This window comes from Sphingomonadaceae bacterium OTU29LAMAA1 (genome assembly GCA_024072375.1).
Lineage (GTDB): Bacteria > Pseudomonadota > Alphaproteobacteria > Sphingomonadales > Sphingomonadaceae > Sphingomonas.
Window position 1 is genome coordinate 1,220,001 of record CP099617.1, and the last position, 57,671, is coordinate 1,277,671.

Annotated in this window: 51 protein-coding genes, 1 tRNA gene and 2 pseudogenes (2 of these 54 cut by a window edge); 25 read left to right on the forward strand and 29 right to left on the reverse strand. The window is 64.7% G+C overall.

The genetic code is table 11. From position 1 onward, the window contains the following. The 3 genes from NF699_06120 to NF699_06130 form a co-directional block, all read right to left on the reverse strand. On the reverse strand, nt 1-2,149 hold the 5' portion of the coding sequence (locus NF699_06120) for a TonB-dependent receptor (GenBank protein ID USU06238.1). It extends 920 nt beyond the left edge of the window; only the first 2,149 of its 3,069 coding nucleotides appear in the window; it begins with the start codon at nt 2,147-2,149; its stop codon lies beyond the left edge, outside the window. Nucleotides 2,150-2,387: 238 nt separating this feature from the next. Continuing rightward, nucleotides 2,388-3,938 (reverse strand): amidohydrolase family protein, encoded by a 1,551-nt coding sequence (locus NF699_06125; protein USU06239.1) that lies wholly within the window; start codon nt 3,936-3,938, stop codon nt 2,388-2,390. Beyond that, nucleotides 3,935-5,065: a beta-lactamase family protein gene (locus NF699_06130; GenBank protein ID USU06240.1), complete on the reverse strand. Its 1,131-nt coding sequence runs from the start codon at nt 5,063-5,065 to the stop codon at nt 3,935-3,937. Before NF699_06130 ends, NF699_06125 begins: the two co-directional genes overlap by 4 nt. A gap of 105 nt (nt 5,066-5,170) precedes the next feature. On the opposite strand from NF699_06130, the gene NF699_06135 reads away from it, so the two are divergent. Continuing rightward, a complete protein-coding gene (locus tag NF699_06135) occupies nt 5,171-6,349 on the forward strand; it encodes an NAD(P)/FAD-dependent oxidoreductase (protein USU06241.1) in 1,179 nt (392 codons plus the stop codon). Here NF699_06135 and NF699_06140 read toward each other — a convergent pair. Next, nucleotides 6,344-6,499, reverse strand: a complete 156-nt coding sequence (locus tag NF699_06140) for a hypothetical protein (protein ID USU06242.1) — start codon at nt 6,497-6,499, stop codon at nt 6,344-6,346. The genes NF699_06135 and NF699_06140 overlap by 6 nt on opposite strands. Nucleotides 6,500-6,646: 147 nt before the next feature. On the opposite strand from NF699_06140, the gene NF699_06145 reads away from it, so the two are divergent. Continuing rightward, nucleotides 6,647-8,395, forward strand: coding sequence for a DEAD/DEAH box helicase (locus tag NF699_06145; protein ID USU06243.1), 1,749 nt, complete (start codon nt 6,647-6,649; stop codon nt 8,393-8,395). Between the two features lie 5 nt (nt 8,396-8,400). Continuing rightward, nucleotides 8,401-8,850: a YaiI/YqxD family protein gene (locus NF699_06150; protein USU07016.1), complete on the forward strand. Its 450-nt coding sequence runs from the start codon at nt 8,401-8,403 to the stop codon at nt 8,848-8,850. Between the two features lie 3 nt (nt 8,851-8,853). On the opposite strand, the gene NF699_06155 is transcribed toward NF699_06150, so the two are convergent. From NF699_06155 to lepA, 3 genes are all read right to left on the reverse strand, one after another. Beyond that, nucleotides 8,854-9,171: a hypothetical protein gene (locus tag NF699_06155; protein USU06244.1), complete on the reverse strand. Its 318-nt coding sequence runs from the start codon at nt 9,169-9,171 to the stop codon at nt 8,854-8,856. Between the two features lie 42 nt (nt 9,172-9,213). Beyond that, the gene (locus NF699_06160) at nt 9,214-9,855 is read right to left on the reverse strand and encodes a hypothetical protein (GenBank protein ID USU06245.1); all 642 of its coding nucleotides are present in this window, start codon (nt 9,853-9,855) and stop codon (nt 9,214-9,216) included. 338 nt (nt 9,856-10,193) lie between these two features. After that, nucleotides 10,194-12,017: a translation elongation factor 4 gene (lepA, locus tag NF699_06165; GenBank protein USU06246.1), complete on the reverse strand. Its 1,824-nt coding sequence runs from the start codon at nt 12,015-12,017 to the stop codon at nt 10,194-10,196. 215 nt (nt 12,018-12,232) lie between these two features. Here lepA and NF699_06170 point away from each other — a divergent pair, with 215 nt between their 5' ends. Then, nucleotides 12,233-14,017, forward strand: a complete 1,785-nt coding sequence (locus NF699_06170) for a methyl-accepting chemotaxis protein (GenBank protein ID USU06247.1) — start codon at nt 12,233-12,235, stop codon at nt 14,015-14,017. A 51-nt stretch (nt 14,018-14,068) separates the two neighbouring features. On the opposite strand, the gene NF699_06175 is transcribed toward NF699_06170, so the two are convergent. Both NF699_06175 and pnuC read right to left on the reverse strand, forming a co-directional pair. Then, complete coding sequence (locus NF699_06175) at nt 14,069-14,593, reverse strand: AAA family ATPase (protein USU06248.1); 525 nt, start codon at nt 14,591-14,593, stop codon at nt 14,069-14,071. Continuing rightward, nucleotides 14,590-15,158, reverse strand: a pseudogene (gene pnuC / locus NF699_06180) (nicotinamide riboside transporter PnuC). The gene NF699_06175 and the pseudogene pnuC overlap by 4 nt, the downstream one beginning before the upstream one ends. 158 nt (nt 15,159-15,316) lie before the next feature. On the opposite strand from pnuC, the gene NF699_06185 reads away from it, so the two are divergent. After that, nucleotides 15,317-15,393, forward strand: a tRNA-Pro gene (locus NF699_06185). A gap of 138 nt (nt 15,394-15,531) precedes the next feature. Here NF699_06185 and NF699_06190 read toward each other — a convergent pair. Both NF699_06190 and NF699_06195 read right to left on the reverse strand, forming a co-directional pair. Continuing rightward, nucleotides 15,532-15,672, reverse strand: coding sequence for a hypothetical protein (locus NF699_06190; protein ID USU06249.1), 141 nt, complete (start codon nt 15,670-15,672; stop codon nt 15,532-15,534). Nucleotides 15,673-16,078: 406 nt separating this feature from the next. After that, entirely contained in the window at nt 16,079-16,672 is a 594-nt protein-coding gene (locus tag NF699_06195) for a cysteine hydrolase (protein USU06250.1), read from the reverse strand. A 68-nt stretch (nt 16,673-16,740) separates the two neighbouring features. On the opposite strand from NF699_06195, the gene dinB reads away from it, so the two are divergent. Beyond that, nucleotides 16,741-17,826 carry a DNA polymerase IV gene (gene dinB, locus NF699_06200; protein ID USU06251.1) on the forward strand — a complete coding sequence of 362 codons (1,086 nt, stop codon included), beginning with the start codon at nt 16,741-16,743 and terminating at the stop codon, nt 17,824-17,826. A 125-nt stretch (nt 17,827-17,951) separates the two neighbouring features. Next, nucleotides 17,952-19,079 (forward strand): SET domain-containing protein-lysine N-methyltransferase, encoded by a 1,128-nt coding sequence (locus tag NF699_06205; GenBank protein ID USU06252.1) that lies wholly within the window; start codon nt 17,952-17,954, stop codon nt 19,077-19,079. Between the two features lie 45 nt (nt 19,080-19,124). On the opposite strand, the gene NF699_06210 is transcribed toward NF699_06205, so the two are convergent. Then, nucleotides 19,125-19,733, reverse strand: coding sequence for a S9 family peptidase (locus NF699_06210; GenBank protein USU07017.1), 609 nt, complete (start codon nt 19,731-19,733; stop codon nt 19,125-19,127). Nucleotides 19,734-20,117: 384 nt separating this feature from the next. Beyond that, nucleotides 20,118-21,299: pseudogene (locus tag NF699_06215) on the reverse strand (DPP IV N-terminal domain-containing protein). Between the two features lie 266 nt (nt 21,300-21,565). Between NF699_06215 and rplK the strand changes: the two are divergent. Continuing rightward, nucleotides 21,566-21,997, forward strand: coding sequence for a 50S ribosomal protein L11 (rplK, locus tag NF699_06220; GenBank protein USU06253.1), 432 nt, complete (start codon nt 21,566-21,568; stop codon nt 21,995-21,997). 4 nt (nt 21,998-22,001) lie between these two features. Further along, nucleotides 22,002-22,694 (forward strand): 50S ribosomal protein L1, encoded by a 693-nt coding sequence (gene rplA / locus NF699_06225; protein ID USU06254.1) that lies wholly within the window; start codon nt 22,002-22,004, stop codon nt 22,692-22,694. A 91-nt stretch (nt 22,695-22,785) separates the two neighbouring features. Here the strand turns inward: rplA and NF699_06230 are convergent, their stop codons facing one another. Continuing rightward, on the reverse strand, nt 22,786-23,307 hold the full coding sequence (locus tag NF699_06230; GenBank protein ID USU06255.1) for a hypothetical protein: 522 nt from the start codon (nt 23,305-23,307) through the stop codon (nt 22,786-22,788). A gap of 199 nt (nt 23,308-23,506) precedes the next feature. Continuing rightward, nucleotides 23,507-25,993, reverse strand: a complete 2,487-nt coding sequence (locus NF699_06235) for a PhoX family phosphatase (GenBank protein ID USU07018.1) — start codon at nt 25,991-25,993, stop codon at nt 23,507-23,509. A gap of 464 nt (nt 25,994-26,457) precedes the next feature. On the opposite strand from NF699_06235, the gene rplJ reads away from it, so the two are divergent. Both rplJ and rplL read left to right on the forward strand, forming a co-directional pair. After that, nucleotides 26,458-26,973: a 50S ribosomal protein L10 gene (gene rplJ, locus NF699_06240; protein ID USU06256.1), complete on the forward strand. Its 516-nt coding sequence runs from the start codon at nt 26,458-26,460 to the stop codon at nt 26,971-26,973. 76 nt (nt 26,974-27,049) lie between these two features. Then, entirely contained in the window at nt 27,050-27,424 is a 375-nt protein-coding gene (gene rplL / locus NF699_06245; protein USU06257.1) for a 50S ribosomal protein L7/L12, read from the forward strand. 362 nt (nt 27,425-27,786) lie between these two features. On the opposite strand, the gene NF699_06250 is transcribed toward rplL, so the two are convergent. Then, nucleotides 27,787-28,410: a hypothetical protein gene (locus tag NF699_06250; GenBank protein ID USU06258.1), complete on the reverse strand. Its 624-nt coding sequence runs from the start codon at nt 28,408-28,410 to the stop codon at nt 27,787-27,789. Nucleotides 28,411-28,672: 262 nt separating this feature from the next. On the opposite strand from NF699_06250, the gene NF699_06255 reads away from it, so the two are divergent. From NF699_06255 to NF699_06270, 4 genes are all read left to right on the forward strand, one after another. Further along, nucleotides 28,673-28,987 (forward strand): hypothetical protein, encoded by a 315-nt coding sequence (locus NF699_06255; protein USU06259.1) that lies wholly within the window; start codon nt 28,673-28,675, stop codon nt 28,985-28,987. Nucleotides 28,988-29,345: 358 nt separating this feature from the next. Then, entirely contained in the window at nt 29,346-33,500 is a 4,155-nt protein-coding gene (rpoB, locus tag NF699_06260; protein ID USU06260.1) for a DNA-directed RNA polymerase subunit beta, read from the forward strand. Between the two features lie 173 nt (nt 33,501-33,673). Further along, nucleotides 33,674-37,963: a DNA-directed RNA polymerase subunit beta' gene (gene rpoC, locus NF699_06265; protein ID USU06261.1), complete on the forward strand. Its 4,290-nt coding sequence runs from the start codon at nt 33,674-33,676 to the stop codon at nt 37,961-37,963. A gap of 159 nt (nt 37,964-38,122) precedes the next feature. Then, nucleotides 38,123-38,308 (forward strand): hypothetical protein, encoded by a 186-nt coding sequence (locus NF699_06270; GenBank protein ID USU06262.1) that lies wholly within the window; start codon nt 38,123-38,125, stop codon nt 38,306-38,308. Nucleotides 38,309-38,386: 78 nt separating this feature from the next. On the opposite strand, the gene NF699_06275 is transcribed toward NF699_06270, so the two are convergent. From NF699_06275 to NF699_06285, 3 genes are all read right to left on the reverse strand, one after another. Then, nucleotides 38,387-39,058 (reverse strand): LuxR C-terminal-related transcriptional regulator, encoded by a 672-nt coding sequence (locus NF699_06275; GenBank protein USU06263.1) that lies wholly within the window; start codon nt 39,056-39,058, stop codon nt 38,387-38,389. A 132-nt stretch (nt 39,059-39,190) separates the two neighbouring features. After that, nucleotides 39,191-39,970: a metallophosphoesterase gene (locus tag NF699_06280; GenBank protein USU06264.1), complete on the reverse strand. Its 780-nt coding sequence runs from the start codon at nt 39,968-39,970 to the stop codon at nt 39,191-39,193. Nucleotides 39,971-40,013: 43 nt separating this feature from the next. Then, nucleotides 40,014-41,108 (reverse strand): catalase family protein, encoded by a 1,095-nt coding sequence (locus tag NF699_06285; GenBank protein ID USU06265.1) that lies wholly within the window; start codon nt 41,106-41,108, stop codon nt 40,014-40,016. A 149-nt stretch (nt 41,109-41,257) separates the two neighbouring features. On the opposite strand from NF699_06285, the gene NF699_06290 reads away from it, so the two are divergent. Then, nucleotides 41,258-43,411, forward strand: a complete 2,154-nt coding sequence (locus NF699_06290) for a GAF domain-containing protein (GenBank protein ID USU06266.1) — start codon at nt 41,258-41,260, stop codon at nt 43,409-43,411. Nucleotides 43,412-43,561: 150 nt separating this feature from the next. Continuing rightward, nucleotides 43,562-44,689 (forward strand): GGDEF domain-containing protein, encoded by a 1,128-nt coding sequence (locus NF699_06295; GenBank protein ID USU06267.1) that lies wholly within the window; start codon nt 43,562-43,564, stop codon nt 44,687-44,689. A 46-nt stretch (nt 44,690-44,735) separates the two neighbouring features. Here the strand turns inward: NF699_06295 and NF699_06300 are convergent, their stop codons facing one another. Next, a complete protein-coding gene (locus NF699_06300; GenBank protein ID USU06268.1) occupies nt 44,736-45,251 on the reverse strand; it encodes a biliverdin-producing heme oxygenase in 516 nt (171 codons plus the stop codon). A gap of 279 nt (nt 45,252-45,530) precedes the next feature. Here NF699_06300 and NF699_06305 point away from each other — a divergent pair, with 279 nt between their 5' ends. From NF699_06305 to NF699_06320, 4 genes are all read left to right on the forward strand, one after another. Beyond that, the gene (locus tag NF699_06305) at nt 45,531-46,175 is read left to right on the forward strand and encodes a DUF47 family protein (GenBank protein USU06269.1); all 645 of its coding nucleotides are present in this window, start codon (nt 45,531-45,533) and stop codon (nt 46,173-46,175) included. A 3-nt stretch (nt 46,176-46,178) separates the two neighbouring features. Further along, nucleotides 46,179-47,180, forward strand: coding sequence for an inorganic phosphate transporter (locus tag NF699_06310; GenBank protein ID USU06270.1), 1,002 nt, complete (start codon nt 46,179-46,181; stop codon nt 47,178-47,180). 67 nt (nt 47,181-47,247) lie between these two features. Continuing rightward, nucleotides 47,248-47,637, forward strand: coding sequence for an MAPEG family protein (locus NF699_06315; GenBank protein ID USU06271.1), 390 nt, complete (start codon nt 47,248-47,250; stop codon nt 47,635-47,637). Nucleotides 47,638-47,917: 280 nt separating this feature from the next. After that, nucleotides 47,918-48,187, forward strand: coding sequence for a hypothetical protein (locus NF699_06320; protein USU06272.1), 270 nt, complete (start codon nt 47,918-47,920; stop codon nt 48,185-48,187). A 719-nt stretch (nt 48,188-48,906) separates the two neighbouring features. Here the strand turns inward: NF699_06320 and NF699_06325 are convergent. After that, on the reverse strand, nt 48,907-49,950 hold the full coding sequence (locus NF699_06325; GenBank protein USU06273.1) for a DUF3644 domain-containing protein: 1,044 nt from the start codon (nt 49,948-49,950) through the stop codon (nt 48,907-48,909). 372 nt (nt 49,951-50,322) lie between these two features. Next, on the reverse strand, nt 50,323-51,147 hold the full coding sequence (locus tag NF699_06330; GenBank protein ID USU07019.1) for a DNA adenine methylase: 825 nt from the start codon (nt 51,145-51,147) through the stop codon (nt 50,323-50,325). 141 nt (nt 51,148-51,288) lie between these two features. Between NF699_06330 and NF699_06335 the strand changes: the two genes are divergently transcribed. The 4 genes from NF699_06335 to NF699_06350 all read left to right on the forward strand — a co-directional run bounded on the left by NF699_06335 (nt 51,289) and on the right by NF699_06350 (nt 53,741). Further along, complete coding sequence (locus NF699_06335) at nt 51,289-52,434, forward strand: hypothetical protein (protein USU06274.1); 1,146 nt, start codon at nt 51,289-51,291, stop codon at nt 52,432-52,434. A gap of 556 nt (nt 52,435-52,990) precedes the next feature. After that, the gene (locus NF699_06340) at nt 52,991-53,227 is read left to right on the forward strand and encodes a hypothetical protein (GenBank protein USU06275.1); all 237 of its coding nucleotides are present in this window, start codon (nt 52,991-52,993) and stop codon (nt 53,225-53,227) included. Beyond that, nucleotides 53,209-53,478 carry a hypothetical protein gene (locus NF699_06345; GenBank protein USU06276.1) on the forward strand — a complete coding sequence of 90 codons (270 nt, stop codon included), beginning with the start codon at nt 53,209-53,211 and terminating at the stop codon, nt 53,476-53,478. The genes NF699_06340 and NF699_06345 overlap by 19 nt, the downstream gene beginning before the upstream one ends. Then, the gene (locus NF699_06350) at nt 53,475-53,741 is read left to right on the forward strand and encodes a hypothetical protein (protein USU06277.1); all 267 of its coding nucleotides are present in this window, start codon (nt 53,475-53,477) and stop codon (nt 53,739-53,741) included. The genes NF699_06345 and NF699_06350 overlap by 4 nt, the downstream gene beginning before the upstream one ends. Nucleotides 53,742-53,925: 184 nt before the next feature. On the opposite strand, the gene NF699_06355 is transcribed toward NF699_06350, so the two are convergent. From NF699_06355 to NF699_06385, 7 genes are all read right to left on the reverse strand, one after another. Continuing rightward, a complete protein-coding gene (locus NF699_06355) occupies nt 53,926-54,171 on the reverse strand; it encodes a hypothetical protein (GenBank protein USU06278.1) in 246 nt (81 codons plus the stop codon). Beyond that, a complete protein-coding gene (locus tag NF699_06360; protein USU06279.1) occupies nt 54,149-54,547 on the reverse strand; it encodes a hypothetical protein in 399 nt (132 codons plus the stop codon). The genes NF699_06355 and NF699_06360 overlap by 23 nt, the downstream gene beginning before the upstream one ends. Then, entirely contained in the window at nt 54,544-55,128 is a 585-nt protein-coding gene (locus NF699_06365) for a lysozyme (GenBank protein ID USU06280.1), read from the reverse strand. The genes NF699_06360 and NF699_06365 overlap by 4 nt, the downstream gene beginning before the upstream one ends. Next, on the reverse strand, nt 55,112-55,387 hold the full coding sequence (locus NF699_06370) for a hypothetical protein (GenBank protein USU06281.1): 276 nt from the start codon (nt 55,385-55,387) through the stop codon (nt 55,112-55,114). The genes NF699_06365 and NF699_06370 overlap by 17 nt, the downstream gene beginning before the upstream one ends. Nucleotides 55,388-55,424: 37 nt before the next feature. Continuing rightward, nucleotides 55,425-55,679 carry a hypothetical protein gene (locus NF699_06375; protein USU06282.1) on the reverse strand — a complete coding sequence of 85 codons (255 nt, stop codon included), beginning with the start codon at nt 55,677-55,679 and terminating at the stop codon, nt 55,425-55,427. Continuing rightward, nucleotides 55,676-55,942, reverse strand: coding sequence for a hypothetical protein (locus NF699_06380; GenBank protein ID USU06283.1), 267 nt, complete (start codon nt 55,940-55,942; stop codon nt 55,676-55,678). The genes NF699_06375 and NF699_06380 overlap by 4 nt, the downstream gene beginning before the upstream one ends. 61 nt (nt 55,943-56,003) lie before the next feature. Further along, on the reverse strand, nt 56,004-57,671 hold the 3' portion of the coding sequence (locus NF699_06385) for a hypothetical protein (GenBank protein USU06284.1). It continues 189 nt past the right edge of the window; 1,668 of the gene's 1,857 nt are visible here — the last part of the coding sequence; its start codon lies off the right edge, out of view; it ends in the stop codon at nt 56,004-56,006.

The following is a 57,671-nucleotide window of genomic DNA, read 5'->3' on the forward strand; positions in this document are numbered from 1 at the left end:
ATCCGGTGTTGTAGGATCCGCGGAACATCAGCGGTTCCCACGGACGGAACTTGATCGATACCTTGGGATTGGTCGTCGTGCCGAAGCCGGTATAATCGTCGACGCGCACCGCACCGGTCACCTCGAGCCCCGGCAGGATCGGTACCAGCATCTCGGCATAAGCCGCCTTCACCGTGCGCTCTTTCTGGCGCAACGCGTTGACGTTGTCGAATGCCGCCAGGAAGATGACCGGAGCGGTTGCCGCTGCCGCATCGGAGCCGTTGAAACTATAGGTCTCGCGCCGGTAATCGACGCCCGCGGCGAGCTGCACCGAGCGGTCGCCCCACAGCCGGATCAGCGGCCCGGCGATCGAATAATCGAACTGCTTTACCTCATATTGCCCGCCGTACAGTGTCTGGCCGAAGGCCGACACGGCCTGCAATCCGGCGATCGCCGCATCGCTTTGGGTCAGACTGAAAGGGTTGAGGATACCCGCGTTGATGAGGCCGGCGAGGCCCGGTCCCGCCGCGCCCGCCGCGGTCGGTGCCGCCGGATCGTAAGCGCCGCTGGCCAATGTCCCGCGATAGAAATAGCCGCTGCCGAGCACCGACGCCGCCTCGCTGCGGGCATAGGACGCCCCGGCGCGATAATCCCATGCCGTCCACAGCGGTCCCTCCATCGCCGCGGCGACGCGCAGCGTCTTGGTCTCCGTCTTGTACTCGCGTGGGCCGCAGGCAACGCAACGCCAGCGGAAAGCGATCGGCTTGCCATAATTTCCGGCGACGCCCGGGAATTGCGCCGCGATCGCGTTGTAGACCGCATTGTACGACGACGCCGTCAACGCGTTCAGCGGATAGGCGACCTGGAAATTCGACGTATTGCTCGACACCTGCGCATTCGAAAAGCTCTTCGCGGACTTGGCGTTCGATCCCGTCACCTCGAGCGACAGTTCGTGCTCCTGCGCGATCCGCACCACGCCGCGGGCGTAATAGGTCAGCGTCTGGATCGGTTGCTGGATCACCGCAGCCCGGCCCGTATCCCATGCACAGGCGTAGCGGGCGCTGGGCGCATTCCACAGCGCGGCGTCATAGGCCATGCCGCCGTCCATCGTCTCGCACCCTGCCCCACCCGGCAGATTGAGGACGTTGATCCCACCCGCTCCATAAGTGGTGGCGGTGCCCGGCACCTGAAGCCCGGTCAGCGGCGCGACATTGGTGGCCCCGCCCGCACCCAGCGTGCCCGTCGTGCCGCCGAGCAGCGTACCGATCTGGCCTGCCGGCCCACGCGGCAGGAACGTCCCGTTGTTCAACGCGAATGCAGTGGCGATCGGGGTGCCGCGCGTATCGATCGACAGACCGCGATTGGGCTGGTTGCCGTTGACGAAGTCGCGATCCGCGCCGCGCAGGATCTCGTTCCAGCTATAGCTGACCGCCCCCATCACGTTGAAGCCCTGTTCGGCCAGATCGCCATAGCCGGCGACGCCGGACAGCCGATAGATATTGCCGCCGCCCGCTTCGGTGATGTCGTTGAAGGCCTGAAGCCCGAGGCCCTTGTAATCCTTGCGCGTGATGAAGTTGATGACGCCGCCGATCGCATCGGTGCCATAGATCGCCGATGCGCCATCCTTCAGCACCTCGACCCGCTCGATCGCGGCGAAGGGGATCTGGTTGACGTCGACTGCCGATCCGGACAGCCCGTGCGCCGCGACGCGGCGGCCGTTGAGCAGCACCAGTGTCGCCGCCGCGCCCTGCCCGCGCAGATTTGCCGCCGACAGGCCGTTGGTGCCGCGCTGCGCACCGCTGGTAACGTCGGCGTTCGACGCGAGATTGTCCGCGCCGCTGCCGTTGGTCGTCAGGAAGGCGATCAGCTGTTCGGGATTGCTGATGCCGTTGCGGGTCAATTCCTGGTTGGTGATGATCTGCAACGGCAGCGCGCTGTTGTTCGGATCCTGCTTGATCCGCGATCCCGTGACCAGAATGTCGCCATCCGCGGCCTTGACGTTGGTCAGGCCCGCGCCCGTATCCGGCGTAGCGGCGCCGGTCGGTGTCGCGGCATCGGGGGTCGTCGTCTGCGGATCGACGACCTGTGCGCTTGCATACCCCACGCTGGCGCACGCCATTGCCAGCACGCTGCCGCTCACCAGAATCCGACGCAAACCACTGCTCGCCATGTATTTTTGCCCCCTGCAACCGTCCCCCGACGGCGTTGCCACGAATTAGCAACGAAAATGTCATGAAACGCCAGCGAGAATCGCGGCGGCGCACCAATTTATGCCCAGCGTGGCCACGGAGCGACAGATCGTCTCGTCATGGACCACAGAGAGACCTGGGTTGCCGGCCACCGAAGTTGAATGGCCGGGACGGATTTCGGGGAAGGAATGTCGCAACCGATGTCTTCAGGCACGGGCCTCAATCGGCAGGACAGCCGCGCGCCGGACGATGCGCCAGCGCCCGGCCCGCCGCCGCGCCGGTCGGACGGCCGGCGTCGACGGCGATCCTGCCGTTGACGACCACCGTCCGCACGCCCACCGCGAATTGCTCCGGCCGCTCGTAGGTGGCGCGGGCCGCGAACCGGCGCGGATCGAAGACCACGACATCGGCAAACGCGCCCGTGCGCAACCGGCCGCGATCGACCAGCCCGAAGGTTTGCGCGGTCGACCTGCCGCTGCGTTCGATGAACGACCGCAGCGACACCACGCGATCCTGCACCACGTATTTCGCATATTTGCGTGCGAAGGTGCCGTACACGCGCGGATGCCCGGTCGAGGCGTCCGATCCGGTCATCACCCATGGCTGGCGCATGAAGGTCGCGATGTCCGCCTCGCTCTGGTTGAACGACGCGACGGCAGGATCGGCGATCCGGATCGTCGCGATCGCCGCCGCCCCCGCATCCAGCCCCCGCGCCTCCGCCACCGCCGCGAGCGTTCGTCCCTTTTCCGCGCCTTCGGTGATCAGCAGCGCCGCCGGACCGCCGCGCTTGCGCAGGTTCTCGGATATGTCCGCGCGCAGCCGCGCCGCCACGCCCGCATCAGCGAAGCGCGCCAGCAGCGCCGTCCGGCCGCCATCCTGCGCCCACAGCGGCACCAGCGCGGCGACCAGACTGGTGCCCGATGCGCTCCACGGATATTGGTCGGCGGTCACCTCCTGTCCGCGGGCGCGCGCCGCCGCCACCTGGGCGACGATCGCCGGCGCGCGGCCCTGGACGTCGACCCCGAGTGCCTTGATATGGCTGATATGCACCGGCAGGCCGGCATCGCGGCCGATCCGGATCGCCTCGTCGATCGCGGCGGCGAGGCCGATCGTATAGCTCGATTCGTCGCGGATATGGCTGTCGTACACGCCGCCGCGCGTCGCCGCCTCACGCGCCAGCGCCACGACTTCGTCGGTGGTGGCGACGCTTTGCGGGGCGTAGAACAGCCCGGTCGACAGCCCCAATGCGCCGCCGCACATGCCGCGCGCGACCAGCGATCGCATCCGTCCGAGTTCCCCCGCGGTCGGCGGGCGCCGCGCAGCACCGACGACAGCGCTGCGTACGGCACCGAAACCGACATAGGCAGCATAGTTGATCCCGACCGGCGCCGTCTTTGCACGGGCCAGCACCGCCGCCACGTCCGGGTCGCCGCCGCCATCGTTGCCGACGAACGCGGTCGTCACGCCCTGCATCAGGAACGGCAGCACCAGCCGCGTGCGCGCATCGGCGCTCGCAAGCATTCCATCGGCATGCGTGTGCGGATCGATGAAACCGGGTGCGACGATCATGCCCCGCGCCACGATCGTCCGGTTCGCCGCCATCGATCGGCCCCGACCGACGTAGACGATGCGGTCGCCGCGGATGCCGACGTCGCCGACGAACGGCGCGTCCGATCCGGTGAAGACGGTGCCGCCGCGGATCAGCAGGTCGACCCGCTCCGGCGCGGCACCCGGCATGGTCAGCGCGATCAGTGCGGCAACGCGCCTCATCGTCCCGCCGCCAGTCGTTCCTCGGTCGCGCTATAGGCGGATCGCACGCCAGGCGCTGCCGGCACGTCGGTCGCGATATAGGCGACGCCGGTGCCGGATCCCGGATCGATCCACAGCCCGGACCGCAAGCCATAAGCCTTGCCGGCATGCCCCAGCCGCTGTCCGCCATCACCGAACGGATCGTCGCGACAGCCCGGCTCCGGCGTTGCCAGAAACGCCACCGCCAGCCCGTAGCGGCAGGTGAAGCCATCCTCGCCGCTACCGTTGCGTCCATCCGACCGCCATAGGGGCTTTTGCAGCAGCGCCACCGATCGCGGCGTCAGCAGCCGGACGCCATCGACCTGTCCCTGCCCCAGCAGCAGGCGTCCGATCGTCGCCAGACCCTGCGCCGAGATCCGCAATCCTCCCTGCGGCGAGAATGTCGCTCCGTTGCGCCCCGCTCGCCAGCTGGCGAGATCGCACGACCCGTCCCGTGCGGGCGTCACCGGACAGGCGGTGGCCGCATCCATGTCCTTCACCGGCACCCCGTCGCGGTACAGCACGGCCGCACGCGCCCGCGTCCCCGGAGCGCATGCTGCCCAGTTGAAACAGGCATCCAGCTTCAGCGGCGCCAGCACCAGCCGATCCATCAAACGGTCGAACCGCTCCCCCGTCGCGCGTTCCATGACGGCCGCGATCACGGGAAAGTTGAAGTTGGTGTAGCGGAACCACGTTCCCGGCGCATGGTCGACACCCCACGCCGCCGGATCGGCGAGCACCGCTCGCATGTCGGCATCCAGCGGCAGGACATAGTCGATCCGGTCGGTCAGGCTGGACCGGTGCGACAGCAGCAGCCGCAGCGTGATCGGCACGTCCGGAAAGGCCGGGTTGCGCAACCGCCAGCCAAGCAGGCCGGATACGTCGGCATCGAGGTTCAGCCGCTTCGCCTCGACCAGCCGCAGCACGCCGATCGCGGTCACCAGCTTCGAAATCGACGCGACCCGCACCGGATCGTCCGCCCGCATCCGCCGCCCGGCAGCGATGTCCGCCATACCGGACGCCGTGGTCGAGACGATACCGGCACGGTCGAACGTCACGCGCGCGGTGGCGACCGGCTGAACGGCGGCGGCGGCTAGGAGCGTCAGCATGGCAGTTCCCGTCGTTTCGTCACAAGGAACCACGGATGCGGCGCGGATCAAAGTGGCAAAGCACCATGCAAGACAAACGACGGCCGACCCGCTAACGCCCGCGATATGCCCGCCAAGCCCTATGATGCGATCATCCTCGGTGCCGGTGCCGCCGGCTTGATGTGCGCTGCCGTCGCCGGTCAGCGCGGTCGGCGTGTGCTGTTGGTCGACCACGCCGACGAAGCGGGCAAGAAGATCGTCATTTCCGGCGGCGGTCGATGCAACTTCACCAACATCCACACTGCGCCGGACCGTTATCTATCCGCCAACCCGCATTTCGCGAAATCCGCCCTCGGCCGCTACACCGCCGCGGATTTTGTCGCTCTGGTCGAGCGCCACGGCATTCGCTGGCACGAAAAGACGCTGGGCCAGTTGTTCTGCGACGGCTCGGCGCGACAGATCGTCGCGATGCTGCTCGGCGAATGCGAGATGGGCCGCGTCGAGCTCGCGCTGTCGTCGCCGATCGGCGATGTCGGCCACGACGGTAATGCCTACACCGTCGCCCTCCCCGGCCGGACCGTGATCGCGCCGCGGCTGGTGATCGCCACTGGCGGCCCTTCGATCCCCAGGATGGGCGCCACCGGCTTCGCCTACGACCTCGCGCGCCGGTTCGGGCTGAAGGTGGTCGAGCCGCGCCCCGCGCTGGTGCCGCTGACGCTGGGCGGCGATGAAACGCTGTTCCGCACCTTGTCTGGAGTCGCGGCCGAGGTGGTGGCGAAGGCGGGCAAGGCCAGCTTCCGCGAAGCCGCGCTGTTCACCCATCGCGGCCTGTCCGGCCCGGCGATCCTGCAGGTCTCCAGCTATTGGCGCGCGCGCGAACCGATCGCTATCGACTTCGTGCCCGACGCCGCCGCCGACTGGCTGCTCCGGTCCAAGCGCGCCAACCCCCGCACCACCTTGCGCCGCGCGCTGGCCGCGACGCTGCCCGATCGCCTCGCCGAGGCGCTGGCCGAACGACTGGAGATGAACACCGAACTCGCCAACACGCCCGACCGCCGGCTCGATGACGCCGCCCGCCGGTTGTCGGCCTGGCGCTTCACCCCCAACGGCAGCGAAGGCTATGCCAAGGCGGAGGTCACTGCGGGCGGCATCAGCACCGCCGACCTGTCATCGCAGACGCTGGAGGCGCGCAAGCTTCCGGGACTGCACGCGATCGGTGAAGCGGTCGACGTCACCGGCTGGCTCGGTGGCTACAATTTCCAATGGGCGTGGGCGAGCGGCTGGGCCGCCGCTCAGGCGTTATGAATCGCCGGTCATCGCCCGCAACTGCACGGCGTAACCGGCCGCGAGTTGCGCAAACGCGCGTTTCAGCGTAGAAGCCTTCGCGCGGCCTCGCTCGGCCTCGGCTTCGCGGATTAGGCGACGCAGGGTCTCTGGGGTCACGGTCACGGCCATGATGCGCGGGTACAAGCGCCACATTGCGCCCGTATTGCCGCCCGCACCTGGCCCGCGACTGACACTCGCGACATCGTTGTCCCTGCCGCGTTCCCGCCTTGGCGTTTAGCCTTGGCTTCGGGGGCGCCGCTCCCATTTAGGTTCACTATGCCCTTCTCCTCCCTGCCTCCCGTCCTCGCCGAGGCGCTCGTCGCCCGCGGCTATGAAGCCCCCACCGCCGTCCAGGCATCCGTCATCGAACCCGAAGCCGTGGGCCGCGACCTCGTCGTCTCGGCGCAGACCGGCTCGGGCAAGACCGTCGCCTTCGGCCTCGCCATGGCGGGCGAACTCATGGCGGACGGCACCCTGCCCCCGCCCGGCCTGCCGCTCGCGCTCATTATCGCCCCGACCCGCGAACTCGCGTTGCAGGTCAGCCGCGAACTGATGTGGCTCTACAAGGGCGCACACGCCCGCATCGCCACCTGCGTCGGCGGCATGGACGCCAGCAAGGAGCGCCGCTCGCTCAGCCACGGCGCGCATATCGTCGTCGGCACTCCGGGCCGCCTGCGCGACCATCTCGAACGCGGCGCGCTCGACCTGACCGCGTTGCGCGTCGCTGTCCTCGACGAAGCGGACGAAATGCTCGACATGGGCTTCCGCGAAGACCTGGAGGGCATCCTCGACGCCTCGCCTTCCGAACGCCGCACGCTGATGTTCTCTGCGACGATGCCGCGTCCGATCGTCGCGCTCGCCAAGCGCTACCAGCGCGATGCGTTGCGTATCTCGACCGTCGGTGAAGACCGCGGCCACGGCGACATCGCCTATCAGGCGGTCACCGTCGCCCCTGCCGACATCGAACATGCCGTCATCAACCTGCTTCGCTTCCACGAAGCGGAAACGGCGATGCTGTTCTGCGCCACCCGCGACAACGTCCGCCACCTGCACGCCAGTCTCGTCGAGCGTGGTTTCGCTGCGGTCGCGCTGTCCGGCGAGCATAGCCAGAACGAGCGCAACGCGGCGCTTCAGGCCCTTCGCGACCGCCGCGCCCGCGTCTGCGTCGCCACCGACGTCGCCGCCCGTGGTATCGATCTGCCGTCGCTCAGCCTCGTCGTCCATGTCGAGATGCCGCGCGATGCCGAGACGTTGCAGCATCGCTCGGGCCGTACCGGTCGCGCCGGCAAGAAGGGCACGGCGGTGCTCATCGTGCCGTATCCGCGCCGCCGCCGCGTCGACATGATGCTGAAGCAGGCGAAGATCGCCTGCGACTGGATTCCCGCCCCCTCGGCCGACGACATCCGCAAGCAGGATCGCGAGCGCCTCATCACCACGCTCCTCGCGCCGATCGAGTTCGACGACGAGGATCGCGAGCTGGCCACCCGCCTGATGGCGGAGAAGTCGGCGGAGGATATCGCCGCCGCGCTCGTCCACGCCCATCGCGCGCTGATGCCACAAGCGGAAGACCTGCTCGATTCGGCTAACAGCGGTGCCCCGCAGCAGACCGACCGCACCCAGGGCCATCGCCCAGGTTTCGAGGACACCGTCTGGTTCCAGATGGACATCGGCCGCCGCCAGAACGCCGACCCGCGCTGGCTGCTGCCGCTGATCTGCCGCCGCGGCCACATCACCAAGGCCGAGATCGGCGCGATCCGCATCAACCCGAACGACACGATCTTCGAAGTGCCGCGCACCGTCGCCGATCGCGTCCTCGCCAGCGTCCAGCGCACCGCGAACCCGGAAAATGACGAGGGCAGCCTGAAAATAGTCCCCTTCACCAACAACCCCCGCGAAGCCGGCGGCAGCGGCGGCGCCCCCCGCGGCCCGCGCGCTCCGCGCGACAACGCTGCACGCCCGCCCCGCACCGGCGGCGCACCGGTCCGGCATCAGGCGAAGCCCTACCGCAAGGGTCCGCGCGGCTGATGCCGATGGGCGTCCGTATCCTCGTCGATGCGGACGCCTGTCCGGTGAAGGACGAAATCTACAAGGTCGCCTGGCGCCGAGAGGTGCCGGTGACCATCGTCAGCAACAGCCACTTCCGCGTACCGGTCCACCCGCTGGTGACGCGCGTGGTGGTGAGCGACAGCTTCGACGCCGCCGACGACTGGATCGCCGAACAGGCCGATGCGCAGGCAGTGGTCATCACCGCCGACATCCTGCTCGCCGACCGCGCGCTGAAAGCCGGCGCGACGGTACTGAGCCCGACGGGCAAACCCTTCACGGCGGCATCGATCGGCGGAGCTATCGCGACGCGGGCAATCATGGCCGATTTGCGGGCGGGCGGGGATCAGCTTAGCGGGCCGAAGCCGTTTGCGGCAGCGGACCGGAGCCGGTTCTTGCAGGCGCTGGATACTGCGCTGGTGAAGTTGATGCGCTAACCGTCACCGTGGGAAGAACCAAGGGTAAGCGTCGGCAAAGATGAGGTCCCACGTCGGCATGGCATGGCCGCTGACGACTTCCCGAAATCGCGTTTCGGCTCCGGCGGCTTTCGCGGCATTCACGACGGCGATCGTCGTCTTACGAAAGTCCGTTTCGTAAATTCCGGCACCGGCAAACACGCGACTTGCGCCGAGCTTGCCGGCCGAGGATGCGGCGGATGCAGCGCCGGCTGACATGACTAACACATTGCCGAATAGCTGCGGGAAACGCGCGGCCATGGTTGCTGCCCACACGCCGCCGTTCGAATAGCCCCCGATCACGCGATCCTTGCGACGACGCGATACCGGATAATGCGCTTCGACCTAGGGCATGACCTCTTCTGTTACGAAGCGCAGGTGACGCTCGTACGGACTGTCGGGACCCGACGGACCGAACTGCGCAACATATTCGGGGCCGCGGCGATCACAGGCCATGCCTTTACAATTCGGCGTGTCTGGCGCTGCATCGATGCCGACCAGTATCGCCGGCCGCGTACGACCGTCTCGCACAAGCGCCGCGGCAATGTCCGCAAACGCCCGCGACGCACCGTCTGCCAGGTAGAACACCGGCAACCTGACCTTTGGCGGCGTTCCGGACGGAACGTAGACGGTCAAACGACGTGTCTCACTCAAATGTCTGGACGACACATCATAGGTTGTGATCGTCGTAGGATCGTTCACCCGCGCCGGCGCTTTATCGGCATCCGGACCGCGATAGGTCTCGACCGGCTGGTTACCGGTTGGCGTCGTTGAAATCTGAAGGATTGCTTCACGCAGGCGCGGCACCCGTATCGAAACCATCGCCAACCCACTGTTCGGAATGGGTTCGAGACCGGTCTGAAGCGAACAGCACGACAAGATCCAGGGCTCACTGGTCGGCCGCGCAACCATGGTCAAGCGATCACCCTCGATCCACCATACATACTCGCGCGCGGCCAGCCGACGAGCGGCTTCGGCTGCGGTCAACTTACTGGGAACAGTACAAGGAGATGAAATCCTGGCGTCTGCCTGCACGCACGACGTATAGGAAGATCACATCGATGGCGGCCGCTGAACATCAGTCAACAGCAACGGAAGCAAAGCAAGCAGCATTACGCATAACGAACATGCTGCTGCACCTTCGTCAAACGATACATTTTTCTACTGCGATTACTGTAAGATGAAACTTCGCAGCATGCTGGTTCGCGAAGAGCGCCGCGGCAAAGCCGCGTCGTCGATCGACACGGGCGAGGATGACCTCGCCCGGTCGTCGGCGGGCTGGCGCTGATCCTTGGCTAAGCGGCTCCACCGCTTAGCCTTGGGCGCTACGCATCATCCCCCATCCTGAGCGCGGCAATAAACGCCTCCTGCGGGATGCTGACACTGCCGTATTCGCGCATCTTCGCCTTGCCCTTCTTCTGCTTTTCCAGCAGCTTCTTCTTGCGGCTGGCGTCGCCGCCGTAGCATTTTGCGGTCACGTCCTTGCGCATCGCGCTTATCGTTTCGCGCGCGATCACCTTGCCGCCGATCGCCGCCTGGATCGGGATCTTGAACAGGTGGCGCGGGATCAGTTCCTTCAGCCGCTCGACCATGCCGCGGCCGCGGACTTCGGCGGTGCCGCGGTGGACGATCATGCTCAGCGCATCGACCGGCTCTTCGTTGACCAGGATGCTCATCTTGACGAGGTCGCCCTCGCGATAGCCGATCTGGGTATAGTCGAAGCTCGCATAGCCCTTCGACAGCGACTTCAGCCGGTCGTAGAAGTCGAACACCACCTCGTTGAGCGGCAGTTCGTACGTCGCCTGCGCCCGCCCGCCGACGTAGGTCAGATTCTGCTGGATGCCACGCCGGTCCTGGCACAGCTTCAGGATGCTGCCGAGATATTCGTCCGGCACGTAGATCGTCGCGTTGATCCACGGTTCGCTGATCGTCTTGATCTTGTTGACGTCCGGCATGTCGGCGGGATTGTGCAGGTCGATCTGCGTGATGCCCGCCGGATCGGGATGCGTCAGTTCGATCTGATAGACCACCGACGGCGCGGTGGTGATCAGGTCGAGGTCGTATTCGCGCGTCAGCCGCTCCTGGATGATCTCCAGATGCAGCAGCCCCAGGAACCCGCAGCGGAAGCCGAAACCCAGCGCCGCCGACGTCTCCATCTCGAACGAGAAGCTGGCATCGTTCAGCCGCAGCTTCGAAATCGACTCACGAAGCTTCTCGAAGTCGTTGGCATCGACCGGGAACAGACCGCAGAACACCACCGGCTGGACTTCCTTGAAGCCTGCCAGCGCTTCCTTGGCAGGCCGCTTGGTGTCGGTCAGCGTGTCGCCGACCCGCGCCTGCGCGACGTCCTTGATCTGCGCGGTGATGAAGCCGATCTCGCCCGGCCCAAGGTCGGTGAGCTGCTCGATCTTCGGCCGGAAACAGCCGACGCGGTCGACCAGATGCGTCGTGCCCGCCTGCATGAAGCTGACCTGCTGGCCCTTCTTCAGCACGCCCTCCATCACCCGGACGAGGATGACGACGCCCAGATACGGGTCGTACCAGCTATCGACCAGCATCGCCTTCAGCGGCGCATCGGCATCGCCCTTGGGCGGCGGGATGCGCGTGACGATCGCCTCCAGGATCTCGTCGATGCCGATCCCCGACTTGGCGCTGGCGAGCACCGCCTGCGACGCGTCGATGCCGATGACATCCTCGATCTCCTTCCGTACCATCTCGGGCTCGGCGGCGGGCAGGTCGATCTTGTTGATGACGGGCACGATCTCATGGTCGTGCTCGATCGATTGATAGACGTTTGCGAGCGTCTGCGCCTCGACGCCCTGCGCCGCGTCGACCACCAGCAGCGCGCCCTCGCACGCCGCCAGCGACCGCGACACCTCGTACGCAAAATCGACATGCCCCGGCGTGTCCATCAGGTTCAGCGTATAGGTGACGCCGTCCTTCGCCGGATAGGACAGGCGCACCGTCTGCGCCTTGATCGTGATCCCGCGCTCCTTCTCGATATCCATGTTGTCGAGCACCTGGCTCGACATCTCACGGTCGGTCAGGCCACCCGTCCGTTGGATCAGGCGATCGGCGAGCGTCGACTTGCCATGGTCGATATGCGCGATGATGGAAAAGTTACGGATGGTCGAAAGCGGGGTCGTCATCCGCCGCCCCTAGCAGGGTGTCGGCGGCTTGCCAAAGGGGCATGGCACAGCTGGAAAGAAGCTCCGGACCGGATTTAGTCCGTTTCGAACAGAATTAGCGGGTCCTTTACCAAAGTGCGGCAATGTCCCCCTCGGACGCTCTCCCTTGAGGGCCGGGAGGAACAATGAAGAACCTATCCTTACTCAGCAAGCTGCTGCTCGCCTTCGGATGTTGCATGGCCATCATGCTCGGTCTCAGTGGCATCGCCGTGAACAAGCTGTCCGTGATGAACGACAGCATTGCCGCGTTCGCCGACAACCGACTGCCCAAGGCGAAGGCGCTGGGTCAGTTGGAAGCGAGCTTCAACAGCTATCGCACCGCAATGTATCGCCATATCGCGTCGGCTACACCGGCAGCAATTTCAGAAGCCGACCGCAAGGTGATCGATACGCGTGGCGCGGTTACAAAGGCTGCGACGGACCTGCAGGGGCTGGTAAGCGCGCCGGATGCCAGGCAAGCGACGGCGCGGATCCAGCGCATCCTGCCGGAGATCTTCCGCCGCGACGAAGCGGTCCTTTCACTGTCGCGCAGCAACCAGAACGAGGCGGCCACCGCGGCGCTGCTGGCCATCCGTGGTCAGAGCGAACGGCTGATGAGCGAGGTCGGCGATCTGAACACGCTGTTCGTCGAGCAGGAAAAGACGGCGCGTGCCGAAGCGGACAGCAGCTATGCCGCGGCCAAGATCATGATCGGTATCGCCGTGCTGCTGGCCATCGCGATCATCGTGGCGGCCAACATGATGATGGTTCGGCTGGTTTCGCGTCCGCTGAACCGCATGACCGGGATCATCGGTGCGCTCGCCGCCGGCAAGCTCGACACCGAGATTCCACAGGAGGATCGGAGCGACGAAATCGGCAAGCTCGCCGGATCGATCACCGTCCTGCGCGGCGAACTGAGGCTTGCGGATCAGGCCAAGCACGAACAGACCGACGCGGTGCAGAACGTGGCCGCCGGCCTGTCGGCTTTGGCGAAGGGCGATCTGACAGCGCGGATCGAGGCCGACCTGCCGGGATCGTTCGCAAAGCTGAAGAGCGACTTCAACCACGCAATGTCGGCGGTCCAGACCGCGCTGGAGGCGGTCACTGCGAGCGCCAACGGCATTACCGGTGGCGCCAGCGACATTCGCCAGGCATCCGACGACCTGTCGCGCCGGACCGAGCAACAGGCCGCGAGCCTGGAGGAAACCGCCGCTGCGATGGACGAGATCACCTCGACGGTCCGTACCACCGCTGCAGGGGCGCTGACCGTCAACACGGCGGTCAAGGATGCGCGCGTCGCCGCCGAGGCATCGGGCGATATCGTCAAGCGCGCGGTGGAGGCAATGCGGGGCATCGAGCATGCTTCCGCAGAGATCGGCGAGATCATCTCGGTGATCGACGGGATCGCGTTCCAGACCAACCTGCTCGCACTCAATGCCGGCGTCGAGGCCGCGCGCGCTGGCGATGCAGGACGAGGATTCGCAGTCGTCGCGTCCGAAGTGCGAGCGCTCGCCCAACGATCGGCGGAGGCGGCAAAGGACGTCAAGACGCGTATCACCGCCTCGTCGCAGCAGGTCGATGCCGGCGTCGACCTCGTCACGGAAACCGGTCAGGCGTTGTCACGGATCATCGGTCGCATCGGCGAGATTAGCACGCTGGTCGAGGAGATCGCACTCTCCGCCGAACGCCAGGCGACAGGTCTGCATCAGGTCAACACCGCAGTGGCCGAGATGGACAGCGTCACGCAGCAGAACGCCGCGATGGTCGAGGAGGCGACAGCCGCCGCCCGCAGCCTGTCCAACGAAGCCGATGCGATGGCGCGGGAAGTACGACGCTTCAAGCTGAAGAACGACGATACCGTATCGCCACAGGCCACCCGCCCCGCTCCGGTTCGCACGCCCCCGCCGCGCGGTGGGACGTCCCGCCCTCGCCTCGTCAGCGGCAATGCGGCGCTGGCCGTCGACGACTGGTCCGAGTTCTGAATTATACGCCGGACGGTCCTTCCCCGTCCGGCGTACACATCCGTGCGGTTTTCAGTCGCGGGTCAGCGTCTCGATGGCCTTCAACACATTGAAATAGCGGCTGGCGCCCTCGCCGCCGATCAGCGCCCATCGCACGCCGCGCTCCTCCAGGATTGTCTGGCTCAGGGCGAAGAACCGCCGCCGCTCCGCTTCGGACCCGAACATGCGCGTGCCGTCCTCCACCCACGGCAGATCGATGTCGAACAGCAGGTATAGATCGGCAGTGTTGGTCCAGGTCGAAAACCACACGTCGCGATGACCGAACATCATGTCCGCCCATACGGCAGTCATCAGCGGATCGGTATCGAGGATGACCGGGTAATGCCGCTCATCGAGCGCAGCGCGGACCCTGGCATCATGCCCTTTACCGATCTCGACGAGGTCGGCCATCGTCAGGTCGGTGCCGAACGCCTCGCAATAGGTACGACCGAATTCGGCAACGCACGGCACGCCGCCGAAATGCTGCGCCAGCCGCGGCGCCATCACCGACTTGCCGGTACTTTCCGGCCCATGCAGACAAATCGAGCGCGGCCTCATGCCGTCGTCATCCGCCGTGATGCGCGCCGCCAGCCGACCAATCCCTGTACCGATAACGCAAGCAGCACGACGTAGAGCGCGCAGGTAAACCACAATCCCTTGGCCGCGTAGAGCGGGATGCTCGCGACATCGACGGCGATCCACACCCACCAGCTTTCGATTGCACGCCGCGCCTGCATCAGCTGCGCAGCGACCGATGCGATCGCAATCCCGGCATCCCACCACGGATAGGAGGCGTCGGTATAGCGGTGCATCAGCGCGCCCCACGCAAGACAGGCTGCCATCCCGCCGACCAGCCACATCGCCCGCGTTCCTGCGTCCAGCTGCTCGACCACCACCTCGCCCGCCTCTGCCCGGCTGCGCGCCCAATTGGCCAGCCATACAGGTTGGCGGCGAAGAAGAACCCCTGCAGCAGGGCGTCGCTATATAGCCGAGCGCCTGCGAACACCCAGCCGTAGATCGCCACCGCCACCAGAGCGACGGGAAAGTTCCACACGTTACGCTGCGTGACGAGCGCGACGTTCACCACGACCAGCGCGGCGGCAAGGGCTTCGACGAAATTCATCGGGCGGGTGCCTATGATGCTGCAGGCGGCTGCCGCAAGCCCGATGTTGCCGGACATCGCTGCCCGATCGGAAAACCGACATGGCCGCCAGCCGTTTCGTGCATTTTAGGCTTGATAGGTCGGCATCACGCGTCTAGGCGCTCCCACCTGCAATGTGTCGGGGCGTGGCGCAGTCTGGTAGCGCACTGGTCTCGGGGTCCAGGGGTCGTAGGTTCGAATCCTATCGCCCCGACCATTGCAGCGGTTCGGGCACGGGTGCCGAACCTTCCCCGATCTCGATAATCCATGATCGGTCCTGTTATCGCTACGCACGACAAGGGGGCCGAACGTCAGGCGTCCGGCCCCCTTGTGGCGTCGATCAATCGAGAGGTCGTCAGGCGGCGCGAGCGACCTGCGTGATCGAAGCGTCGTTAGCGACGCGGCGCGCGCGCTTGGCGAGCATCGGCGCGGCGATGCGCTGCCCGGCTTCGAACTGGCGGCGATAGGACACGATTGCGGCGATCAGGCTGAACATCGAGTAACTCCTGGGGACGAATGTGCTGCGATGCAGCATTGCGTTGCCATATGTTGCCGGACCGTAAGTGCGGCAATTGCAATGATCCCAACGAAGAATGCAGAATCTGCAATCGCACGCTACTCTCGTCATCTAGAACGCATTTTTTGCTGATTCCGCTGAACACGGCTCTTCTGCCCTTCCCCGGCCGGGGCGGGCCCCCGTGGCGTTGATGCGCCTGATCGCGGGTATCGCTCCGCCAAAGATATGGGCGACCAAGCTCCGATCTGAGATCCGCAAATGTTCAGAGTGGCGCAAGACGACAGAACCCCCGCCCTACCAACGAATATCGATCCACGCGGATCTCGTATCCGGCGCATTCTTGTTCCGACTGCGCCCGGACACAGCGCACGTTCGGTCCAATCCGCTAATCGGCGGCCGCGACCCAGTCCGCGAGCGTCATCTCACCCGTCCCCCGCGTTTCAGCCTTCATGCTGTTGCGCATGATCTCGATCGCCCAGCGCGTGCGCTCACCGTGATTGCCCGCGACTGCATCGCACGGCACCCACAGATCATATTGCCGCATATGCGCATCCGCGGCGGTGAACAGCACGCAGATATCCGCCGCCACCCCTGCGAGCACCAGCCTGCTGACGCCCAGTTGCGGTAGAAGCACCGGAAGGTTCGTCGCGTAAAAGCCCGAAAACTGCGGCTTGATGATGAAATAGTCGCTCTCGCGCGGACGCAACGCCTCGGTCAGCGCGCGGCCGGGGCCATCCTTCGCCAGTGTCTCCTCGATCAGGCGGTTGCGCTCGGAATGCCATTGTCCGTCGTTGTCGTTGACGTAGATCACCGGCACGCCGGCCGCGTCCGCCGCATCGCGCAGTGTCAGGATCGGCGCGATCGTTGCCTCTGCCGGTTCACGCATCGTCTCCCCGCCCTCGAACGCGAGTGCGTTGACCATGTCGATGATGACGAGGGCAGTCTTGCCCGGCGCGGCGTCGGATTGCTGATCGGCCATGCTTGCGACGTAACAGATTGCGAACGTTGACGCCTTGATCTGGGATGCGATTGGAACGAAACGGGGACATGGCCGACGGCGACCCGCCCCAGCGCAAGATCATCCATATCGACATGGACGCTTTCTACGCATCGGTAGAACAGCGCGACGATCCCGCTCTCCGCGGCAAGCCTGTCGCGGTAGGCGGCTCGCGAGCCCGTGGCGTCGTCGCGGCGGCGAGTTACGAGGCACGCGCGCACGGCGTCCGCTCGGCGATGCCCTCGGTCACTGCGATCCGCCGCTGCCCCGCACTCGTCTTCGTGCCGCCACGCTTTGATGTTTACCGCGCCGTTTCGCAACAGATTCGTGCCGTCTTCGCCGATTATACCGACGCGATCGAGCCGCTGTCGCTCGATGAAGCCTATCTGGATGTTACCGAAGATCGCCATGCGCTCGGATCGGCCAAGGCGATCGCCGAACAGATCCGTGCTCGCATCCGCACGGATACCGGCCTAACCGCGTCAGCCGGGGTCAGCTACAACAAGTTCATCGCCAAACTCGCCTCCGACCAGAACAAGCCCGATGGCATCTGCGTCATTCCCCCGCACAAGGGCGCTGCCTTCGTAGCCTCGCTGCCGGTGAAGCGATTCCACGGCGTCGGACCGGTGACCGCCAGAAAGATGGAATCGCTCGGCATCCTGTCGGGTGCGGATCTGCGCGACCGCCCCTTCGCGTTCCTGCAGGCACATTTCGGCTCCTATGCCGATTATCTCTACGGCGCCGCGCGTGGGATCGATCATCGCCCGGTCCGCGCCGATCGGCCGTCAAAATCGGTCGGTGCCGAACGGACGTTCGAGACCAACCTGTCCGATCCCGCGGACCTGCAGGTCGCGCTCGCACGCGTCGCCGATGCCGCCTGGGTCCGCATCGACCGTTCCAATGCGCGCGGCAGGACGATCACATTGAAGCTACGCCACGCCGACTTCCGGACCATCACCCGGGCGCGGTCGCTGGCAGCGCCGGTAACGGATCGAGCTGCGTTCCTCGACATCGGCCTGGACCTGCTCGCGGCGCAACTGCCGATCCCCGACGGTGTCCGTCTGCTCGGGCTGACGCTGTCGGGCATATCAGGCGACCCGCCGGAAGAAGAGGCGCAACCCAGCCTGCCGCTATGAGCGTCCGGTTCCCCGACGATGGCCAGAGTCCGGCCCAGAAGACAGACGTGGTGAGGGTTAACGCGTCGCCACTCGACGCGTTAACGATCATCGTTTACGCTTCCTTCACCAATTCGGGTGGGGGAATGACGGTCGAGCCCTGGTTCATCGTGGCGATGGCGCTTAGCCTAGCAGGGTACGGCATCTATCTCGCCGGCCTGAGGCGCCATCTGCTCGAGCCGAGCCGCGCGTCCTGGCTTATCTGGGCCGTCGCGACCGGGGTGGAGGCGGCGACGTATCTCGCCGTCAACCCTGGCGAGCCCCAGGGGCTCGTATTTGCCGCTTCCGCCGTCGCCTGCATCATCGTGACGCTGGCGATGTGGCGCCGGTCGCGCTGGACCAGCCCGTCGCCGACCGAGACGATCTGCATGGCGGCGAGCTTCGCCGCAATCGTCCTGTGGCTGCTGCTGAAAGAGACGTTCTGGGCGCATATGCTCGTGGTCGCTGCGGTACCGCTGGGGTTCTGGCCGACCTGGGCCAGCGTATGGGAAGATCGCGCCCGCGAACGCTCGCCCGCATGGGGCCTGTGGACGCTGGGCGATCTCGCGACGCTGATAGTCGCCACACGCAGCAGCGGATCGGGGATCGGCGAATATGCCTATGTCATGGTCGAACTGCTCTGCCACGCCAGCGTCTGGTTGATGGTCGGTCTTGCGACACTCAACCCGCTGCGTTCGTTCGGGCGGCGCGAGGGAGGCCTGCGGGTCCTCGACGCCTATTTGCCCGCCAACCCGTTCGCTGTCGACGAAACGCATCTCGGCAAGGCGGTGTTCGCGGCCCAGGATTTTGCCGAAGGGCAGACGATCGTGCGCTTCTCGGGCCGGACCGTACCGGCATCGCGCCTGCCGACCGGGCTCAGCGGGGCTGCGGATCGCTTCCTCCAGATCGCGCGCGACCGCTATATGGGACCGTCAGGTCGGATCGACGATCTGATCAACCATAGCTGCTCGCCCAACGCCGGGCTGCGCTTTACCGATACCGGGGTCTTCCTCACCGCGCTGCGTGCGATCGTGCCCGGCGAGGAAATCGCCTGGGATTATTCCACCACGCTCGCCGATCCCGACTGGTCGATGATCTGCGCCTGCGGCAGCTCGCAATGCCGCGGCGTCATCCGTGCCTTCGCCGCGCTGCCGCCCGAGATCCAGGACCGCTACCGCGCCAGCGATCTGGTAGCGCCCTATCTCCGCGAACCCGCGAAGAACCAGGCCGCCTGATCCAGCTAGTCCCCCCCCCCCCCCCCGGAGGGGGAAGGGTGAACGTCATCGCCCGCCAGCAGGCAGGTTCGTCTCCAGATACCGTGTCATCAGTGAAAACAGGTGCAGGCTGGTCCCCGGCTTTTCGTAGATGCCATGCGTGCGGTCCGGATAGGCCATCATCGTGAACGGCTTGTTCGCCGCGATTAGTCGATCTTCCAGAACCTCCATATTCTGGTAGTGAACGTTGTCGTCGCCGGTACCGTGGATCACCAGCAGGTTGCCCTTCAGCCCATCGGCATAGGTGATCGGGGAGCCGGCCTTGAACCCGGCAGCATTGTCCGACGGCAGACCCATATACCGTTCCTGATAGACGGTGTCGTATAGCGACTGATCCGCCACCGCCGCCACTGCAATCCCCGTCCTGAACAGGTCCGGGAAGCGGAACATTGCGTGCAGCGTACTGGAACCACCGCCGCTCCAGCCCCAGATGCCGATCCGTTCGGGATCCATATAGGATCGCTGGGTCAGCAGCTTGCGCACGCCCGCGGCATAATCTTCCGGTCCGATCACGCCCAGCTGACGATAGATGCTCTTGCGCCAGTCGCGTCCCCGCGGGGTCGCCGTGCCACGCGGATCGATGCTCGCCACGATATAGCCGCGCTCCGCCAGCATCCGGTGCCACAGCGCAGTATTGCCTCCCCAAGCATCCGCCACCGTCTGCCCCCACGGCTCGCCATAGACGTGGAACAGCACCGGATACCGTTTCGCCGGATCGAAACCCGCCGGCTTGATGATCGACGCGTCCACCGACACGCCCTTGCCGAGATCGATCCGCGTGAACTCGGTAGCGGCCAGCGGCTCTTTGGCGATCACGTCCTGTAACGCCGCATTGCGGGCGAGCACCCTCACCGGGTTTTGCGTCGTAAGGTCGATCATGTCCGTCACCGGCGCGCGATCCGCAGCCGATACGGTATGTCGCGCCCAATGCGCACCCGGCGCAATATCATAGCCGTGCGTCCCCGCCTGCCCCGCTGGCGTCACTCGCTCGACCCGCGGCTTGCCGGTCAGCGATGCGCGATAGAGATAGCGCTGCGTCGGATTGTCGGGTGACGCGATGAACCAGGCCCAGCCGCCCGCCTCATCCACCTGCAACAGGTCGACGACGTCGAACTTGCCCGGCGTGCGCAGGTCCACGCGCTTGCCGTCGGCAGAAACGAGATAGAGGTGCCGCCAGCCGTCCCGCTCGCTCAGCCATGTGAACCGTCGCCCGCGATCCAGCCACGTCGGGTCGACGTTCGCCTCGACCCACGCCGCGTCGCGCTCGACGAACAGCTTGGTCGTCGCGCCCGTCGCCGGATCGGCCCGCAGCACCTAATAAGTGTTCTGCAAGCGGTTGGCATATTGCAGGAACAATTGTCCGCTGTCCGGCGCCCAACTCATCTGCGGCACGTAGTTCTGGCGTGGGTCGCCAGCCAGCTTTACCCATTGTGTCGCGCCGCTTGCCACATCGACGCTGCCGACGCGCACCGCCGAATTGGTCGTGCCCACCTTGGGATATTGCAGCGGGATCGGCTTCGAATATTGGCCGACGGTGTTGGTGATCATGTAGAAGGTGCCGATGCCCGACGTATCGAACCGCCAGAAGGCGATCCGTTTCGAATCCGGGCTCCATTTCCACGCCTTGCGCAGGTAGAATTCCTCTTCGTACACCCAGTCGCCGAGGCCGTTGACGATTAGCTCGCTGCCATCGCTGGTCAGCCGCCGCGCGGTACCGCCTGCGACCGGCTCGACATAAAGGTCGTTGCTCCTCACATACGCGATCCGACTGCCGTCAGGCGAGAACTCGGCATACATCAGGCTCGATGCGGGCGCGTCGCCGCCGATCCGGCGCAGCGTCTTGCTCGCCACGTCGAACAGCCAGTAATCGCCCAGTGCCCTCGTCCGCCGGAACCGCACACCGTTGTTGAAGATCAACAGCTTGCCGCCATCCGCCGACCATGCGTAGCTCTGGATGGCGATCGGCTTCCCGGTTTCCTTCACGATCAGATCGCGAGCCGATACGAGCACCGCCCGCGTGTTGCCTGCCACGTCGTAACGGACGAGGTCGCTGCCGCCTGCGACATCCTTCGATCCCTCGATCGCGGTATACCCCCTGCCGTCGCGCGTCCATTCACCGCCCTCGACCCCTTCGCCCCGGGTCGCACTCTTGCCGAAGATACGATCAAGCGTCAGCGGCATGGATTGCGCGGCGAGCGGCGCCGGAGTGAGCATGGTGGCGAGGCAGGCGAAAATCAGGGCGTTGCGCATCGTCTTGAAGGTCCCGAACTGTTCAGGCAAAGGTGTAACGCGGCGTTTCGGCATCGTATACGCCCGAGGCACCGTCCGATCCCCTTGCCCTTGCATCGCTTTCCCGGTAGGGGCGCGCACTTCCACGCTTATGGCTGGATGCTTGCGGGAGGGTGCCCTGCGCCCGTCTGGACCGCTAAACTTGAAACGAGAGTGACATGGCAAAAAAGATCACAGGTTACATCAACCTGCAGGTTCCTGCAGGCGACGCGAAGCCCGCCCCGCCGATCGGCCCGGCGCTGGGTCAGCGCGGCGTGAACATCATGGAATTCTGCAAGGCGTTCAACGCGCAGACGACCGACATGGACAAGGGGACGCCGCTCCCCACCAAGATTACCGTCTATGCCGACCGTTCGTTCTCGTTCGAGATCAAGACGCCGCCGGCATCGTTCCTCATCAAGAAGGCCGCCGGCCTGAAGTCGGGCTCGAAGGAGCCGGGTAAGGTCGTCGCAGGCAAGATCGCGCGCAGCAAGCTCGCCGAGATCGCCCAGACCAAGATGAAGGACCTGAACGCCAACGACATCGAGGCTGCGACCAAGATCATCGAAGGCTCCGCCCGCGCGATGGGCCTCGAAGTGACGGAGGGCTGATAAGATGGCCAAGCAGACCAAGAAGCGTAAGTCGAACGCGATCAACCCCGAGACGCTGCACGGCGTCGATCAGGCGATCAGCCTCGCCAAGCAGAACGCCACCGCCAAGTTCGACGAGACCATCGAGGTCGCGCTGAACCTGGGCGTCGATCCGCGCCACGCCGACCAGATGGTCCGCGGCGTCGTGACGCTGCCCGCCGGCACCGGCAAGACCGTTCGCGTCGGCGTGTTCGCCCGCGGTGCGAAGGCCGAGGAAGCCCTTGCGGCGGGTGCGGACGTCGTCGGCGCCGAAGACCTGATGGAAACCATCCAGGGCGGCACCATCGACTTCGATCGCTGCATCGCGACCCCGGACATGATGGGCGTCGTCGGTCGCCTCGGTAAGGTGCTGGGTCCCAAGGGCCTGATGCCGAACCCGAAGCTCGGCACCGTCACCATGAACGTCGCCGAAGCGGTCAAGGCTGCCAAGGGCGGCCAGGTCGAGTATCGCGTCGAAAAGGCCGGCATCATCCACTCCGGCATCGGCAAGGCATCGTTCACGCAGGAAGACCTGCGTCGTAACTTCGACGCGCTGGTTGACGCCGTGGTGCGTGCCAAGCCATCGGGCGCCAAGGGCAAGTATGTCCGCAAGGTCGCCGTCAGCTCGACGATGGGTCCTGGCATCCGCGTCGACACTGCCGAGGTCGCCGGCGCGTAAGCGCTTCGATCTAAAGGTAAAAACGAAAAGGGCCGGGATCGCTCCCGGCCCTTTTTGCGTAGGCGTAGCGGATGACCCGGACCGGCGCCGGTCAGTCGCCTTTTGCGACGCTCGCGCTGCCGTCGAGATGTGCGCCGATCGCGGCAAAGGGTCGCGACAGGATATTGCCGACCTGATGCGCGACGAACAGCGCAGCGCTGCCGATCGCGATGGTTAAGACGGCGAACTGGAATGCGGCGGAAAAACGCCGGCTCCGCGCTTCTCGCTCACCAATCGAGGGCCGTCTTCGCCCGGCGACGCGGCGATCCGCGCCCATCTCGCCCGCCGTCGCATCCGGCTTGAGAGCCGGCGGCCTCGCCGAGACCACGCCATCCACATCGATCGGGTCTTGGGTACGCACCCCAAAATACGATCCACTCTGCCACACGACGCGCCCAACGATAATATGGTGGACGCGACGGATCTCGATCACCGTTCCCGGCCGACACACCGTTTCCGACGTTGCCAACAACCCGCGGGACGACATGTTGTGGATCAGGACATCGCCCCAATCTGCGCCACACCGCATACGGGCGCGCACCAGCACCTTGCGACGTGCCTCGCGCGTTTTCACCGCCCTGCTATCCGGCCGGGTGGCATCCTCGATCCCCTGCTGATCTCCCGATTCGTCATCACGATCGTCGATAACAGATAAACGTTAATGGTCGACATCCGACGCAAACAAGATCGTCAGGCTATTCGAGACACTTGAAGTTCACGAGTTCCGGTTGCGAGCGGCAGCGGAAAGCATGTTTCCGCTGCCGCTCACCTCTTCACAATCCGACGATGCCGCCATCGGTTTTGGTGATGACGATCGTCGCAGAGCGCGGGCGACCGGTGCCCGTCCCCGTCGCTTGGCTTTGTGGCCAGTTGCTGGTGATGTTGGTCGGGCCACCGCCCTCGCCGGGATGCTGGATGTTGACGAACAGCGTGCGACCATCCGGCGTCGAGTCGATGCCGGTGATCTCACAGAACTTCGGCCCGACGAGGAACCGCTTCAGCGCGGCACCGGGCGCCTTGCCGATGCGCGTCGTCTGCGACCCCGCCGCGCCGTTCAGGCTGTTGGTGATGGTCCGCGTACCGCCATCGCCGACGGTGCCGGGGATCGCCGCCAGCATCATGCAGTTGGTGACGTCGGTAAAGGCGCCATCATCGGTCTGGATCCACAACAGCGGCGTGCCCTGCCCCGCGACGTTGCTGGGCCGGGCGAACCACAGACCGTCCGGCGACGAAAAATCGTTGGTGGCGTCCAGGTTGGACAGGTTGATGTTCGCAGGGTTGAGATCGCTACCCGCACCGAAGGCGTAGATGTCCCATGTGAAGGTCAACGATTCACTGCTGTCGCCGGTTTCACGCAGGCGAAAGACGTGACCGTTGGGATTGCCGTTCGATGCGCCCCCGGTGGTCTTGGGATCGCTGTACGCGCGTGGGTTGGCCGCATCGGTGGTGGCGACGGTCCGCGACGAATTATTGGTCAGCGTCAGGTACATCTCGCCGCTGACCGGATTGACCGCGGTCCATTCCGGGCGGTCCATGCGGGTCGCGCCGAGCACATCGCCGGCAAGACGGGCATGGGTGAGCACGTCGGCCTGATCGGCAAAGGCGTAGGTCGCATTACCGGCCGTGAGCGGCGCGGTACCGAAGGTCAGCGGCATCCATTGGCCGCTGCCATCGGCGTTCATCTTCGCTACGTAAAGCGTACCGCTATCGAGATATTTGTCGCCGATCGCGAGGCGGTTGGCCGCCGTCGAATCCGCAGCCGCCCATGGCGTGGCGGACACGAACTTGTAGACATATTCGTTCTGTGCGTCGTCGCCCATGTAGAAGGCGGGGCGGACGCCGGCGATGATCCGGCCGGGGACGACACCTTCGTGGTTCATACGGCCGAGCGCGGTGCGCTTCCGCGGGGTCGAGGCGGCGTCGAACGGGTCGATCTCGACGATCCAGCCATATTGATTGGGCTCGTTGCGGAAATCGGCGGTGCCGCTTGCCGGCTGCGTCGGGTCGACCGTCGCATTGAACTTGGCGATGCGGGTGTCGCCCGCTGCCGGGGCCGCTGCCGTCGCCCAATCGTAATTGCCCCGACGGATCGTATCGCCGCTGCCCATACCGAGGCCATAGCGGTTGAAGGCGACCACCGACCGGGCGCCCAGCGCCGTCGTCCGCCGTGCATTGTCGCCGGCCTCACGCCGGTAGTACCCCGCCCAGTTTTCCTCGGCAGTGCAATAGGTCATCCACGGCATGGTGCCGTTAGCGCAATTGTTGATCGTGCCGCGGCCTGCGCGGCCGGTCGGCGAGAAGGCGGTGAACAGCAGGGTATTGCCGGCGACCGGACCGGAGAAGCTCATCTGCGTGAACGGTGTAATGCGGCGGTTGAGACTGCCGGTCGGGATATAGCTCCAGCCGCTGGTCCCGCGCGTAATCTCGATCACACTGACGCCGTGCGCCTCGATCTCCTTCAGCACCTCGGCGGTCGGACGGACACCGGCAACGGTCGTGGGACCGTTTGGGTGCAGATAGCTTTCGGTGATATTTTCGTGGTTCATTACCAGCAGGCCGCGACTGCTGTTATTGGCGTCCGGCGCGGTGCCGGTGGCGGCAAGGCCGAAAAAGCTCATCCCGTCATGGTGATCGCCGGCGCGCGCCGAGAAGGTCGTGTCCGTCCCGTCGTTGGCATAAGCGCCGACGGTGCCGTTGATCGGATCGCCCAGGCGATACAGCACGGTGACCTGATAGCCCGAGGGAACCGCGACTACGTCGGCGAGGCTCTTCGGCACCGCCGTGAAGTCGAGGGTCGCAGGCGTCACGGTGACGCTGGTGTCCGCGACCGAGGTGATGCCATCCGACGACGTGCTGCTGAAGCGGAAGCCGAGCATCGTCGAGGCGGTGACCGCGGGTGCGGTGAAGCTGGCCGTCGGGCTCGCGCCATTGGCGAGCGTGACGATCGGACCGCTCGTCTGCGTCCAGCCGGCCGACGCCGAATTGCCACTGGTGACGGTGCCGCTCAACGTCACCGTCTTGCCCGTCGATGTGGTGATCGACGATCCGGCGGTGACGGTGGTCGCGCGTCGCTCGTCATCCTTGTCGCAGGCGGCCAGCATCGTGCTGCCGAACACGGCCGCGGTCATCGCAGACAGGCCGCCGCGCATCGTCTGGCGCCGCGAATAGCGCGATGCGATCAGATCGCCAATGTGCGGATTGGCCGTGGTGTTGGTATCGACGTCACCATCGTCATAGCCGATCGTCGGCTGGTTCAGCATCGTCATGAGATATCCCCCGGATTTCGCGGCAGCGTGCCGCCGATTCCGGTGCTTTGCCGGGGAAAAGCGGCAAACCGATTGCGTGGGGATGACGGCGACGTGAAAGCAGAATGACGGAATGAAGACGGTCCGCGCATGGAACCACAAACAATCGTTCTACCTTCCCCGAAAGACCAACAGGTGCCGGGAATTGACTTATTCCCGCTTCCCGCTATGAGCGCACTCTTGCCGGTGGGTTCGCCCGTCGTGCATCCGTCCGAGACAGCAGGTGCCGCGGAATATGCCGCAGCTTAATGTCCTGCCGAGACGGGGACAGGAATTTACGAACGGAACGCGCCTGCGCGTCCCGGTCTGCCGCCCTTCACGGGTGCCTTCCCCATCGATGGACAACCCCGGCGGGGTTTTCCCCACCGGTTTGTAACCGGGCACGGCGTTCGCGCTGTGTTCAAAACGTGGAGAATGGCATGGATCGTGCTCAAAAGGCCGCGGCCGTTGCCGAGTTGAATCGCACCTTTTCCGAAGTCGGCGTGGTAGTCGTTACCCGCAACAACGGAATGACGGTTGCCCAGTCCACCCGACTGCGCAACGCGATGCGGGATGCCGGCGCGACCTACAAGGTCTCGAAGAACAAGCTTGCCAAGATCGCACTGGATGGCACCGATTACGGTTCGGTGGGCGACATGCTCACGGGTCCCGTCGGCCTCGCCACCTCGATCGATCCGGTCGCCGCAGCCAAGGTTGCGGTGGAATTCGCGAAGACGAACGACAAGTTCGAAATCGTGGGTGGATCGATGGGTGCGACCCCTCTCGACCTCGCTGGCGTGCAAGCGCTCGCTACCCTGCCCTCGCTGGATGAACTCCGGGCGAAGATCGTCGGCCTCATCGTTGCTCCGGCAACGAAGCTCGCGACCATCACCCAGGCTCCCGCGGCGCAGATCGCGCGCGTGCTGTCGGCTTATGCCGAGAAGGAAGCCGCCTGAATTTCAGGCGCTTTTGGATAAGCGAATTTTCAACTGACACTTTGGGGCGTTCGCCCCGACATATGAAGGAAGTATCATGGCAGACCTGAACGCGCTCGTTGAGAGCCTGAGCGAACTGACCGTCCTCGAAGCAGCCGAGCTGTCGAAGCTGCTCGAAGAGAAGTGGGGCGTTTCGGCCGCAGCAGCGGTTGCAGCACCGGCAGCTGGCGGCGGCGCAGCCGCTCCGGCAGCTGAAGAGCAGACCGAATTCGACGTCATCCTGACCGGCGACGGTGGCAAGAAGATCAACGTCATCAAGGAAGTCCGCGCGATCACCGGCCTGGGCCTGACCGAAGCGAAGGCTCTCGTCGAGGGCGCGCCGAAGGCCGTCAAGGAAGGCGTGAACAAGGACGAGGCCACAAAGGTCAAGGCGCAGCTGGAAGCAGCCGGCGCGACCGTCGAGCTGAAGTAAGCCGCAGCGGGGGGCGAAGTAGCCGGCAAGCCGGCCCGGCGACTTACCCCCGCAAGGCCGGCCGGCGCGGCGAAAAGCCGCGTCCGACGTCATGGGCTTTGCCCATGACCACCAAGCCAGCCGAAGCGACAAGGAAAAGGGCGGCTCCCGCAAGGGAAGCCGCCCTTTTTCGTTCCTGCCGGTGGAGCGGTGATCCGTGACCGGAGCGTAGCGAGCGATCGTACTGCTCATCACCACGATCGTCATTGGAAGCGTAGCGAAGCAACCCAGAGCCGGATCAGGACGCGCTGGATTGCTTCGCTACGCTTCCAATGACGGAAGTGCAGCTAACGTCTCAACCGATCCGCAGACATAATCGACCCCTATCGCACAACCCCCGCAGCATAGGCCCGCGCACCGATCGCCTCGAACATCCGCGCCGGCTGGTCCAGCCACAGCGGCGACAGCTTCGCGCTATCGACCCGCTCCACGCCGACCGCGAACGCCTGCGCGACCTGTCCCGACATTCCACCCGCATCGTACAGCACGTTGATCGCCACGACCGGCACGAACATCGGTCGCCCGCCCGCCTCCAGCGGCTGTATCTCGGCGCGTGACAGCGCGACGACCAGCCGCACCCGGCGTTCCTCGCCCGGTGCCAGCACGAAGGGCGGCGTGACGGGCCGGCCTACCGGCTGGGCGAACAGCGGACCGACGTCGTCAGGAGGGCCGGCGGCGGCCCCCATCAGCAAAGCACCGACGCGAACCGCACCGGCGGGAACAGTGCCCTCATTGCGGAGCAGAAGTTCCGCCTCGACCGTCGCGCTCAACAGGTTGAGGCCGGCGCGACGCGGGTGGAGCACCATCATGACCTGCGCACGTTCTGTCGGCACCGGGAGCGGATCGAGCATCGTCGGCTCGGTCGCAGCCTGCGGAGTTGGCTGTAGCACCCCGACCAGCGGTGACGCCGCTACGGCATTCGGAGCGACACGCCCGTCTTCGATCATCGGGTGGTCAGGCGCCTTACGGCGACGCCTCCAGACGATCCCCGCGATCAGCGCTGCAAGGCCCCCGCACCCGGCGATCCATGCACCCCATCCGCTGGACGAAGACGGCGCAGGCCCCTCCAGGGCCGGCATCGTCGATGCCGCAGCCGGAGACGGCGCGGCAGGGATAGGCGCAGCAGCAGCGGATGGTGTCGCGTTCACCGTCCGCGTCGCACTCGGCACGGGCGTTGAAGTCACACGCGGCGTCGGGGTCGGGGTCGGCGTGACACGGGCCGTCGGTGTCGCCATCGCGCGCGGGGTCGGACGCGCGACCGGCGTGGCGCGGGGTGTAGGCGTGACGGCGGGCGTCGGCGTCGGAGCGGGCGTGTCATCCGGCACCGGCGTCGCCTGCGGCGTCGACCGCGATGACGGCAGGCTGAAGTTGTCGAGCCCCGGTATGGTCTGCGGCGGCGGCGCGCTCGTCGTCTGCGCTCGGACCGCCAGCGGCGATACGCCCGCCAAAAGCCCCGCCACCAGCAAGGCGATCGCGCCAGACTGTGCGCGCCGCGGATTGTTCATGGAATTCGATCTCACCTAAAACCTTGTGCCCGCTCCTTAGTGAACCGCAGCCGACCGCCACCTGCGCTGCGACGAAGCGCCCCGGACGGCGGATGGAGCGAAGCGAGCGATTGGACGCCTGTTGGCGCCTCCCCCTTTGACAGCGTCCAACACCGCGCCTATATCCGCGCCTCACCACAGCTTTCGGGACATGATGCGCCGTCGCGCAGTGCATCGTACGAATAGGGAGCTGCGGTTCATAGACGCCAAGGGCCGACGCAGTATAATGCGATCGGCTTTTTTGCGTCGCTGCTCGCGTCTCGCTCCGGAGGTTTCCGGGCACGATATTCCGGCCGAACCCAGGCAACTGGCAGGCCACGACTGAGGGCATAACGATCATGGCCACCAAGGCGATCCAGGGCAGCACCGCCAAGCGGCGCATCCGCAAGATCTTCGGGGACATCCACGAAGTCATCCAGATGCCGAACCTGATCGAGGTTCAGCGCGAAAGCTACGAGCAGTTCCTGCGCTCGGACAAGAGCACCGGCCACGTGTCGGGCCTCGAAAAGACGCTGCGCAGCGTCTTCCCGATCCAGGATTTCGCCGGCACCGCGTATCTCGACTTCGACGATTACGTCTTGGAACCGCCGAAGTTCGACGTCGAGGAATGCCGCCAGCGGGGCATCACCTATGCCGCGCCGATGCGCGTCACGCTGCGCCTGACTGCGTTCGAGGTCGATCCGGATACTGAGGCCAAGTCGGTCATCGATATCAAGGAGCAGGACGTCTACATGGGCGACATGCCCCTGATGACGGGCAACGGCACCTTCTTCATTAACGGCACCGAGCGCGTGATCGTGTCGCAGATGCACCGTTCGCCGGGCGTGCTGTTCGACCATGACCGTGGCAAGACCCACGCGTCGGGCAAATACCTCTTCGCCGCGCGCGTCATTCCGTATCGCGGCTCGTGGCTCGACTTCGAATTCGACGCCAAGGACATCGTCAACGTCCGTATCGATCGCAAGCGCAAGCTGCCGGTGACGGCACTGCTCTATGCGCTGGGCATGACCAGCGAGGATATCCTCAACTACTTCTACAACCGCGTGACGTATGTGCGTGGTCAGGGTGGCTGGATCATCCCGTTTGCCGCGGAAAACTGGCGCGGTGTGAAGCCGTTGTTCGACATCGTCGACGCATCGTCGGGCGAGGTCGTGTTCGCGGCGCAGCAGAAGATCAGCCCGCGCGCCGCCAACAAGGCGGCCAAGGACGGCCTGACGCAGCTGTTGATCCCGACCGAGGAAATCTTCGGCCGCTATTCGGCCTACGACCTCATCAACGAGACGACGGGCGAGATCTACGTCGAGGCCGGTGACGAAATCGGTCCCGACAATCTCGAGGCGCTCGACAAGGCCGGCATCGACACGATCGAGCTGCTCGACATCGACCACGTCTCGACCGGCGCGTGGATTCGCAACACGCTGAAGGCCGACAAGGCCGAAGAGCGCGAGCAGGCGCTGTCCGATATCTATCGCGTGATGCGCCCCGGCGAGCCGCCGACGCTGGAAACCGCGGAAGCGCTGTTCTCGGGCCTGTTCTTCGATCCGGACCGCTACGACCTGTCGGCGGTGGGCCGCGTCAAGCTGAACATGCGTCTCGACCTCGATGCCGAGGATACCGTCACTACGCTGCGCAGCGAGGACATCCTTGCCGTCATCAAGACGCTGGTCGGCCTGAAGGACGGCAAGGGCGAGATCGACGACATCGACAACCTCGGCAACCGCCGCGTGCGTTCGGTGGGCGAGCTGCTGGAAAACCAGTATCGCGTCGGCCTGCTCCGCATGGAGCGCGCCGTGAAGGAGCGCATGTCGTCGGTCGACGTGTCCACCGTGATGCCGAACGATCTGATCAACGCCAAGCCGGCGGTGGCCGCGGTGCGTGAATTCTTCGGTTCGTCGCAGCTGTCGCAGTTCATGGATCAGACCAACCCGCTGTCCGAAGTGACGCACAAGCGTCGTGTTTCGGCGCTCGGGCCGGGTGGTCTGACGCGTGAGCGTGCAGGCTTCGAAGTCCGCGACGTTCATCCGACGCACTATGGCCGCATCTGCCCGATCGAGACGCCGGAAGGCCCGAACATCGGTCTGATCAACAGCCTCGCGTCGTTCAGCCGCGTCAACAAATACGGCTTCATCGAGACGCCGTACCGCAAGGTCGTCGACCACAAGGTCACCGACGACGTCGTCTATCTGTCGGCGATGGAAGAGGCCAAGCACACGATCGCGCAGGCATCGGCCGAACTGAACGGCGATGGTGGCTTTGCCGAGGAACTGGTGTCGTCGCGTCAGGCGGGCGAATTCCTGATGGCGCTGCCCGACAACGTCACGCTGATGGACGTCAGCCCCAAGCAGCTCGTCTCGGTCGCCGCATCGCTCATTCCTTTCCTGGAAAACGATGACGCCAACCGCGCGCTGATGGGTTCGAACATGCAGCGTCAGGCCGTGCCGCTGGTGAAGGCGGAAGCGCCCTTCGTCGGCACCGGCATGGAAGAGACCGTGGCGCGCGATTCGGGCGCCGCGATCGGAGCGAAGCGCGCCGGTATCGTCGATCAGGTCGACGCCAGCCGTATCGTCATCCGTGCCACCGGCGAGGTCGATTCGACCAAGTCGGGCGTCGACATCTACACGCTGATGAAGTTCCAGCGTTCGAACCAGTCGACCTGCATCAACCAGCGTCCGCTGGTGAAGGTGGGCGACGTGGTCAACGCCGGCGACGTCATCGCCGACGGTCCCTCGACCGAGTTCGGCGAGCTGGCGCTGGGCCGCAACGCGCTCGTCGCGTTCATGCCCTGGAACGGCTACAACTACGAGGATTCGATCCTCATCAGCGAGCGGATCGTGAAGGACGACGTGTTCACGTCGATCCACATCGACGAGTTCGAGGTGATGGCCCGCGACACCAAGCTCGGGCCGGAAGACATCACGCGCGACATCCCCAACGTCGGCGAGGAAGCGCTGCGCAACCTCGACGAGGCGGGCATCGTCTACGTCGGTGCCGAGGTCGAGCCGGGCGATATCCTCGTCGGCAAGATCACGCCGAAGGGCGAAAGCCCGATGACGCCGGAGGAGAAGCTGCTCCGCGCCATCTTCGGTGAAAAGGCGTCGGACGTGCGCGACACCTCGCTGCGCCTGCCCCCGGGCGTTGCCGGTACGATCGTCGACGTGCGCGTCTTCAATCGCCACGGCATCGACAAGGACGAGCGCGCGATGGCGATCGAGCGCGAGGAGATCGAGCGCCTGAAGAAGGATTCGGACGACGAGCGCACCATCCTGAACCGTGCCACATGGTCGCGCCTGCGCGAAATGCTGCTCGATCAGGTCGCCACTGCCGTGCCGAAGGGCCTAAAGAAGGGCTCGACGATCGACATGGACCTGCTCGACAGCGTCGACCGCCACGAATGGTGGAAGTTCGCGGTTGCCGACGACAAGGTCCAGGGCGACCTGGAAGCCGTCAAGCAGCAGTATGACGAAGCCGCCAAGCGGATCACGGACAAGTTCCACGATCGTCGCGAGAAGCTGGAGCGTGGCGACGAGCTGCCGCCGGGCGTGCTCAAGATGGTCAAGGTCTTCGTCGCGGTGAAGCGCAAGCTGCAGCCGGGCGACAAGATGGCCGGCCGTCACGGCAACAAGGGCGTCATCAGCCGCATCCTGCCGGCGGAGGACATGCCGTTCCTCGCCGACGGTACGCCGGTCGATCTCGTACTCAACCCGCTGGGCGTGCCGTCGCGCATGAACGTCGGTCAGATCTTCGAAACGCACCTCGGCTGGGCGGCCCGCAATCTGGGCATGCAGGTCGCGGCGGCGCTCGACGATTGGCGCGACGCCAACCCGGATGCCAAGGCGGGCGAGATGCCGGACGCGGTCAAGGAGCGGCTGGTCGAGGTCTATGGCGATCACTACGCCGAGGACATCCAGAGCCGCGATCCGGACGAGATCGTCGAGCTGGTGCACAACATCCGCACCGGCATCCCGATGGGCACCCCGGTGTTCGACGGCGCACGCGAGAGCGACGTGTCGGCGATGCTGGAGCTGGCGGGCCTCGACACGTCGGGCCAGTCGGAGCTGTTCGACGGACGCACGGGCGACAAGTTCGACCGCAAGGTGACGGTGGGCATCATCTACATGCTCAAGCTGCACCACCTCGTGGACGACAAGATCCACGCGCGTTCGATCGGGCCGTACTCGCTGGTCACCCAGCAGCCGCTGGGTGGTAAGGCACAGTTCGGCGGCCAGCGCTTCGGCGAGATGGAGGTCTGGGCGCTCCAGGCCTATGGCGCGGCGTACACCTTGCAGGAAATGCTGACGGTGAAGTCGGACGACGTCGTCGGCCGCACCAAGGTCTACGAGGCGATCGTCAAGGGCGACGACACGTTCGAGGCCGGCATCCCGGAGAGCTTCAACGTGCTCGTCAAGGAAATGCGCAGCCTGGGTCTCAACGTCGATCTCAAGACCATGCAGGACGTGGACGACGAGGGCGGCATCGCGATCGCGGCGGAGTAAGCCATACGTCCCCTTTCCCCCCCGTGGGAGAGGGGCAAGCCGCGGAACGCGGCGCGGGGTGAGGGGAAGTGCGGGACGACCGCCGCATCCCCCTCACCTTCCCACTGCCTTCGGCAGCGGGCCCCTTCCTCTCCCACAAGGGGAGAGGAGACAGATTTTAAGAGGACAGGTTCATGAACGAACTGACCAATTTCGCCAATCCGATCGCGAAGCCGGAAACCTTCGACCAGATCCAGATCGGCATCGCATCGCCCGACAAGATCCGCTCGTGGTCGTTCGGCGAGATCAAGAAGCCCGAGACCATCAACTATCGCACGTTCAAGCCCGAGCGTGACGGCCTGTTCTGCGCGCGCATCTTCGGTCCGATCAAGGATTACGAGTGCCTGTGCGGCAAGTACAAGCGTATGAAGTACAAGGGCATCGTCTGCGAGAAGTGCGGTGTCGAGGTCACGGTGTCGAAGGTCCGCCGCGAGCGGATGGGCCATATCGAACTTGCTGCGCCGGTCGCGCACATCTGGTTCCTGAAGTCGCTGCCCTCGCGCATCGGCCTGCTGCTCGACATGCAGTTGAAGCAGCTCGAGCGCGTGCTGTACTTCGAGGCGTATATCGTCATCGAGCCGGGCCTGACCCCGCTCGAGAAGTTCCAGCTGATGACCGAGGACGAACTCCTCGAGGCGCAGGACCAGTACGGTGAGGACGCGTTCTCGGCCGGTATCGGTGCCGAGGCCGTGCGCATCATGCTCGAAAGCCTCGACCTCGAAGGCGAGAAGGTTGCGCTGCTCGAAGAGCTGGCGACGACCAAGTCGGAGCTGAAGCCCAAGAAGATCATCAAGCGGCTGAAGGTCGTCGAGAGTTTCCTGGAATCGGGCAACCGTCCCGAATGGATGATCCTCGAAGTCGTGCCGGTCATCCCGCCCGAGCTGCGCCCGCTGGTGCCGCTGGACGGCGGCCGTTTCGCGACGTCGGATCTGAACGACCTGTACCGCCGCGTCATCAACCGCAACAACCGCCTGAAGCGGCTGATGGAGCTGCGCGCGCCGGACATCATCGTCCGCAACGAAAAGCGCATGTTGCAGGAGGCGGTCGACGCCCTGTTCGATAACGGCCGTCGCGGTCGCACCATCACGGGCGCCAACAAGCGTCCGCTGAAGTCGCTGTCCGACATGCTGAAGGGCAAGCAGGGCCGCTTCCGCCAGAATCTTCTGGGCAAGCGCGTCGACTATTCGGGTCGTTCGGTCATCGTGACCGGGCCTGAACTGAAGTTGCACCAGTGCGGCCTGCCGAAGAAGATGGCGCTCGAACTGTTCAAGCCGTTCATCTACGCGCGCCTCGACGCCAAGGGTCTGTCGATGACCCTGAAGCAGGCAAAGAAGTGGGTCGAGAAGGAGCGCAAGGAAGTCTGGGACATCCTGGACGAGGTGATCCGCGAGCATCCGGTGATGCTGAACCGCGCACCGACGCTCCACCGTCTCGGCATCCAGGCGTTCGAGCCGGTGCTGATCGAGGGCAAGGCGATCCAGTTGCACCCGCTGGTCTGCTCCGCGTTCAACGCCGACTTCGACGGCGACCAGATGGCCGTGCACGTCCCCCTGAGCCTCGAGGCCCAGCTGGAAGCGCGCGTCCTGATGATGTCGACGAACAACATCCTGTCGCCGGCGAACGGCAAGCCGATCATCGTGCCGTCGCAGGACATGGTGCTGGGCCTGTATTACCTGTCGATGATGAAGGAAGGCGAGCCGGGCGAAGGCATGCTCCTGGGCGACATGGCCGAGGTGCATCAGGCGCTCAACGCCGGGGCGGTGACGCTCCACACCAAGATCATCAGCCGCGTTCCGCAGACCGACGAGGCCGGCAAGCAGTACCTCAAGCGCTACGAGACGACTCCGGGCCGCATGCTGCTCGGCGAGACGCTCCCGCACAGCCACAAGGTGCCGTTCGAGACGGTCAATCGCCTGCTCACCAAGAAGGACGTGGGCGACGTGATCGACGAGGTCTATCGTCACACCGGCCAGAAGGAGACCGTGCTGTTCGCCGACGCGATCATGGCACTGGGCTTCCGTCACGCGTTCCGCGCCGGCATCTCGTTCGGCAAGGACGACATGATCATCGCGCCGGACAAGGACAAGCTGGTCGACGAAACGCGCGATCAGGTGAAGGACTTCGAGCAGCAGTATCAGGATGGCCTGATCACGCAGCAGGAGAAGTACAACAAGGTGATCGACGCCTGGTCGCGTTGCGGCGATCAGGTCGCGAACTCGATGATGAACGAGATCAAGGCTGTCCGTCATTACGAAGACGGCCCGATGAAGGGCCGCGAGAAGGACATCAACTCGATCTACATGATGGCGCACTCCGGCGCCCGTGGTTCGCAGGCGCAGATCAAGCAGCTCGCCGGCATGCGCGGGCTGATGGCCAAGCCGTCGGGCGAGATCATCGAGACGCCGATCATCTCGAACTTCAAGGAAGGCCTGACCGTCCTCGAATACTTCAACTCCACCCACGGTGCTCGTAAGGGCCTCGCGGATACGGCGTTGAAGACGGCGAACTCGGGCTACCTCACCCGCCGCCTCGTCGACGTGTCGCAGGATTGCGTCATCGTCGAGGAGGATTGCGGCACCGAGCGCGCGCTGGAGATGAAGGCGATCGTGCAGGGCGGTTCGACGATCGCCTCGCTCGGCGAGCGCATCCTCGGCCGTACGACGGCGGAGAACGTGGTCGACGCCAAGACCGGCGAGGTCATCATCCCGACCGGCACGCTGCTGGACGAGGCGATGATCGTGCAGATCGAGAAGACCGGCATCCAAGGGATGAAGATCCGCTCGCCGCTGGTCTGCGAGAGCAAGATCGGCGTCTGCGGCAAGTGCTACGGGCGCGATCTCGCCCGCGGCACGCCGGTCAACATCGGTGAAGCGGTCGGCGTCATCGCCGCCCAGTCGATCGGCGAACCGGGTACGCAGCTAACGATGCGTACGTTCCACATCGGTGGCGCGGCGCAGCTCAACGAGCAGTCGAACCTGGAAGCGCCGGTCGACGGCACCGCGGTGTTCAAGGACCTGCGCCTGATCGTCGACCAGCGTGGTCGCCGCGTGACTCTGTCGCGTTCGGGTGAAATCGTGATCGTCGACATGGACGGCCGCGAACTCTCGACGCACCGCATCCCGTATGGCGCCTATGTGCTGTTCGACGACGGTCACGTCCTGACCAAGGGCGATCGCATGGCCGAGTGGGACCCGTTCACCATGCCGGTGATCACGGAGAACTCGGGTATCGTGAAGTACGTCGATCTGACCGAGGGCAAGACGCTCACCGAGCAGACCGACGAAGCGACCGGTATCGCCCAGCGCGTCGTCATCGAATACCGCACCTCGACCAAGTCGAAGGAGGATCTGCGTCCGCGCCTGACCCTCACCACGACCGAGGACGGCGAAGCGGCCCGCTACATGCTGACCACCGGTGCGGTGTTGTCGGTCGACGACAATGCCCAGGTGCAGGCCGGCGACGTTCTCGCCCGTGTCAGCCGCGAGTCCGCCAAGACCCGCGACATCACCGGCGGTCTGCCGCGCGTCGCCGAATTGTTCGAAGCGCGCATCCCCAAGGAAGCGGCGATCATCGCCAAGGTTTCCGGCCGGGTCGTGTTCGGCAAGGACTATAAGGCGAAGCGCAAGATCGGCATCCAGCCCGAGGACGGCGGCGATGTCGTCGAGTATCTGGTGCCGAAGTCGAAGGTGATCGACGTTCAGGAAGGCGACTACGTCAAGCGTGGCGACAATCTGATCGGCGGTTCGCCGAACCCGCATGACATTCTGGAAACGATGGGGATCGAGCCGCTGGCCGAATATCTCGTCAGCGAAATCCAGGAAGTCTATCGACTGCAGGGCGTGAAGATCAACGACAAGCACATCGAGACGATCGTTCGTCAGATGCTGCAGAAGGTCGAGATCACCGACGGCGGCGACACTACGCTGCTGAAGGGCGAACAGGTCGATCGCGAGGAAATGGACGCGACCAACGAGAAGCTGGGCGCGAACGAAGCACCGGCACACGGCAAGCCCGTCCTGCTCGGCATCACCAAGGCGTCGCTGCAAACCCGCAGCTTCATCTCGGCGGCGTCGTTCCAGGAGACCACCCGCGTCCTCACCGAGGCGGCGGTCCAGGGCAAGCAGGACACGCTGATGGGCCTGAAGGAGAACGTGATCGTCGGTCGCCTGATCCCGGCGGGCACGGGTGCGGGCATGAACCGCCTGCGCGTCGCGGCCTCGTCGCGTGACGCGGCGCTCCGTGCGCAGCAGCGTTCGCTGGCGGCAGCGATCGTCGCGCCGGCCTCGGCCGCCGAACTCCGCGCCGCCGAGGCGCTGCGTTCGAAGCGCGAAGACACCGGCACGGGTCCCGACCCGCTCGCCGAGGTCACGCCCTCGGGCGACGGCAGCGACGAGGCTGCCGGCGAATATCTGAACCAGGAGTGATCCTCCGGGTTCGGGTTACAACCTGACCGAATGAAGGAGCCGCCGTCCGGGCAACCGGGCGGCGGTTTTTTCATGGCCAACCCGTTGCAACTACGCACTTTAACGTATGTTAGAATATTAACTCGTGTGGCAATGACCGTGCATCGCGCTAGCCACAGGATGAAGACCGCCATGTTTCCCGTTTCACAGGTCGTTGATGACGATGCGACAAGCTTGCGCCGGATCCATACCCTGCTGACGGAAGCCTGCGCCATCGCCGACCGGCTGGGTCTCGATCTGGCGGCGATCCGGATCGACGAAGCACGCACGATCGCAAGCGATCGTTTGATTACGTTGCGCGCGTAGCCAGACGGCGCGTCGCGCCGAAATTCCGATCCGCCCTCCGCCGCTACATTTCGATCACCGCGACCGGCGATCGTACGATCAATCGACGTGCAGCGCCGGGTTCACCATGCTGCAGACCTGAGCAATGAATGCGATGCGAAGCGCCTGGGACAATGAGTTGGCGTCGAGTTTGTCCATTAGGTTGGCGCGGTGTATTTCTACGGTGCGGGCGGAAATCGAGAGACGGCGCGCGATTTCCTTGTTCGACCAGCCGCGCGTCAGCCCTTCCAGCACCTCGCGCTCACGCGTGCTGAGCATGTTGAGCGCAGCATTGACGCGGCGCATCGTCGCCGCGCGGCGCTGCGCCTGCTTCAGCCGGTGGCGGGCGGTCGCGAGGGCGGCGAACAGGCGATCCTCGTCGACCGGCTTGGCGATGTAATCGATCGCCCCGCGACGCATGGCCGCGACGGCCGAGTGGATATCGGCGTGCCCCGTCACGATCACGCAGGGCATGCCGATGTCGGGCGCCGCCAGCCGTTCCTGCAACGCGGCGACATCGACGCCGCCGACGAACGGGTCCATCACGACACATCCCGGCACGGCCGTACCGCAATCGCGCGCGAAGTCGTCGATGGTCGTCCAGCCCTGTATCGCGATCGATCGGTCGGTGAGCGCATCGGCGATCTGCCGCGACGCCGCGGCATCCTGATCGACGATATGAACCAGCAAGGCCTCGTCCGCAGCGACAGCCAGTCGCCCTGCCATGTTCATCGCCGTGCATCCCCTTTTTATCGCCGCCATCATAATGCGCTCTCAACCTTCGGAAAAGAACGGACTATTGACGCACCCGTCCGGCTTTGAGACGCCGGGAGTCCGGACGGCTGCAGATCAGACGCGGGCAGATCAGACGCGGGGATGCTCGGGATCTTCGCTGATCGCCCGTTGCGGTTCGCGGCCCATCGTGCGTGCGATCGTTTCGAACTTGCCATCGGCGAGACGGATCTCGTTGAAGGCAGGGCGTGAATTGCGCACGCGCTTCGACAAGGTCCCCGCCCCGATCATGCGTATCGTCCGGCCGCTGCGCTCAACCGGTACGTCGAACGGATCGTGGACGTGGCCGGACAGCACGGCATGCGCCCCCGCCTCCGCCAGCGCCGTCATCGCGCTGTCGCCATGGCGGGTCTTCGCCGTCCCCTTGGTGCCGCCCTCGACCAACGGATGGTGAGCGGCGACGAAGATCAGATTGCCGCGGGGCGCCTGCGCGATCATCGCAAGGGCCCGCCGCAGCGAACCGGGGCTGACCCTGCCCTTCGACCAGTTCCAGCGCCACTGCGCCCGCGCCGTCGTCTTCAACGGCACGATGGTGACGCCGGGCAGGTCCAGTTCCGCCTCGATCATCTTCTCGATCGCGACGTAGCGCTGGTAGGGCGCGAACAACCGGCGGAACGGGTCCCAGTAATACGGGATGTCGTGATTGCCGACCTCCAGCGTCACCGGCACGCCGAGGCTGCGCAGCCAGTCGCCGCCGCATTCGAATTCGCGGCGGGTGGCGCGCATCGTCAGGTCGCCGGTCATGATGACCGCATCCGGTTTTTCCTCCGCCACCCGTTCGCCGAACCAGGCGATCGCCTCAGGATCTTCCGCACCAAAATGAACGTCGCTGACGTGAAACAATGTGATCATGGGTGCCCGAACGCTGGGGATGACGGAAAGCTGCTAGGCGGTGTCAGACGAGTTCGGCAAGGCTGCCCGGTTCGTGCATCGGGCAACCATTGAACGACCGGCGGAAATCGGCGGAAAAGCGATAGGTGTCGCGGCGGGCGCGATTGACGTTGCCGAGTGGCCGATGCGCCTCGATCCCGTGCCAGATGCTGTAGGACAGGGCATCGTCGGTACGCGCCGTCGTTTCGTCGTCCCAGCCGATCTGCGGCGGCACGTCGAGCGTCGCGACCGTCACGAACGGGCTGGCCGCGCGATCCCATTCCACCCGCGGATCCTCGATCGGCATCGCGTCCAGATCGGTGTTGAGCTGCACGCGCACGTCCCACGATCCGCCATGCGCGATCAACGCCTTTCGCACCGCCGCGCGGATCGCATCGGGATCGTCGACGGTGTCGATCGTCGCTCCGGCAAGCCGGGTGAGTGCCGGCGCGACCGGGAATACCGCGACCTTCGCCATATAGTCGCCGTACCGGTACGGCGTCTGGGTGAAATAGGTCTCGCCGAGCGGATGGACGTGCGGTGCGCCGCCGAGTTGCTGGAGCGTCGCCGAGGGCTGGCCGATCGCCTCCAGCCCGGCCTCCACCGTGCGCAGGACCTTCGACAACACGACCTTGCCCGTTTCGGCGCGGTCGGTGGTCTTCGCCAGCAGCTTGAGGTTCTTGAGGAACGATGCCGCATCGGGCGCAGTGAATACCGGCCCATTCACCATGATGAAGTCCTGGGTCGTATCGGCTTCCGACCCGGGAAGCCGCTCGCCTTCGACACCGAGGATCTTCAACGCCAATCCGCGCGGCAGACCGATGCTGTCGGGCAGGATATCGCCGGCGTTGGTCGACAGCCGCAGCACCGCTTCGTAGGAGCCGCCTCGCGCGAAGATGCCCTGTGCCAGCTCCGGCGGCAGATCGTCCGCCACGGTCAGCGTTCCGCGCGCGATGCCATGCGCCTTGGCATGGACGGATCGCACGGCGTGGCCGTAATCCGTGGACGTGGTTTCCAAGATTTCGCGAAACGCCGCGTTGAGGGCATCGATCGTGCCGGCCTCGTCGTCGGCGAGGCGTTCGACGGCGGGGGTGTAGCGGACGGGTGTTCTGGCGAGCATCACGAATATGTCCCGGTTGTTTCCGCGCCAACCCCCGGATCCACGCCGACGTTCCAGTGCCCTTGACGTGCTGATCCATGTCAATCACCCTCGGATTGTATTGGGGGACAGGCAGGCCCATGCTCCCCGGACCAGTATCAAGAGTGACGATGGCGATCCCGAGTACGACAGACATCAACGCGCCCGGGCTCGACCTGACCGCGTGCGATCGAGAGCCGATCCATATCCCCGGCGCCATCCAGCCCCACGGGCTGCTGCTCGTCGCCGAGGCGGAGGGTGCGCATCGGGTGGTGGCCGGTGCGGGCGACATCGAGGGCAAGCTGGCCGCCGAGTGGCTCGGGCGCCCGCTGGGCGAGCTGTTGCAGCAGGATATCGCGCGGTTGCTCAACACGCTGCCGGGCGGGCCGAACGCCAGCGTCCCCTTGCCGGTGACCGGGATCGACGACCGCTTCACCGCGACGATGCACCGTGCCGGGCGGCACCTGATGGTCGAGCTGGAGCCGTTGCCGTCCGATCCGATGACCGCCGCGACGATGCTGGCATGGCTGGACGCGGTCGCCACCAGCTTCGAGCGCGCTACCGACCGGCAGACGCTGTACGATCGTGCCGCGACGGCATTTCGCACGCTCACCGGGTTCGACCGGGTAATGGTCTATCGCTTCCTGGACGACGATGCCGGCCGCGTGGTGGCCGAGGATCGCGACCCGACGCTCGACACGTTCCTGAACCATCATTTCCCCGCGTCCGACATCCCGAAGCAGGCGCGCGCGCTGTATATCCGTAACCGGACCCGGTCGATCCCGACCGTGGATTATGACCCCGCCCCGCTGCGGCCCGCCGGTTTTGCCGGCTGCGACCTCAGCGACGTGGCGTTGCGCCACGTCTCGCCGATCCATCTGCAATATCTTCGCAACATGGGTGTCGAGGCGTCCGCATCGATCTCGATCGTCAAGGACGGGTTGCTGTGGGGGCTGATCGCCTGCCACCACAACACGCCGCGCGCCCTGGCGCCGGAGGTGCGCGGTGCCGCCGCGACGCTGGCGAGTGGCCTTGCCCGGCAGATCCGCGCCAAGGAGGAAGCGGCGGCCTATCGCGAGCGGCTCGCCCTGCGTGCCGCCGAGGATAGCGTCGTTCCCCGTCTGAACAGCGAAGAACCGCTACGCGACGCGATCATCGCCGTGAAGACCGAATTGCGCGAGATGCTGCACGCCGATGGCTTCGCGATGGTGGCGGGCGATCAGGTCGAGGCGACCGGCCGGTGTCCGGCCGATGGCGTCCTGATCGCGATCGCGCGCCAGGTTCGTGAACGCGGCAACGAACCGCTCGCCACCCACGAACTGGCGAAGCTGTTCCCCGCCGCCGCCGAACACCACAGGCTGGCGAGCGGACTGCTCGCTCTGCCGCTGCACGACGAGGACGCGACGTTGCTGTGGCTGCGCGCCGAGACGGTCGAAACGATCGAATGGGCGGGCAACCCGCACAAGGCGGTGCAGATCGCCCCCAACGAGACGCTGACCCCGCGAGCATCGTTCGCAAGCTTTACGGAAACCGTGCGCGGCCGGTCGCATCCATGGACTCTGGAAGAGGTGGAGGCGGCGCACCGGCTGCGTCGTCGCTTCCACGAAGCGCGCCAGCATCTTCAGGTTCGCATCCTCAATCGCGAATTGAGCCGGACGCTGGTCGAAAAGGATGCGCTGCTCGTCCAGAAGGACGTGCTGATGAAGGAAGTGAACCATCGCGTGCAGAACAGCCTGCAGCTGGTCGCCTCGTTCCTGCGGTTGCAGGCGAAGACTGCCGGCGCCGGTATCGTCGCGGATCAGCTGGCGGAGGCGCAGGCCCGCCTCGCCGCGGTCGCGCTCGTCCATCGCCGGCTGTATCGCGACGATCAGGTCGAGAGCATCGATCTGTCGCGCTACGTCGATGAGTTGATCGCCGACATGCGCACGTCGCTCGGCACCGACTGGGGTCGTCACATCCGGCTCGACCTGGCGCCCGTTCTGGTGCCGACCGACCGTGCGGTGAACATCGGCCTGATCCTGACCGAACTGGTCATCAACGCCACCAAATATGCCTATGACGGCGCACCCGGGCCGGTCGCCATTGCACTGGAACAGCATGGCGGCAAGCTGCGGCTGATCGTCGCGGACGACGGGCGCGGCAAGAACGGCGACATGGCGGGCAGCGGCGGCTTCGGCAGTCGCATGATGGACGCGATGGTCCAGCGCCTGTCCGGCACGATCGAATATAGCGAAAACCATCCCGGTCTGCGCGCGATCGTGACGGCACCGATCGCCGAGACGTGATCGGCGTGACGTGGCATGATGTCGTTACGCTGCCGGTTCGTCGCTCATAAAGACTTCATCGTCCTTTGATACACACGGTCCGGACGCAAGGTGTTCAGGACGAGCGACGATGATCTTCCCCAATATTGCCAATGCCATCGCGCCCGAACGATGCGATTCGACACTGGCCGGACCGCAGGTCGCATGAACGCGCTCGCTGCACCGGCGCATTCGCGCCTTGCCCGATTGTCGTCCTGGCTGGGCGGTCATCAGAATAGACCCCCGGTCCATGCCGACGCGCATGACGACACGCGCGATCGCAATCGTCAGCTGTTCTGCCGGATCGGTGCGTTCCTGGAGACGCACGATCTGGCGCCGACCACGGAGCATTACGATCTGGCCCGCCGCTACGTGTCGGGTGACGATATCGCGCTGCGGCTGGAGGTGGACCGGCACCTGACGTCGCAGCCGCGGATCGATGCCCGCTTCGTGCGCAGCCTGACCAGCGCGCGACCCGACGCCGCGCTGCATCCCGAGGGGATCGCCGCGATGGCCGACGCGCTGGCCGTCATGCTGGCGGACAGCGAGACCACCGTTCATCAGAGCCATGCCTCGGCCCGCGACTATCACAGCGCGCTCAGTGCCGAAGCCGATGCCGCGCACGGCGAGACGGGCGCCACCATGGTTCGCCTGCTGGGCATCACCACCGAAGCGATCGCGCGGACCCGCGATCTTGCCACACGGCTGGAGGCGACGCATCGCGAGACCCGCGCGCTGCGCGTCAATCTGGAACAGGCGCGGCAGGCGGCGGACGAGGATCACCTCACCGGCCTTGCCAACCGCCGCTGTTTCGATGGCAGGCTGCACGCCGCAAACGCATGCGAGGACGATAGCGGCAGCCATTGCGTCGCGCTTTGCGACATCGACGATTTCAAGGCGATCAACGACCGCCACGGCCATGATACGGGCGATCGGGTGCTGAAACTCGTCGCGCGCCAACTGACGACGGATCTGGGCAGGACGGTGCTGGTCGCGCGGCATGGCGGCGAGGAGTTCGCCTGCCTGTTCGAACGCTGTTCCCCCGCGACGGCGCACGAGAAGCTCGACGATGTCCGCGAGCGGCTCGGCGCGCGCACGCTCGTCGATCAATCGACCGGGCGTGGCATCGGCAACCTCAGCTTTTCCGCCGGAATCGCGGTGCTCGGCGACGATCCCAGTGCGGCGATGCGGGCGGCCGACGCCGCGCTCTACGCCGCCAAGCGCGCCGGCAAGAATCGCGTGGTGCTGGCGCCGGCCTGATCGGTCGACGCGGGTGTCGGCGGAAGCAGGGCGAGGATGCGTCGGACTAGGCGATCACCGCAGCCCGGGCGTACAGGGCGAAGCATGCGCGGGCGCCGGCCAGCGCGGCATCCTGCCATGCCTGCCCCTGCCCAGCCGCGTGCGTATCGAGCGTCGTCAACAGCCTGCGCCATTCGCCGGGCAGGTGATGCGCCGCGAGGTAGGCGGACGGCAGGCCGGCCGGTACGCTGCGCGCCAGCAACTGCCCGCCGAGCCGCGATCCCTCGATCACGTACAGGGCACCCCAGCGCTCTGCGGCTGCGCCCGGCTGGAAGGGAAGCGGCGCCGGTATCGGCGCATCCAGCGCGTGCAGGTCCGCCGCCAACAACGCCGTCCGTGATCGCCATGGCGGCAGGTCCGACGCTTCGGCGAGTGCCAGCTCCACCGCCGGCAATGCCCGTGCGTGCGCGGTCAGGAACGACCGGTAACCCGCCGGGCGATCGAGCGCGAAACCACCGTAATGCGCGTCGACCATCTCGTGATCCGCGGCGGTCGCCTGACGAAGTGTACGGACGAAAGACATGCCCCGTCCCCTGCCCTGCGCGCGCCGGGCTGTCGAGGCCGGGACCGGATCGCCGGTGCGCAAACGCAGGTCAGGCGGCGTCGCGCGACCCTGCCGGCATCAAGTGCCTTGCCGCGATGGCCGTGAGTCATGCTATCGTCATGCAAGCTTGCCATGGGCAGTCTCCGTTCCGCCGGATCCACGTCGTGATCCGTCCCGGTACGGTGGATCGTCCAGATTCGGCTTGCGTGCCGTCGCGGCCGGCCCCATGCGCGCCGCGCCATTATTGAAAGGTCCCTTATGGTTGCCTGGTTCCAGGCGCTGATGCCGAAGCAAGGTCGTTTCTTCGAACAGTTCGAGGCGCATGCCGCCACGCTGGTCGCGGGCGCCGACGCCTTGCAGAAGCTGTTCAGCGGCGACGGCGCGATCGCGCAGCACATCGCCGAGATCGTGGATCGCGAGCACGAGGCCGATGATATCACCCGCGACGTCCTGCAGGACGTGCGCCGCGTGTTCGTGACCCCCTTCGACCGGTCGGCGATCACCGACCTGATCGGGGTCATGGACGATTCGATCGACCAGATGAACCAGACCGCGAACACCATCGCCCTGTACGAGGTGACCGAGTTCGCACCCGACATGCGTGAGATGGTCGGTCTGGTCGTCGAGGCGGCGCGCGTTACCGCGGAAGCGATCCCCCTCCTCCGCAAGCTCGACCAGAATGCCGCGCGCCTGCACGACCTCACCGAACGGCTGGTCAAGCTGGAGGGGCGTGCGGACGAGCATCACGCCCGCGGCTTGAAGGCGCTGTTCAAGGCGTGCGGCACCGACAATCCGATGCGCTTCATCGTCGAGCGCGAAATCTACAGCCATCTGGAGCGGACGGCCGACCGGTTCGAGGACATCGCGAACGAGATCCAGGGTCTCGTGATCGATCACGCCTAGGCCATGACCATCTCCTTCACGCTGCTGGTCGCGCTGATCGGCGTGGCGCTGCTGTTCGATTTCCTGAACGGCCTGCACGACGCCGCCAATTCGATCGCGACCGTGGTATCCACCCGCGTCCTGAAGCCGCACCACGCAGTGCTCTGGGCCGCCTTCTTCAACTTCATCGCGTTTGCGGTGTTCGGCCTGCATGTCGCGCAGACGGTGGGCAAGGGTATCGTCGACGCGCAGATCATCGATCCGCAGGTGATCTTCGGCGCGCTGATGGGCGCGATCGCGTGGAATGTCATCACCTGGCGCTACGGCATTCCGTCCAGTTCCAGCCACGCGCTGATCGGCGGCCTGCTCGGTGCCGGTATATCGAAGGCGGGCTTTTCCAGCGTCGTCTGGGTCGGCGTCGGCAAGACCGTCGCCGCGATCTTCCTGTCGCCCACCGTCGGGCTGGTCCTCGCCCTGCTGCTGGTGCTGGTCGTCGCGTGGAGTTCGCTGAAGCTGACGCCAATGGGCGTCGACAAGCGCTTCCGCAAGCTCCAGCTCGTCTCCGCCGCGCTCTACAGCCTGGGCCACGGCGGCAACGACGCGCAGAAGACGATGGGGATCATCACCGTCCTGCTCTATTCGCAGGGCATGCTCGGCGGCGAATTCCACGTACCCTTCTGGGTCGTGCTCTCCTGCCAGGCGGCGATGGCGCTCGGCACGATGTCGGGCGGATGGAAGATCGTCCACACGATGGGGTCGAAGATCACCCGCCTCACCCCGGCGCAGGGCTTCTGCGCCGAGACGGGCGGCGCGATCACGCTGTTCATGGCGACGATGGGCGGCATTCCCGTGTCCTCGACGCACACCATCACCGGCGCGATCGTCGGCGTCGGCTCCGCCCGCCGGCTCAGCGCCGTCCGCTGGAACATCGCCAGCCGGATCGTCGTCGCCTGGGTGGTCACGCTCCCCGCCGCCGGGCTGATCGGTGCGGCGTTCTACGAACTGGCGGCGCTGCTGTCCGCCTGACGATCGGGACGAGGGAGCCTGTGCGCGGCTTCCTCGTTCGGTCCGTAACGACAGGAAAGCCGCCATCATGCCTATCGAACTGACCCTGCTCGGCGCATCGACCGTCCTGCTGTTCGCGCATGTCATGATCCAGGGGCAGACCGCCACCCGCGATCGCGGCCTCGACTGGAACGCCGGTCCGCGCGACGGCGCCGCACAACCGCTCGGCACGCTCGCCGGCCGGGCCGCCCGCGCGCTGGCGAACTTTCAGGAAACCTATCCGGCGTTCATCGCGCTGACGCTCGCGCTCGCCATGACCGGGCAGACCGGCGGCAGCGGCGCGGCCGGCGCGATCCTCTGGTTCGCCGCCCGCTTCGCCTACATCCCGCTCTACCTGTTCGGCGTGCGCTATCTCCGCAGCCTTGCCTGGCTCGCGTCGATCCTGGGACTGTTGTTGATGCTGGTCCGTTTCTTCTGACCAGATCGTGGCGCGGGTACAGACGTACGCTCCTGAGACCGGACGTGGTGCCCCCTGCTCTATCCCATGCGTCTGCCATGGAGCCGGGCCGTCATGTGCTTTCGGTGTCCGTTGCACTCAGGCCGGTGGAGCGGGTCGTTCTAAATCAATGACTTACAGGAGCCGGTAAGTGCTTGCTGCCGCCGGACCCGTTCACGTCGATACTCCACCAACCGCATAGGCATTGAATTCGTGCTGGTGTCGTGTATCGCCACAACACCATAACAAGGGTTGTTCCAAGATGAAGAAGATCGTTCTGTTCGCTGCCGCCACCGGCCTGCTCTCGCTCGCCGCCTGCAACACCAGCCCGCGCGAGCAGGCTGCCGACAACGTGGAAGCGAACTCCGAGGCCGTTGCCGACAACCTCGAAGACGCTGCGGACAACACCAGCAACGCAGCTGCCGAAGCCGCTCTCGAGAACACCGCCGACGCCGTTCGCGCGACCGGCCAGAACCAGGCGGACGATCTGCGCACGAACGACGCCGACACCAATCTTAAGAATGGTATCTGATTCCGGCAGCGTCTAGGGACCGTCCCAGGCGCTCCCAAGCACCTAGATTGAAGGGCATCCAGGGCGACCTGGGTGCCCTTTTTCGCGTGCGAAGCGCCAGAGGAAATACGCGGCCGGCCTATATCCCTGAAGGCACGGGCGTGAAGGCGGCGTGTCGGGCCACGCCCATATGTCGGACATTCAGGACACCCATCCGGCAAACCAAGATCAGACATTGCGGGCCATGGCCAGCGGGTGCAGACTTACGCGATGAACGTTCGCCCTATACTGCTTGGCCTCGCGCTTACGGGCTGCGTGTCATCCTCATCCGAAAGGATCATAGATCAAATAGAACAAACGGTGCACATGCCTTCGGGCGCGAAAGAGTTGAAAATGTATAGGCGATATTATTACCGCGACAATCGCGCTGTAGTCGGCACGTACGTGCTATCCGGCAAGCCCGGCCACGAGTGGCGGACTAAGGACAAGATGATAATGGTCCTCGACGGCGGATGCGCCGTGGTCAATGTAGTCTTCTCGATCAAAGACAACCGCGTGACTTATACGGCTTGCAACGGCGTCGCTTAGGCGGCCCACATGCCCGAAAGCCGCCCGTCCGCTAACCACCCAATAGCGGACATAGTCGCCATCCCGTAAGGGGATTGGAGCAGGTTCGCAGGAGAAACCGTGGAGCGGGTGAAGGGAACACGGCGTAAGCGTACGTTTCTAAAGGCGAACGTTTAAGCGACTGGCGGGTGGTGCGCCACGCCACCGGCGCCCTCCTCGTCCGGCGTTTCGAAGAGCGTTTTACCGCGACGCTCGTAATGGCAATCAAGCTCCCGAAGTATGTTCAAATTATAAAATTGCTTTGGGGTCCCCGCCTTCTTCTCCGGGTCTGGGTAGCGGTTGTAGCAGTATCTCTCGTCCTTTTTCAGCCGCTTCATAATGTCATGGAAGGTGCCGTTCTGGCTGAAGTCAATGTAGCGCGCGCTTAACCTAGCGAGCAGTTCGCGATAAGAGGTGTTGAACCCGGCAGGCAGTTTATCACCGTCGATCGTCACCGTCAGATCGGGATCATCCCGAACCAATGCGGCGGTCACTGCCGCGTTCTCGCGATTCTTCACAACATCGAAGTTCACACGGATAGATACGGAGAAATCGGAGGATTCAGCACGTGCACGTGCCTGCAGTTCTTCCATGTACGCTAGGAAGCGGGTCACTGCCTCCGGCTGTTTATGCGCGACCGACTCGACTTGCTTGTGATCGAGGTCGAAGGTGATCGGCATAGATGCGATGTTCAGGTCGCTAAAGCTAACGTTGAACCACTCCTGCGCTGCTAAAACGTAGTTTCGGACGGATGCCAATGCAATTTCGGTGAGGCTCTTTCTGAGTGCCGCATCATGAACTACAAAGTGCGTAGCATTATCGCGTATGCCGACCAGAGCCTCTATGTTTGCAATGCAATTTTGGTCAATCCGATGCTGGGCGAAACCCGCGACAAGGTTGTACGCCCGTTCAAGGCCAATTGTGAGAGGCGTACCGGAGCGATTTCGTTTGTACTCTTTTAGTTTGCTCGCTTCTCCGTCCTTCTTACGTCTAGGCTGCAACTCCCAGAGCGAGGATACCTTACCGCCCCGTTCCCGAACGATCCGAGCCTTTAGGAGCAGCTCCCAAGCGTTGATCATGAGGATCGCGAACGTCTCCTCACGATACATTGTCGAAGCACGATTATAGGTTTCAACAGCGCTGATGCAGGCCTCGCGCGATTTCATCACCAGCTGCATGTACTTTGATGTTGGCACGCCTCTCCCTTTTCAGGAGCAGGCTAACTGACATAGCGTGAGTCGGACAAGACTACGGATCGAAAGGCTGCGCGTGATTCCCGCCCTTATGTCCTCAATCGGGAATGCGCTTACCTGCCCGCCTCAAACATTCCCGGTTTTCTGCGAACCTGCGGTGTCCAACCTGCCCGGATTGGGCCACGGCAACCCGCCGCGTCCGGCCCCGATGTCCAGCTTCCTGCCCCCTGTGATGTCAACACACGGCCTATCTATGAATGACGCGGAAAACCGTCACTTTCCCGATCTGCGAAACCCCGAAATACCGTGAACAAACGGGGAAATGCAGTGACTTTCACCGGAGCAACACCGGAGCCGCTAGAGGAGCCGATGAGGCCGCGGCACATAGTCGCGGATGATCAACTCGCCCGCCACCTGCGCCGCACCGGACGCGATCGTGTAGGTCACGTCGACGTGCTCCATCTCGAACGCGGCGAACGTGTCACGCGCTCCTGGCGTGTCGTTGATCGACAGGATGAAGTGACCCTCGATCGCCGCCAGCTGCTGCGCGAGGCGCTCGAAGTCAGATCTCGCGAAAACGCCCGGTCCATAATCACCCTCACAGTTCCAATAGGGCGGATCGAGATAGAAAAGCGTGTCCGGACCGTCGTAGCGCGTAATGACCTCGCTGTAGGGTAGCTGCTCGATCACCACCCCCGAGAGGCGCTCGTGAACGTCCTCCAGCATAGGCGCCAGCTTCATAACGTCGAACCGTGCCGGCGCGTCCCGGCTCACTCCGAAACTGCGCCCATGAACTTTACCACCGAAGGCCAGCCGCTGAAGGTACAGGAAACGGGCAGCCCGCTCCAAGTCTGTTAACGTCGATGGCTCCACCTTGATCAGCCGTTCGAACTCCGCGCGGCTCGTGATCTGCCACTTCAGCACGTCCATGAACGCTTGGTAATGACGTTGAAGTATGCGGTAGAGGCAGGAGACGTCGCCCGAGATGTCGTTCATGACCTCCACCGTCGGCCGCCGCGGCCGGCGCAGGAAAACTCCGCCCATGCCGACGAACGGCTCCACGTATGTGCGGTGTGGCGTTTCCCCGATCAGATCGCATAACCGCGCGGACAGATTGCGCTTTCCACCAATATAGGGCGCGACCGGGCTGACCGGTCGCACATAGCTTAGATTCGACTCCATCGATGTTTGCTCACAAAGGAGCCCCGCCTGTTGCGCAGGTGCGGGGCGTTTGCGGCTAGGCCAGCCGCGCGTGACGGATCTACGGTCCGTCGGTTGCCGTGTTGACGCACGGCACCCCCGCTCGGCCATTCGCCGGCGGACGTGTTCGAATACCAGTTACTCAGCGTCCAAAGCTACTCGCTCCGTCCAGTGGATCAGAGCATTGCCTCGAATGCTCTTACGGGCATAGTTGATCCATCACAGCGCGGGCCGGGAATGCTGTGCGCGAACATTCGGGGGTACGTGATGACAGAAACGCCGATGCGAGCAAATACAGGCAGCCTGCTAGACGGCATCCCTAAATCCGTCTTGCAAGCCATCTACCACACAGTAACTGGAAAAGTAGAGAATCAAACAACTACACTCCGATCTAATGTGGAAATTAGACGAGATGACATAGTGCGGCTTTTTGGCATGCTTCAACAGCAGTTAGAACATTATGAAGCTGTTGCCGATCCCGCAGTTACAGTAATAGTAAGGGACAGCAATGATCGGTCGCTGACATACAGCTCGTGGGAGCGCTTCCAGACTTTGGAGGTAGAATCACTTTCTGTCACGTCCGAGATGATCATAAAGGTTGAATTCCTAATACAGATCATAAATACGCCCGCGCCTCAACGGTGTATAATAACGATCGACTTGGATTCTGGCCTGCCTGTACTATCCAATGACAAACCTATGGCGATTGGGTTTCTCGACTGGTTTTCAGAATTTGCGAGCGACTGGCCTGCGGCAAAAGTGTCGATCGACTTTGTGGACTTCTTGGTCGCAAGGAATCTTCAAGCCGGGGTAACAGAATGGTTCAACGGCTTACGAAAGGCGGAAACACCGCCATTTAGCAAGTCGCTACAACCCATCTTAAAATTAATGCGATTATTTATACCGCAGATGGGCCGCATTGGCTTCGCCGCCTTCATCATGACCTACCTTGCAATCGCTGAATCGCCTCTGCGGTTGATATCCCTAGTTCAAGCTGGATGTTTGGGTCTGGTCCTATGGAGTATCACCAACGCATATTCCAGCAGTCTATCAAACTACATTGGTGGCAGAATTGCGCTTAGCCTTATGCCGGGCGTCATTCTCCTAACCGAAGGAGATCAGCGCGCCTACGATGCAGCGAAGAAAAGAATGAAGGGCGTGGGTAGCAGTCTTGCCTATTACGTATTGGCATTGTCAATTCAGATCGCCCTCAATGTTGCGGCGAGTTACATCTATGAAATTTCAAAACAACTAAGCCGACGACCATGAACATCCTTAATCTGACGCTCGAAGCTGCGCCCATTCGATCGCTGGGTCAGCCGGGTCCGAGTTCTGACCGGGGATCAACATTCGTGCTTTTACGCGGGTAACGGGCGTCTAACCGACCCGAATGGCCGCACCGCGGCCCGCGGTGTCCCGAGACCGACGTCTAACCGGAATTGACCGTTCAACCTTCGTCTACATGTGGCGTGGCATAAAGCCGGATGACCCGCCCCGATCGTGACCAACGACAGAAACCCTTCGATCCTGACGCTTGGCAGCGATCGGCGCGGCTGACGCTATGGGAGCGGGTCAAACGCTGGTGGCGGATCATACGCACGGGCTTCTGACACTTGCCAGCAGGGCGGATTAGCCCGTTGACGAGGAGAGCGGGTTGATGGCCGCCGACCTGTCCGCGATCATCAACGCCGTCGAGGCCTTCGGCGAGGACGTAGTTGTAGGCGATCCGGAAGGCGGCTGATCGCGCCGATCCTCGCCTGCCTATTTGAGAACAGACGCGGAACATCTATATAGCCGGAGCACATCGATTCTCCGGAGACACCCCATGGACATGCCCGATCGCTACGCCGAGACAGTCATCCCGTTCGGGACATGGCTCCTGCAACAGAAGGGGCGCAGCGGCTTCGTCGGACAGCTTGCGACCAGCGCGGATGCCGACCGAACCGTCCCACGTAGCGGCGACGTCGAAGCCGCTCGCAAGTGGCTCCAGGGCAGCCGCGCCAGCGGTGACGATTGGGAAGCGCTAGAGGACGCGGAGAGCGCGTGGCTGGCGTCGTGCTGACCGGCACGGCCCGGCCGCGCCTCGGCGAGCCAGATCCCCGCATTGCGCTAGCGACCGTGATCGACGCCGGCCGGGATAGCTACGCCGCCCTGTCGCGTATGCTCGATCGGCCGGATCGCTACCTGCGCCGCTTCGTCGTTGAGGGCATCCCGTTGGCGCTACGTCCCGACGAGCACCGCCGGCTCGCCGATTATTTCGGACTGAGCGAGCGCCAGCTTGGCATCCGCGATCTGTGGGCGCACGGCGCATGAATGCCGTTTCACGCGATCAGCTACGCACGAACATCTGGGTCGCGCTGTCTGTGCTGAAGCCGTACCAAAAGCGTGCTCTCGGCCTCGATATCGAGCGGATCAGGAGCGAGGTGACCGATGATCTGGTGCAGCGGATCATGGGCCGCCCGGAAAGCGAGACGGTGATGCTTCGTCCGGATCTAGTCGGACCCTCCCACTCGCCGCATCATGGCAGGTGGGACGAAGACGAACCTCACCCGCATCCTGAGCTGGTGCGTCGCTGATGGTACGCTGCCGCCTTTGCACTAGCAACGACGACGAGGCTCTCAACGAGCACCTCGCTGAGAAGCTGTGGGATAGTAGAATCGCGAGGATTGAGGAGCCGATCCCGTGGAGCGAAGCGGGCGCAACATGGCAGGCCGCATTCCGCGAACTTGCCGTCGCCGCTCGTCAGGCGCTGGCACAACCCTAATCCGGGTGGCAACTTGGCGGGGCGATGCCGGTAGACAGAACGGCTGACACGCACCGCCTCTCCTGCTTTACGGCTCCGGCGCGAACGTTGCCGCGTTCGACTGCCCCGATCGCCTCCCCCAGCCGCTCCATCGCTTCCGCCAGCCAGCCCCGGTCGACCGCCACCAACTCGCCCGACAGCTTGCCGGTGATCGGCTTCAGTCGTTCAACCCGCGTCAGATCAGGGGAGAGCGTCGGCAGCATCGGCCGCTCGATTCGCGCGAGCGATGTCGGCGTTGAGCGTGTCGCGCATGCGCTCGACAGGAGCGGCAGGCAGAGGATCGCCGGCAGCAGCAGGCGGAACAGTGTCGATCGCATCGCGCAAATCCTTGATGGTCGCGGCAACGGCCGCGGTGGAGAGAGCATCGGCACGGCTGACGCGCCGGCTGATGGATTCGGAGACGACGGCCGCCTGCCGCTCATCGGATCGGGCTTCGACGATCCGCTCACCTCGATCGTGCTCGGCAGCGGCGGTCACCTCGGCGCGGCCGGCGCGGCGGCCGGCGCGGCTGGTAGCGTAGAACGCCGCGACGATTGCCAGCACGATCAACAGACCGATGATGATCCGCACGCGGGTCATGCCCCCAGTCCCCGAACGCAGATCGCCCGCTCGCGCGCGCGTCGATTGACTAGACCCTGCACCACGCGGCCGCCGGCCTTGTTGAAGAGCGGAAAGCGGTCGCAGCCTGCCCGCCACTGCCTTACGTTCCACAGTCGGGCGATGCTCGACTTGCACACGCCGGCAGCGCCGATGTTGTAGGACAGTGACACAGCCGCGATCAGCTGGTCGGGGCGGCCGTGGATCGTCGGAATGCAGCGGATGATCGGCTCGGCATGCGCGATCAGTTCCTCTTCCAGCATGGCGTTGCACTGTGCCGCGGTAAACCGCATCCCCATCCTTACGCCTTTGGTGATGCCGTCGCAGGCGGTCGGCACCTTCACGATGTCGAGATAGGCATCGAGGTATTGCTTGCCGGCGACATGCTGGATTGCGATCGACTGATCCGCCTGCACCGTGGCCTGCACCGTGCGCCCGCTTTCCTCTTTCGGCACGAGGACGAACAGCGCAGCCGCCGCGACGACCGAGCCGATCACACCGGCCAGCGTCTTCTTCGCCGGCTTCTTACTGGGCGTTGCCATCGACTTACTGGGCGTTGCCATCGACCGCCTCCTGCACCTTCGCAGCCGCCTTCGGCTGAGGGATAAGCCGCGCGACCAGCGCTGCGAGGAACAGCAGGAAGGGGATCGCCTTGCCCACCTGTTCGGGCACGAGTGCCTGCACATCGTCCGGCAACGCATTCCACGCCTGCAACAAGGCATCAGGAGTGAGCGCAGCCCACCCCATCAGCACGGCCCCGATCGCGGACAAGCGAACGGACCAGAGGCGCCATGACTGGCGCCAACCGTCGATCAGTTTCATGATGTCTCCTGTTATGGCGGCTACCGGCCGACCGCGGTCAGTGGCCCCGGCGGGACCAGAAGAATTGCCGCGCCTGCTGCCGGCGCAGCTTGGCGCTCTCCACGGACGATTCCGCGCTAATCACCAATCGCTCCAGATCCTGTTTCGGTGGAGGCGGCGGAAAGGCGCGGCGCAGAGCCGGTTCGATAAATTCCGTCCGAACCCATCGACGGTTGGCGAGCAGCCGCTCGGCCGGGGCGATCGCCAGCACCAGCGCGCCGATCAGCATGACGATCATCCCACCGTCGATCATGGCGCCTTGCCCTTCGGCTCTGCCATCATCTCCAGCTTCACCTCGATACGGGCGAGGCGTAGATCAAGCTGCTGAAGCATTTCGGTGCGGGTCTTCGCATCGGTGCGTGCGTCCGCCTCCAGCTGGTCGATGCGCTTGGTGTGATCCTTCAGTGTGGCGAGATAGCCGCCGCTCATCTGCACGACGCCTGCAATGACGATGATGAGCGAGATTACCGGCACGAACGGCGCCCACCAAGGCGGGGGATTGACCGGCGCGGTCACGCCTGACCACACCCCGCGGCCGAGCCGGCCGCGTAGATGTTCTTACTCATGGTCCTGATCCTCAGCCGTGCTGCACGTCAACCCACGGCCGACCCTCGCGGATCGCCCACACCTTGCCGAGGCGGCGTCGGTACTGGTCGAAGGTGATGTCCGCCTCCGCTATCGCCCACACGGTTATGCCGCCGTCAGCGGTGTTCGTGGCGACTAGGTAATCACCCACCGCGTAATCACCGGCGATGTTGACCGGCACCTGCCCGGCGAAGGCGATACGATCGACGCTCTGACGGGCCTTTTCCAGATCGGCTTCCCATGCCGGCAGGTCGACCTCGTATGCCGCCTTCGCCGCCTCCCATCCCTCGTGCGCTTCCCCGTGCGCGGCGAGGAGGCCGGGGAATGCCGCCACGGCATCGTTGTAGGCGGCATGCTCGCTCACCAGTGCGTCCTGCGCGGCGCTGGCAGCGAAGAACGCGGCGGCCCGCGCCGTGAAGCTTTCGTCGTCCTCGCCGTCCTCACGCGGAGTAAGGACCGGCTCGGGAGGCAGGGAAGCGGGTGCGATCGGCGCGACGGGTGCGACCGGCGCTGCGCCGGGTGCTTCGGGCTTCGGTGGCAGATGATCCGCCCAGCTGTCACCGCCGACGTATGCGGGATCGGTCGACTTCACGACGAAACTCTTTGCCGCCGCCCAACTCTTCGTCAGTCTGCCAGTGGCGTCGACACCACAAACATCGCCCTTGGCGATCAGGCCGCAGCCGTCTGCCTTCACCATATACTCGGCATAGTCGGCGCCGCTGGCGTTGACCGTGCCAGCCGCGTTGATCGAACGACCATTGTTGACCCTGCCGACCCACATCGCAGAGGCAGTGCCCGACCAACCTTCCGCATCACACGCCAGAAAAACGGCTGATGCTGCGCCGGTTGTATCGCTCCTAACGGTGAGTACCGCGTTGCCGGTCGGCGTGGCCTTATTGATCGTGTGTCCGCTATAACTTGCCGTTGCCGTGCCGAGGAGAAAGTTGCCGAAAATGTCGAAGCGCGCATATTCGGCGCCCGCGGTTCCAGACCATACATGCTGGATGTTGTTCACCGCGTCTTTCGTCATCTGATAGCCGTTGGTTTTTCCGTCCACGCCGAAAATGACGACATTGCCCGCGTAGGGGCCATTTCCTACGACGCACCGAATACCGGATGCGGCGGTGCCCTCGTAGACGTCCAGTTTGGCGGTAGGCGCTACCAGCCCGATGCCGACCTTTCCGCCGCTAGGCTGAAGGTTGAGGTTGTAAGCCGTCGGATTGCCATCGACACGCTGTGCCTGGATCCACGTATCGCCATTGCTGCCATAGCTGCCGATCAGCAGGCCGTAGATTTGCGAGATACCGAAGAATGCGCTGGACGGCGGCATCGATCCAAGTGTCGGAGCGATCACGCCAACGCCGTCAGCCTGCGCCGCTGTAAGCCTTCCGATGACCGTGGCCCCGAAATCGCCAAAATACGTCCGGTCCACACCTCCGGTCGTCAACGCAACTACGTTGCTATTGGAACGCCGCATGCCGGTGTCCTGATCCGCCGTGAAGCGGATGCCGGGTGCCGCAACAGTCCCATCGCCGAACATCCCCAGCCCAACCGTATCGAGCATGCCGCCATACGTGTTCTTGAAACCGGAGAACGCCAACGCGAGATCGCGCGCAAAGCTCGCCGTCGGCGCGATCTTGTAGCTTTGCCCGCCACCGCC

Coding starts and splice junctions, on each gene's coding strand:
- NF699_06125 (USU06239.1), bottom strand. CDS start 3,938: ATGAGGCGCGTTGCCGCACTGATCGCGCTGACCATGCCGGGTGCCGCG.
- NF699_06130 (USU06240.1), bottom strand. CDS start 5,065: ATGCTGACGCTCCTAGCCGCCGCCGCCGTTCAGCCGGTCGCCACCGCG.
- NF699_06135 (USU06241.1), top strand. CDS start 5,171: ATGCCCGCCAAGCCCTATGATGCGATCATCCTCGGTGCCGGTGCCGCC.
- NF699_06140 (USU06242.1), bottom strand. CDS start 6,499: ATGGCCGTGACCGTGACCCCAGAGACCCTGCGTCGCCTAATCCGCGAA.
- NF699_06145 (USU06243.1), top strand. CDS start 6,647: ATGCCCTTCTCCTCCCTGCCTCCCGTCCTCGCCGAGGCGCTCGTCGCC.
- NF699_06150 (USU07016.1), top strand. CDS start 8,401: ATGGGCGTCCGTATCCTCGTCGATGCGGACGCCTGTCCGGTGAAGGAC.
- lepA (USU06246.1), bottom strand. CDS start 12,017: ATGACGACCCCGCTTTCGACCATCCGTAACTTTTCCATCATCGCGCAT.
- NF699_06170 (USU06247.1), top strand. CDS start 12,233: ATGGCCATCATGCTCGGTCTCAGTGGCATCGCCGTGAACAAGCTGTCC.
- NF699_06175 (USU06248.1), bottom strand. CDS start 14,593: ATGAGGCCGCGCTCGATTTGTCTGCATGGGCCGGAAAGTACCGGCAAG.
- NF699_06190 (USU06249.1), bottom strand. CDS start 15,672: ATGTTCAGCCTGATCGCCGCAATCGTGTCCTATCGCCGCCAGTTCGAA.
- NF699_06195 (USU06250.1), bottom strand. CDS start 16,672: ATGGCCGATCAGCAATCCGACGCCGCGCCGGGCAAGACTGCCCTCGTC.
- dinB (USU06251.1), top strand. CDS start 16,741: ATGGCCGACGGCGACCCGCCCCAGCGCAAGATCATCCATATCGACATG.
- NF699_06205 (USU06252.1), top strand. CDS start 17,952: ATGACGGTCGAGCCCTGGTTCATCGTGGCGATGGCGCTTAGCCTAGCA.
- NF699_06210 (USU07017.1), bottom strand. CDS start 19,733: ATGCTGGCGGAGCGCGGCTATATCGTGGCGAGCATCGATCCGCGTGGC.
- rplK (USU06253.1), top strand. CDS start 21,566: ATGGCAAAAAAGATCACAGGTTACATCAACCTGCAGGTTCCTGCAGGC.
- rplA (USU06254.1), top strand. CDS start 22,002: ATGGCCAAGCAGACCAAGAAGCGTAAGTCGAACGCGATCAACCCCGAG.
- NF699_06235 (USU07018.1), bottom strand. CDS start 25,993: ATGCTGAACCAGCCGACGATCGGCTATGACGATGGTGACGTCGATACC.
- rplJ (USU06256.1), top strand. CDS start 26,458: ATGGATCGTGCTCAAAAGGCCGCGGCCGTTGCCGAGTTGAATCGCACC.
- rplL (USU06257.1), top strand. CDS start 27,050: ATGGCAGACCTGAACGCGCTCGTTGAGAGCCTGAGCGAACTGACCGTC.
- NF699_06250 (USU06258.1), bottom strand. CDS start 28,410: ATGATCGAAGACGGGCGTGTCGCTCCGAATGCCGTAGCGGCGTCACCG.
- rpoB (USU06260.1), top strand. CDS start 29,346: ATGGCCACCAAGGCGATCCAGGGCAGCACCGCCAAGCGGCGCATCCGC.
- rpoC (USU06261.1), top strand. CDS start 33,674: ATGAACGAACTGACCAATTTCGCCAATCCGATCGCGAAGCCGGAAACC.
- NF699_06270 (USU06262.1), top strand. CDS start 38,123: ATGAAGACCGCCATGTTTCCCGTTTCACAGGTCGTTGATGACGATGCG.
- NF699_06275 (USU06263.1), bottom strand. CDS start 39,058: ATGAACATGGCAGGGCGACTGGCTGTCGCTGCGGACGAGGCCTTGCTG.
- NF699_06280 (USU06264.1), bottom strand. CDS start 39,970: ATGATCACATTGTTTCACGTCAGCGACGTTCATTTTGGTGCGGAAGAT.
- NF699_06285 (USU06265.1), bottom strand. CDS start 41,108: ATGCTCGCCAGAACACCCGTCCGCTACACCCCCGCCGTCGAACGCCTC.
- NF699_06290 (USU06266.1), top strand. CDS start 41,258: ATGGCGATCCCGAGTACGACAGACATCAACGCGCCCGGGCTCGACCTG.
- NF699_06295 (USU06267.1), top strand. CDS start 43,562: ATGCGATTCGACACTGGCCGGACCGCAGGTCGCATGAACGCGCTCGCT.
- NF699_06300 (USU06268.1), bottom strand. CDS start 45,251: ATGTCTTTCGTCCGTACACTTCGTCAGGCGACCGCCGCGGATCACGAG.
- NF699_06305 (USU06269.1), top strand. CDS start 45,531: ATGGTTGCCTGGTTCCAGGCGCTGATGCCGAAGCAAGGTCGTTTCTTC.
- NF699_06310 (USU06270.1), top strand. CDS start 46,179: ATGACCATCTCCTTCACGCTGCTGGTCGCGCTGATCGGCGTGGCGCTG.
- NF699_06315 (USU06271.1), top strand. CDS start 47,248: ATGCCTATCGAACTGACCCTGCTCGGCGCATCGACCGTCCTGCTGTTC.
- NF699_06320 (USU06272.1), top strand. CDS start 47,918: ATGAAGAAGATCGTTCTGTTCGCTGCCGCCACCGGCCTGCTCTCGCTC.
- NF699_06325 (USU06273.1), bottom strand. CDS start 49,950: ATGCAGCTGGTGATGAAATCGCGCGAGGCCTGCATCAGCGCTGTTGAA.
- NF699_06330 (USU07019.1), bottom strand. CDS start 51,147: ATGGAGTCGAATCTAAGCTATGTGCGACCGGTCAGCCCGGTCGCGCCC.
- NF699_06340 (USU06275.1), top strand. CDS start 52,991: ATGGACATGCCCGATCGCTACGCCGAGACAGTCATCCCGTTCGGGACA.
- NF699_06350 (USU06277.1), top strand. CDS start 53,475: ATGAATGCCGTTTCACGCGATCAGCTACGCACGAACATCTGGGTCGCG.
- NF699_06355 (USU06278.1), bottom strand. CDS start 54,171: ATGCTGCCGACGCTCTCCCCTGATCTGACGCGGGTTGAACGACTGAAG.
- NF699_06360 (USU06279.1), bottom strand. CDS start 54,547: ATGACCCGCGTGCGGATCATCATCGGTCTGTTGATCGTGCTGGCAATC.
- NF699_06365 (USU06280.1), bottom strand. CDS start 55,128: ATGGCAACGCCCAGTAAGTCGATGGCAACGCCCAGTAAGAAGCCGGCG.
- NF699_06370 (USU06281.1), bottom strand. CDS start 55,387: ATGAAACTGATCGACGGTTGGCGCCAGTCATGGCGCCTCTGGTCCGTT.
- NF699_06375 (USU06282.1), bottom strand. CDS start 55,679: ATGATCGACGGTGGGATGATCGTCATGCTGATCGGCGCGCTGGTGCTG.